This window comes from Pseudoalteromonas sp. NZS127_1, from assembly GCF_015864295.1.
Taxonomy (GTDB): domain Bacteria; phylum Pseudomonadota; class Gammaproteobacteria; order Enterobacterales; family Alteromonadaceae; genus Pseudoalteromonas; species Pseudoalteromonas arctica.
Map to the genome: position 1 here is coordinate 157,677 of NZ_JADYXO010000004.1, position 57,197 is coordinate 214,873.

47 protein-coding genes, 6 tRNA genes and 1 rRNA gene are annotated in these 57,197 nt (G+C 38.0%); 13 read left to right on the forward strand and 41 right to left on the reverse strand.

The features are described 5' to 3' along the window. Positions 1–4: 4 nt before the first annotated feature. The 16 genes from I6F50_RS06170 to I6F50_RS06245 all read right to left on the reverse strand — a co-directional run bounded on the left by I6F50_RS06170 (position 5) and on the right by I6F50_RS06245 (position 12,192). A tRNA-Lys gene (locus I6F50_RS06170) sits at positions 5–80 on the reverse strand. 83 nt (positions 81–163) lie between these two features. Further along, positions 164–239, reverse strand: a tRNA-Lys gene (locus I6F50_RS06175). Between the two features lie 24 nt (positions 240–263). Next, a tRNA-Lys gene (locus tag I6F50_RS06180) sits at positions 264–339 on the reverse strand. 83 nt (positions 340–422) lie between these two features. Beyond that, positions 423–498, reverse strand: a tRNA-Lys gene (locus I6F50_RS06185). Positions 499–568: 70 nt separating this feature from the next. Beyond that, positions 569–644 (reverse strand) — tRNA-Lys (locus I6F50_RS06190). Between the two features lie 226 nt (positions 645–870). Continuing rightward, positions 871–1,620, reverse strand: coding sequence for a tol-pal system protein YbgF (gene ybgF / locus I6F50_RS06195; protein WP_024590479.1), 750 nt, complete (start codon positions 1,618–1,620; stop codon positions 871–873). Positions 1,621–1,633: 13 nt separating this feature from the next. After that, positions 1,634–2,176 carry a peptidoglycan-associated lipoprotein Pal gene (gene pal / locus I6F50_RS06200; RefSeq protein ID WP_007580392.1) on the reverse strand — a complete coding sequence of 181 codons (543 nt, stop codon included), beginning with the start codon at positions 2,174–2,176 and terminating at the stop codon, positions 1,634–1,636. 34 nt (positions 2,177–2,210) lie between these two features. Beyond that, positions 2,211–3,569 carry a Tol-Pal system beta propeller repeat protein TolB gene (tolB, locus tag I6F50_RS06205; RefSeq protein WP_197175639.1) on the reverse strand — a complete coding sequence of 453 codons (1,359 nt, stop codon included), beginning with the start codon at positions 3,567–3,569 and terminating at the stop codon, positions 2,211–2,213. A gap of 9 nt (positions 3,570–3,578) precedes the next feature. Continuing rightward, positions 3,579–4,505 carry a cell envelope integrity protein TolA gene (gene tolA, locus I6F50_RS06210; protein WP_007580388.1) on the reverse strand — a complete coding sequence of 309 codons (927 nt, stop codon included), beginning with the start codon at positions 4,503–4,505 and terminating at the stop codon, positions 3,579–3,581. Between the two features lie 4 nt (positions 4,506–4,509). Beyond that, positions 4,510–4,938: a protein TolR gene (gene tolR / locus I6F50_RS06215; protein ID WP_007580386.1), complete on the reverse strand. Its 429-nt coding sequence runs from the start codon at positions 4,936–4,938 to the stop codon at positions 4,510–4,512. Next, entirely contained in the window at positions 4,925–5,629 is a 705-nt protein-coding gene (tolQ, locus tag I6F50_RS06220) for a protein TolQ (protein ID WP_007580384.1), read from the reverse strand. Before tolQ ends, tolR begins: the two co-directional genes overlap by 14 nt. A 1,067-nt stretch (positions 5,630–6,696) precedes the next feature. Next, complete coding sequence (gene ruvB / locus I6F50_RS06225; protein ID WP_138585712.1) at positions 6,697–7,704, reverse strand: Holliday junction branch migration DNA helicase RuvB; 1,008 nt, start codon at positions 7,702–7,704, stop codon at positions 6,697–6,699. A 7-nt stretch (positions 7,705–7,711) separates the two neighbouring features. Next, positions 7,712–8,329 carry a Holliday junction branch migration protein RuvA gene (gene ruvA, locus I6F50_RS06230; RefSeq protein ID WP_002960647.1) on the reverse strand — a complete coding sequence of 206 codons (618 nt, stop codon included), beginning with the start codon at positions 8,327–8,329 and terminating at the stop codon, positions 7,712–7,714. Between the two features lie 2 nt (positions 8,330–8,331). Then, entirely contained in the window at positions 8,332–8,856 is a 525-nt protein-coding gene (ruvC, locus tag I6F50_RS06235; RefSeq protein WP_002960649.1) for a crossover junction endodeoxyribonuclease RuvC, read from the reverse strand. A 131-nt stretch (positions 8,857–8,987) separates the two neighbouring features. Beyond that, positions 8,988–11,489, reverse strand: a complete 2,502-nt coding sequence (locus I6F50_RS06240; RefSeq protein ID WP_197175640.1) for an ABC transporter permease — start codon at positions 11,487–11,489, stop codon at positions 8,988–8,990. Next, a complete protein-coding gene (locus I6F50_RS06245) occupies positions 11,479–12,192 on the reverse strand; it encodes an ABC transporter ATP-binding protein (RefSeq protein ID WP_165728877.1) in 714 nt (237 codons plus the stop codon). The genes I6F50_RS06240 and I6F50_RS06245 overlap by 11 nt, the downstream gene beginning before the upstream one ends. Here I6F50_RS06245 and I6F50_RS06250 point away from each other — a divergent pair, their 5' ends adjacent. From I6F50_RS06250 to I6F50_RS06260, 3 genes are all read left to right on the forward strand, one after another. Beyond that, a complete protein-coding gene (locus tag I6F50_RS06250; RefSeq protein ID WP_165728852.1) occupies positions 12,193–12,816 on the forward strand; it encodes an arylesterase in 624 nt (207 codons plus the stop codon). Positions 12,817–12,927: 111 nt separating this feature from the next. Next, positions 12,928–13,004 (forward strand) — tRNA-Pro (locus tag I6F50_RS06255). 141 nt (positions 13,005–13,145) lie between these two features. Next, positions 13,146–13,298: a hypothetical protein gene (locus I6F50_RS06260; protein WP_197175641.1), complete on the forward strand. Its 153-nt coding sequence runs from the start codon at positions 13,146–13,148 to the stop codon at positions 13,296–13,298. Here the strand turns inward: I6F50_RS06260 and I6F50_RS06265 are convergent. Further along, on the reverse strand, positions 13,291–13,905 hold the full coding sequence (locus I6F50_RS06265) for a Fic family protein (RefSeq protein ID WP_197175642.1): 615 nt from the start codon (positions 13,903–13,905) through the stop codon (positions 13,291–13,293). The two genes, I6F50_RS06260 and I6F50_RS06265, sit on opposite strands and share 8 nt — an antisense overlap. A 184-nt stretch (positions 13,906–14,089) precedes the next feature. Here I6F50_RS06265 and I6F50_RS06270 point away from each other — a divergent pair, with 184 nt between their 5' ends. Further along, on the forward strand, positions 14,090–14,431 hold the full coding sequence (locus tag I6F50_RS06270) for a hypothetical protein (protein ID WP_197175643.1): 342 nt from the start codon (positions 14,090–14,092) through the stop codon (positions 14,429–14,431). Between the two features lie 12 nt (positions 14,432–14,443). On the opposite strand, the gene I6F50_RS06275 is transcribed toward I6F50_RS06270, so the two are convergent. From I6F50_RS06275 to I6F50_RS20280, 4 genes are all read right to left on the reverse strand, one after another. Beyond that, positions 14,444–15,472 carry a reverse transcriptase family protein gene (locus I6F50_RS06275; RefSeq protein ID WP_197175645.1) on the reverse strand — a complete coding sequence of 343 codons (1,029 nt, stop codon included), beginning with the start codon at positions 15,470–15,472 and terminating at the stop codon, positions 14,444–14,446. 130 nt (positions 15,473–15,602) lie between these two features. Next, the gene (locus I6F50_RS06280) at positions 15,603–17,684 is read right to left on the reverse strand and encodes a retron Eco8 family effector endonuclease (RefSeq protein WP_197175647.1); all 2,082 of its coding nucleotides are present in this window, start codon (positions 17,682–17,684) and stop codon (positions 15,603–15,605) included. A 544-nt stretch (positions 17,685–18,228) separates the two neighbouring features. Next, positions 18,229–18,660 carry a hypothetical protein gene (locus I6F50_RS20275; RefSeq protein ID WP_231612985.1) on the reverse strand — a complete coding sequence of 144 codons (432 nt, stop codon included), beginning with the start codon at positions 18,658–18,660 and terminating at the stop codon, positions 18,229–18,231. Beyond that, complete coding sequence (locus tag I6F50_RS20280) at positions 18,623–18,919, reverse strand: Arm DNA-binding domain-containing protein (RefSeq protein ID WP_331458713.1); 297 nt, start codon at positions 18,917–18,919, stop codon at positions 18,623–18,625. The genes I6F50_RS20275 and I6F50_RS20280 overlap by 38 nt, the downstream gene beginning before the upstream one ends. Before the next feature lie 333 nt (positions 18,920–19,252). Between I6F50_RS20280 and I6F50_RS06290 the strand changes: the two genes are divergently transcribed. The 3 genes from I6F50_RS06290 (at position 19,253) to I6F50_RS06300 (ending at position 23,850) form a co-directional block, all read left to right on the forward strand. Then, positions 19,253–20,911, forward strand: coding sequence for an Hsp70 family protein (locus I6F50_RS06290; protein ID WP_024593047.1), 1,659 nt, complete (start codon positions 19,253–19,255; stop codon positions 20,909–20,911). An 88-nt stretch (positions 20,912–20,999) separates the two neighbouring features. After that, positions 21,000–23,102 (forward strand): CDC27 family protein, encoded by a 2,103-nt coding sequence (locus I6F50_RS06295; protein WP_024593048.1) that lies wholly within the window; start codon positions 21,000–21,002, stop codon positions 23,100–23,102. Next, positions 23,095–23,850, forward strand: a complete 756-nt coding sequence (locus I6F50_RS06300; protein ID WP_024593049.1) for a DUF1266 domain-containing protein — start codon at positions 23,095–23,097, stop codon at positions 23,848–23,850. Before I6F50_RS06295 ends, I6F50_RS06300 begins: the two co-directional genes overlap by 8 nt. A 91-nt stretch (positions 23,851–23,941) precedes the next feature. Here the strand turns inward: I6F50_RS06300 and I6F50_RS06305 are convergent, their stop codons facing one another. Together I6F50_RS06305 and I6F50_RS06310 are read right to left on the reverse strand one after the other, a co-directional pair. Next, a complete protein-coding gene (locus tag I6F50_RS06305) occupies positions 23,942–24,190 on the reverse strand; it encodes a hypothetical protein (RefSeq protein WP_007580368.1) in 249 nt (82 codons plus the stop codon). Between the two features lie 103 nt (positions 24,191–24,293). Next, on the reverse strand, positions 24,294–25,931 hold the full coding sequence (locus I6F50_RS06310) for a cyanophycinase (RefSeq protein ID WP_197119437.1): 1,638 nt from the start codon (positions 25,929–25,931) through the stop codon (positions 24,294–24,296). A gap of 260 nt (positions 25,932–26,191) precedes the next feature. Here I6F50_RS06310 and I6F50_RS06315 point away from each other — a divergent pair, with 260 nt between their 5' ends. The 3 genes from I6F50_RS06315 (at position 26,192) to I6F50_RS06325 (ending at position 28,191) form a co-directional block, all read left to right on the forward strand. After that, a complete protein-coding gene (locus tag I6F50_RS06315; RefSeq protein ID WP_165728861.1) occupies positions 26,192–26,779 on the forward strand; it encodes a hypothetical protein in 588 nt (195 codons plus the stop codon). A gap of 97 nt (positions 26,780–26,876) precedes the next feature. After that, on the forward strand, positions 26,877–27,791 hold the full coding sequence (locus I6F50_RS06320) for a zinc dependent phospholipase C family protein (protein ID WP_165728862.1): 915 nt from the start codon (positions 26,877–26,879) through the stop codon (positions 27,789–27,791). Between the two features lies 1 nt (position 27,792). Further along, complete coding sequence (locus I6F50_RS06325) at positions 27,793–28,191, forward strand: hypothetical protein (protein ID WP_024593055.1); 399 nt, start codon at positions 27,793–27,795, stop codon at positions 28,189–28,191. Between the two features lie 79 nt (positions 28,192–28,270). Here I6F50_RS06325 and I6F50_RS06330 read toward each other — a convergent pair whose 3' ends face one another. Together I6F50_RS06330 and I6F50_RS06335 are read right to left on the reverse strand one after the other, a co-directional pair. Beyond that, positions 28,271–30,541 (reverse strand): EAL domain-containing protein, encoded by a 2,271-nt coding sequence (locus tag I6F50_RS06330; RefSeq protein ID WP_197175649.1) that lies wholly within the window; start codon positions 30,539–30,541, stop codon positions 28,271–28,273. A gap of 126 nt (positions 30,542–30,667) precedes the next feature. After that, a complete protein-coding gene (locus tag I6F50_RS06335) occupies positions 30,668–33,517 on the reverse strand; it encodes a UvrD-helicase domain-containing protein (protein ID WP_197175657.1) in 2,850 nt (949 codons plus the stop codon). A gap of 282 nt (positions 33,518–33,799) precedes the next feature. Between I6F50_RS06335 and I6F50_RS06340 the strand changes: the two genes are divergently transcribed. Together I6F50_RS06340 and I6F50_RS06345 are read left to right on the forward strand one after the other, a co-directional pair. After that, complete coding sequence (locus I6F50_RS06340) at positions 33,800–34,537, forward strand: hypothetical protein (RefSeq protein WP_165739497.1); 738 nt, start codon at positions 33,800–33,802, stop codon at positions 34,535–34,537. Positions 34,538–34,651: 114 nt separating this feature from the next. After that, positions 34,652–35,572: a M14 family metallocarboxypeptidase gene (locus I6F50_RS06345; RefSeq protein ID WP_165739499.1), complete on the forward strand. Its 921-nt coding sequence runs from the start codon at positions 34,652–34,654 to the stop codon at positions 35,570–35,572. 88 nt (positions 35,573–35,660) lie between these two features. On the opposite strand, the gene ccoG is transcribed toward I6F50_RS06345, so the two are convergent. The 10 genes from ccoG to I6F50_RS06395 all read right to left on the reverse strand — a co-directional run bounded on the left by ccoG (position 35,661) and on the right by I6F50_RS06395 (position 49,061). Then, a complete protein-coding gene (gene ccoG / locus I6F50_RS06350) occupies positions 35,661–37,043 on the reverse strand; it encodes a cytochrome c oxidase accessory protein CcoG (protein ID WP_197175660.1) in 1,383 nt (460 codons plus the stop codon). A 157-nt stretch (positions 37,044–37,200) separates the two neighbouring features. After that, positions 37,201–38,616: a sigma-54-dependent Fis family transcriptional regulator gene (locus I6F50_RS06355; protein WP_165739521.1), complete on the reverse strand. Its 1,416-nt coding sequence runs from the start codon at positions 38,614–38,616 to the stop codon at positions 37,201–37,203. A 93-nt stretch (positions 38,617–38,709) separates the two neighbouring features. Next, positions 38,710–40,014: an AarF/ABC1/UbiB kinase family protein gene (locus I6F50_RS06360; protein WP_165739523.1), complete on the reverse strand. Its 1,305-nt coding sequence runs from the start codon at positions 40,012–40,014 to the stop codon at positions 38,710–38,712. Positions 40,015–40,082: 68 nt separating this feature from the next. Continuing rightward, positions 40,083–40,637 carry a DUF1439 domain-containing protein gene (locus I6F50_RS06365; protein WP_165728869.1) on the reverse strand — a complete coding sequence of 185 codons (555 nt, stop codon included), beginning with the start codon at positions 40,635–40,637 and terminating at the stop codon, positions 40,083–40,085. A 371-nt stretch (positions 40,638–41,008) separates the two neighbouring features. Beyond that, a complete protein-coding gene (locus tag I6F50_RS06370) occupies positions 41,009–43,690 on the reverse strand; it encodes a DUF349 domain-containing protein (RefSeq protein ID WP_024593064.1) in 2,682 nt (893 codons plus the stop codon). Further along, on the reverse strand, positions 43,680–43,961 hold the full coding sequence (locus I6F50_RS06375; RefSeq protein ID WP_007378333.1) for a YeaC family protein: 282 nt from the start codon (positions 43,959–43,961) through the stop codon (positions 43,680–43,682). The genes I6F50_RS06370 and I6F50_RS06375 overlap by 11 nt, the downstream gene beginning before the upstream one ends. Before the next feature lies 1 nt (position 43,962). Further along, positions 43,963–44,289 carry a hypothetical protein gene (locus I6F50_RS06380; RefSeq protein ID WP_024593065.1) on the reverse strand — a complete coding sequence of 109 codons (327 nt, stop codon included), beginning with the start codon at positions 44,287–44,289 and terminating at the stop codon, positions 43,963–43,965. Positions 44,290–44,428: 139 nt separating this feature from the next. Further along, complete coding sequence (locus tag I6F50_RS06385) at positions 44,429–45,931, reverse strand: sodium:alanine symporter family protein (protein WP_197119429.1); 1,503 nt, start codon at positions 45,929–45,931, stop codon at positions 44,429–44,431. Positions 45,932–46,307: 376 nt separating this feature from the next. After that, positions 46,308–47,435 carry a M14-type cytosolic carboxypeptidase gene (locus I6F50_RS06390; RefSeq protein WP_010554015.1) on the reverse strand — a complete coding sequence of 376 codons (1,128 nt, stop codon included), beginning with the start codon at positions 47,433–47,435 and terminating at the stop codon, positions 46,308–46,310. Between the two features lie 183 nt (positions 47,436–47,618). Then, the gene (locus I6F50_RS06395; protein ID WP_024593068.1) at positions 47,619–49,061 is read right to left on the reverse strand and encodes a glyceraldehyde-3-phosphate dehydrogenase; all 1,443 of its coding nucleotides are present in this window, start codon (positions 49,059–49,061) and stop codon (positions 47,619–47,621) included. 174 nt (positions 49,062–49,235) lie between these two features. Here I6F50_RS06395 and I6F50_RS06400 point away from each other — a divergent pair, with 174 nt between their 5' ends. After that, positions 49,236–50,036: a DUF2989 domain-containing protein gene (locus I6F50_RS06400; RefSeq protein ID WP_197175662.1), complete on the forward strand. Its 801-nt coding sequence runs from the start codon at positions 49,236–49,238 to the stop codon at positions 50,034–50,036. A 286-nt stretch (positions 50,037–50,322) separates the two neighbouring features. On the opposite strand, the gene ihfA is transcribed toward I6F50_RS06400, so the two are convergent. The 6 genes from ihfA to rrf form a co-directional block, all read right to left on the reverse strand. After that, on the reverse strand, positions 50,323–50,622 hold the full coding sequence (gene ihfA, locus I6F50_RS06405) for an integration host factor subunit alpha (RefSeq protein ID WP_002960690.1): 300 nt from the start codon (positions 50,620–50,622) through the stop codon (positions 50,323–50,325). Between the two features lie 2 nt (positions 50,623–50,624). Next, complete coding sequence (pheT, locus tag I6F50_RS06410) at positions 50,625–53,012, reverse strand: phenylalanine--tRNA ligase subunit beta (protein ID WP_002960691.1); 2,388 nt, start codon at positions 53,010–53,012, stop codon at positions 50,625–50,627. A gap of 15 nt (positions 53,013–53,027) precedes the next feature. Beyond that, complete coding sequence (gene pheS, locus I6F50_RS06415) at positions 53,028–54,008, reverse strand: phenylalanine--tRNA ligase subunit alpha (protein WP_197175664.1); 981 nt, start codon at positions 54,006–54,008, stop codon at positions 53,028–53,030. A 345-nt stretch (positions 54,009–54,353) separates the two neighbouring features. Beyond that, complete coding sequence (gene hda / locus I6F50_RS06420) at positions 54,354–55,064, reverse strand: DnaA regulatory inactivator Hda (protein ID WP_007580342.1); 711 nt, start codon at positions 55,062–55,064, stop codon at positions 54,354–54,356. Next, positions 55,064–56,119, reverse strand: coding sequence for a DUF2066 domain-containing protein (locus tag I6F50_RS06425; protein ID WP_197119427.1), 1,056 nt, complete (start codon positions 56,117–56,119; stop codon positions 55,064–55,066). Before I6F50_RS06425 ends, hda begins: the two co-directional genes overlap by 1 nt. A gap of 804 nt (positions 56,120–56,923) precedes the next feature. Continuing rightward, positions 56,924–57,038: ribosomal RNA gene (gene rrf / locus I6F50_RS06430) — 5S ribosomal RNA — on the reverse strand. Positions 57,039–57,197 lie beyond the last annotated feature (159 nt).

Below are 57,197 nucleotides of genomic sequence, written 5' to 3' on the forward strand. Positions count from 1 at the left end.
AGAATGGTGGGTTATGATGGATTTGAACCATCGACCAATTGATTAAAAGTCAACTGCTCTACCAACTGAGCTAATAACCCGCTCTATGCGCTTATTCAATTATGAATGAAGCTTACGTATATCCGCCGATTGATGCCAAACACTATTCACAAGGAATAAAGAATGGTGGGTTATGATGGATTTGAACCATCGACCAATTGATTAAAAGTCAACTGCTCTACCAACTGAGCTAATAACCCGCTCTTATATAACTTTTCATAGAATGGTGGGTTATGATGGATTTGAACCATCGACCAATTGATTAAAAGTCAACTGCTCTACCAACTGAGCTAATAACCCGTTCCATGCGCTTATTAAGTTATGAATGAAGCCTGCGTATATCCGCCGATTGATGCCAAACACTATTCACAAGGAATAAAGAATGGTGGGTCATGATGGATTTGAACCATCGACCAATTGATTAAAAGTCAACTGCTCTACCAACTGAGCTAATGACCCGCTCTGACGTTGCGTTTTATAACAACTTAGTATTCTACGTAAATCCGCCGATAAAAGACCATTCAAAGAATGGTGGGTTATGATGGATTTGAACCATCGACCAATTGATTAAAAGTCAACTGCTCTACCAACTGAGCTAATAACCCGCTCTTTTTGTCGCATTTCGAGTGGGGTAACCATTCGTTTGCTGCGGGCGCTTATAATACTTATTTATAAAATGAGTGCAACCGAAATTGTCTCTTTTTTTAAGTTTTTATGTCTAGATGCACAAAATTAAACCGTTTGTGCTCAAACTACATGCAAATCCAAGATTCTTCGAGAGTTTCCATGTAGTTTGCTCGCCCTAACTAGAAATTTAATCGCTAGTGAACTTTAGTTTCCTAAACGATCAGTTGCTAGTTTTGCAGCGGTTGTACTTGGGTATTGATTGATAAGATCGCTCAATATTTTTTGCGCTTGCGCCGCTGAACCTTGATCTTGTAAAAGTGTGCCTAACTTTAGCATCGCATCTGGGCGTTTATTAGAATTTGGAAATTCGTTCACAACGACTTTAAAGTGCTCTACTGCTTTTACACCATCATTTTTAATAGTAAGCAACTGCCCTAACCAATAATGCGCATTAGACGCATAGACAGAGTTTGGGTAGGTAGTTAAAAACGTTTGAAATTCAGGAATCGCTTGGTCATAGCGTTTATCTTTCATTATTAACGCAACAGCGCGCTCATAGGCTTCGTTTTCAGATAAGTCACTGCTATAGGTCTGTGCATTGCTTTGTTGTGTGTAATCAGTTGCGGGAGCTGCTGCTGGCTGTGTATAAGCCTGGCTCACGCGGTTTTCAATTTCTTGATACAACTCACGCTGACGCTGCAGTACTTTTTCAAGCTTGTAGCTTTGCTCTTCGGTTACACCTCGAATTTGGCTTACTTCGTCTTGTAACAAGTTAAGCTGTTGCTGTAACTCAACTTGCAAAAAGTTACGCTGTTGCATCATATTCTCAAGCGACGCTAATCGCTTCTCAATACTTGATTGTGAACTCGCAGCTTCTGAAACAGGAGCGGGAGCAGCCATTAACTGGGTGCTCCCGCTCAATATCATGGCTGCCAAAATAATTTTCGGCTTCATAATATCTCTTATCTTAGTAAACTAGTACCGCACGGCGGTTTTTAGCGAAAGCTGATTCAGTGCGAGACTTAACCATTGGCTTCTCTTCACCGTAGCTTACCACTGACATTTGGCTAGCTGAAACACCTAAGCTTAATAAGTATTTTTCAACTGCTTGGCCACGGTGCTCACCTAATGCAATATTGTACTCTGGAGTACCGCGCTCATCTGCATGGCCTTCAATTAGTACTTTAACTGATGAGTTTTGAACTAAAAACTCAGCATGTGCACGAAGTAAGTCTGCGTACTTGCTTTCAACTGTCGCAGTATCAAAATCAAAGTATATTACTTGCTCTTGACGAAGTGCTTCGTACTTTTGACGAAGTTGTTCTTCTGCTTGTTGCTCAGGAGAAATTGTAGCAACTTCAACCGTATCAGTGTTAGTTGATTGCTCAACAACGCCTTGATTTGATTGGTTTGCAGCACCTTCATCAATATCTGAAGATGAGCTACAAGCTGCTAATGTCATTACTGGCACAGCAATTAGCAGGCCTTTAAGTATTTTGTTAAGTTTCATTGAGTAGATTCCTATTTTGAGTAAACCAGTAATATTACTGTAAGTATGGCGACCAAGCTGGTGCCTTTACTTGTCCGTCTAGCACAGGTAACCGTGCCTTAAAGCGGCCGTCCATCGATACTAGCGCAAGTACCTGTTTATTATTATGAAGCGTGCTATATATAATCATCGAACCATTTGGCGCTATGCTCGGTGATTCATCTAGGCGTGTTCTCGTTAATACTTGGAACGCGCCTGTAGCCAGCTCTTTCTTAGCAAGATGGTACTGCCCGTTGGTACGGTTAACCATCACTAATTCTTTTCCATCTGGTGAGATAGAACCCGCAAGGTTCATATCGCCATCAAAGGTAAGTCGTTTAGACCTACCTGTTTTTAAATTTAACTTATAAATCTGAGCATTACCACCCCTTTCAGATGTAAACACAATATCTTGACCATTAGGGTGCCAAGATGGTTCAGTATCTATGCTACGGTGATTTGTTAAGCGTGTTTCTTTGCGTGTAGCTAGGTCAAGCAAGTAAATTTCTGTTGCACCCGTCTTGTCCTTAGAAAGCACTAATAATAGCTTTTTACCATCTGGCGAAAACTGCGGTGCACCATTGATACCACGGTAGCTTGCTATTATTTCGCGCTTACCTGTGTATATATCTTGAATGTAAATTTGGCTTTGACGATTTTCAAACGTTACATACGCTAACTTAGTACCATCTGGTGACCACGCTGGCGACATTAAAGGCTCTTTTGAGCGAAGTAATACTTGCTCATTAAATCCGTCATAATCTGCAACAACTAACTGATAAGGCTTATCATCATTATCACGTACTATTACATAGGCAATTTTAGTTAAAAATGCGCCTTTTTCACCAGTCAATCTTTCATAGATAACGTCACTGATTCGATGAGAGTAACGGCGAAAACCACTTTCACCAATAACACTTTCACGCGCTTCCAAAATATGATCTTGGCTTTTAACTAGCTTACCATTACTCATCATTTGTGTGTTGCCACCGGTAATTTGGCCGCGGATCACGTCAACTAACTCATAACGCACTAAGTAACGCCCATCAGTTTGCTGCTCAACTTCGCCCACTAATATCGCTTCCACACCTTTATTAACCCAAGATGCGTAATCAATTTCGCTATCTTTGGTTGGCTGTTGTGGCATTTGCGCTACATCTACAGGCTTAAATTTACCACTGCGCATTAAATCGGCAGCAATAACACTGCTTAATTTTTCAGGGATTGGGCCAACACCTTGGTACTTAAAAGGTACTATAGCAATGGGCCTTGCACCGTCTACACCCTCAGTTATTACAATTTCAAGTGCTGCATTAGCAACACCCACAAACCCAAACAGTAAAACTAAACAGGCTATTTTTATTTTGTTGAACATATCATTCCTTTAAAATTCTGGCTTGATTGTTAAATTAATATTCTTAAGTTGTTCGAATACGTCTTTATCTTTAGATACCGGTAATGTGTCGGCCATGCGCACTGCTCTTAATGCAGCTTCACATACCAACTTATCGCCACCTAATGATTTAACTTGCGTTACTAAACCATTAAAACCTAAACGAATATTTACTCGGCACTGTTGGTTTTTCATTTTTTCATCAATCAATAAGTTTTGCTGAATACGCGCCATAATTAATGCACGGTACTTATCAACTTCGCTTACCACTTGTTGTTGACGTATTTTACTACGGGCAGCCTGCTCTTTGGCAAGTTGCTCTTGTAACATTTGCTCTTGCATTGCTTGCTGGCGTTTACGTTCGGCCTCGGCTGCACGCTCTTTTGCTTCTTCTTCACGTTTTTTACGTTCAGCTTCTGCTTTTTTAAGTGCGTCTTCTTCGGTTTTACGCTTATCAGCAGCAGCTTTTGCTGCACTTTCAGCTTCTTGCTTTTGCTTTTCAGCTTGCTTAGCTTTAGCGCGCTCTTTTTGCTCAATGGCACGTGCTTTTTTAGCTTGTGCTTGCGCCTCGGCTGTTTCTTTTTCTTTAGCTTTACGTTCTTGCTCTAGCTTTTTAATATGCCTAGATTCAGATTCGCGTTGCTTACGTGCATTGGCCGCTCTGCGTTCTAAATCGCGGATACGTTTGTCTTCAGCACTTTTTTTATCTTTTTCTTTCTTTTGAAGTTCAGCAATTTTTTGCTCAACTTGTTTTTGATCAACTGTAACGGCTGATACTGCTTTATCTGGCGTAGGTATAGCCGAATTAAGCGTTACTTCCATTACTTTAGGTGCTGGCGGATGAATGTTTGCAGACGCATACAAAAAACCACCAATTCCTAAATGAAGTACTATCGATTTTACTACTGAACTATTCATACAGCTACTTCCCCTCAAAGGATTCAGTCATTAATCCTACTGATGGTACGCCTGCATTTTTCAAAAAATCCATTAGTAATAATACTTCTTGATACGACACCTTACCCGAGCCTTTAATCATAACTGGCACGTCAGGGTTTTTCATTAACTGTAATTTTATAACCGCAGCAACATCAAGTGCTTCCATAGGCTCTTCAGGATCAGTACCTACGCTTACATAATATTTACCCTCTGCATCAATTGAAGCAATAATGGGCGGAGTATCTTTAGTATCAACTAAATCAGACTCTTCCATTTTAGGTAAATCAACTTTTACACCGTGTGTAATAAGCGGTGCTGTTGCCATAAATATAATAAGTAATACCAACATTACATCAATGTAAGGTACTACATTAATTTCTGCGACCGGACGGCGCTTTTTACGCTGATACATTCGCTTGTGCCTCTATTTGTGTAGCTGCTTGACGGTGTAAAATATTAGCAAACTCTTCCATAAAGTTAATATAGTGAGACTCAAGCTTTTCAACACTGTTTGAAAAGCGGTTATAAGCAATAACGGCCGGAATTGCCGCGAATAAACCCATAGCAGTCGCAATAAGTGCCTCTGCTATACCGGGTGCTACCATTTGTAATGTAGCTTGCTTAACTTCACCTAGTGCAATAAAGGCATTCATAATACCCCAAACTGTACCAAACAAACCGATGTACGGACTAATAGAACCTACCGTTGCTAAAAACGATAAGCTAGATTCAATTTTTTCAATTTCACGAGAAAGCGCAACACGCATAGAACGATGCGTCCCTTCCATAACAATACTCGCACTTTGAAATGTATTCTTTTTATGACGAGCAAACTCTTTAAAGCCTGAAGTAAATAAGGCTTCAATACCTTGAGACTGACCGCTGCGTGACGATATTTCGTTATACAATTTACTTAGATCAATACCAGACCAAAATTTTTGCTCAAATTTCTTAGCATTTGATAGTGCATCTGATATTGCTTTTTTACGCTGAAATATAATTGTCCACGACATTACAGACATGGCAACTAGCCCTAACATCACTAACTGAACAAGCAAGCTTGCTTCTAAAATTAGGTCTAAAAAATTAAGCCCTGATCCCACGTTAAACTCCTAAGTAATTTCAAAATACGGCAAATTGGTTAATTTGTGTAAATATGACCGTTTATACGGTCAAAAGTTGCATCTAGTGTATCTAGTCCATTTCAAGCTGACAACGGTATTGCTATGAATAGGCAACAAAAAACGTTAAAAAACAGCTTTAGTTGGCATTTCCCTTTGCCTCAGTATTTTATTTAATCTTTTAAATAAACTCGCTAACTATAAATATGCGTAAATATATAAGTAAAACGTCATAAAATGCGCCGTTTATTCAAAATAAGAGCATAAACACTCAAAACCTATAAGCCTTACCTTCACGTAACAGTAAAACTAATACCGAGCCACATCAAAAGAAATAACTTAAGCCATAAATTTCATTAACTTATAAATTTAACGATTAATTAACGCGCAAGATTCAAACAACAATAAAAGTCACCGAATTAGTTTTTCTAATCCGAAAATACAAATTTTCTAGTTTGAACAAATAAAGGTTCTTACGTATTATTCTCCCATACCGAACTAGCGCACCGAATGAGATAGTTTCATTAAGCCAAGTTCTTAGTAATAGGATATTTTATCGTATTACATTGTTTTACTCTTTATGGATAAAACCAAATTAAGTAAAACATAGTTCCCTAGATTACTTCCTTCAACTTGTTGTTTGCCCGCATTTTTTGCGGGCTTTTTTTTGTCTGCAATTTGGTGCGCTACACACTATATTTATAAACTAGTAATCGCTTTACTCAATCTACGATAAGTAATTCGCTTACTAGTTTGAATGGTACGCAGGATAGCTTCGCTAGTCTTAACGCCCTGTGAATTAACAGTTAACTATAGAGCATATCAGTCTTTTTAAGTAACATTTGCAACAGTGCGTTTAGGTTTTAGGGATAATATCAACCTTCATAAACACTTAAACAATTTAACGAATTAAATAACTCTGTAGTGTTGTTAAAAGCTTTTTGTTTAAAACAATTTAAGCAAATTAGTATAATAGTTTGCGGGTAAGGGATACAAATGCAGTTACCTGCTGCGCACTAAGACACAGCAAGTAATGAATATATATAAGTTTAGTCTTTTTTAGGAAGTAAACCAAAGTGATGGTATGCGCTGTCTGACACTATTCGCCCACGGGGTGTGCGCTGAATAAACCCTTGCTGAATTAAAAATGGCTCTATTACGTCTTCTATTGTTTCACGCTCTTCGCCAATAGCAGCCGCTACATTGTCGAGCCCTACGGGGCCGCCCATAAATTTTTCAATTATGGCGAGTAAGTATTTGCGGTCCATATAATCAAAACCACTTTTATCTACGTCAATCATGTCAAGCGCTTGCTTAGCTACTTCGGCATTTACTGTGCCGTCAGACTTTACTTGTGTGTAATCGCGTACACGGCGTAATAAACGGTTTGCAATACGCGGTGTGCCGCGCGAGCGCTGTGCAATTTCGGTTGCGCCATCGTCGCACATTTCTAAATCAAGATAATGTGCAGAGCGCCCTACTATATGTGATAAATCTTCTACAGAATAAAACTCTAATCGCTGCACAATACCAAAACGGTCACGTAGTGGCGATGTAAGTGAGCCTGCTCGCGTGGTTGCACCTATGAGTGTAAATGCTGGTAAATCTAATTTAATAGAACGTGCAGCTGGGCCTTCACCAATCATTATATCAAGCTGATAGTCTTCCATCGCTGGGTAGAGTATTTCTTCAACTTGCGGGCTTAGTCTGTGTATTTCATCAATAAACAGTACATCGCCTTCTTCTAAATTAGTAAGTAGTGCGGCTAAATCGCCCGCTTTTTCAAGTACTGGGCCTGATGTTGTTTTAATGCTTACGTGTAATTCGTTGGCCACAATGTTTGCAAGCGTGGTTTTACCAAGCCCTGGAGGGCCAAATATTAATAAATGATCGAGCGCTTCACCACGGGTTCGAGCAGCTTCAATGAAAATTTCCATTTGCTGCTTAACATGAGGCTGGCCTCTGTAATCGGCTAAAAGTTTTGGTCTTATTGCACGATCTATAGAGTCTTCATTTGTTTTTTCAGTCGCATCAATTAAGCGATCCGCTTCAATCATGGGTTACTCACAACATTGATTTTAAAGATTCTCTAATAAGAACCTCAGTAGACATATCGGGTTTGCTTATCGATTTTACTGCTTTTTGAGCTTGTGGCAATTTATAACCTAACGCAAGCAGTGCTGATACGGCATCGTCTGCTGCATTATTAGCAATTGTCGCATCGCTCATTGGCTCTATTACTGCGCTATCGCTAAATGGCGTAAATAAATCATTGCCCCAATCTTTTAATCTGTCTTTCATTTCGAGTACTAAGCGCTCGGCTGTTTTTTTACCTACACCCGGTAATTTAACAAGCGATGTTGAGTCTTCGTTATTCACACAACTCACAAATTGCTTAGCTGACATACCCGATAAAATAGCTAAACCAAGTTTTGGCCCTACGCCATTTGCTTTTAATAGCTCTCTAAATAAGGCACGCTCAACTTTATTATTAAAACCAAATAATAACTGAGCATCTTCGCGCACTACAAAGTGCGTATAAACAATCGCGTTTTCACCAATTTTTGGTAAATCGTAAAAACAGGTCATTGGCATTTGTACTTCGTAACCTACTCCACTTACTTCGAGTAAGATTTCTGGTGGCTGTTTTTCGACTAAAATACCATTTAAACGGCCTATCATAGTTATTTCCTTAAACGTCCTCTAACGGTTTTGCTTGCGCTACCCGCTAGTTTAATTAAATTTTGTTCTGAGTGAGCATGGCAAATCGCAATAGCCAGTGCATCAGCTGCATCGGCCTGTGGCGTACCGGGTAGTTTTAAAATATTTTTTACCATGTGCTGCACTTGTGTTTTATCAGCGCCACCGTTGCCTACTACCGCTTGCTTAATTTGCCTTGCTGAATATTCAAATACGGGTAAGTCGGCCATTGCAGCGCCCACAATAGCAGCGCCTCTAGCTTGGCCTAGTTTTAAAGCAGAATCGGGGTTGTGCGCCATAAATACTTTTTCAATGGCAAAGGTTTCTGGTGAAAACTGCTCAATAAGCTGTGTAATGCCTTGGTAGATCATTTTAAGTCTAACCGGAAAAGGATGATCGGCTAACTTAATACAGCCACTGCCTAAGTATGTAAATTTAGAACCTTGGTGGGCAACAACGCCATATCCGGTCAAACGTGAACCAGGATCGATCCCTAAAATAATGGCCAAACTTGCATTCTCATTATTGTTATTTTTAAATTACGCTAATAATGCCAGAGCACTGTATAAATTACCAGTACAAAGAAAACAAAAATGCCCACGTGTTAGGTGGGCATTAGAAGGAGCATGTTAGTTTAAGCTTACCCTAGGGCACGCACTAATCCTTGAGTGTTTTGTTTAAGTGTTCGGGCAATCATTAAATAGCCTAAACCTGCTACAAATACGCCGCCCGCTACCGGCCCAATAATCCATATATGTGGGTGTAGCTTACCGGCTAAATCAAACATTTGTTGCTGCACAATTAAAAGCGCTATATCACTAAAAAATGCAGCGACTAAACCGGCTAAACCACCGAGTAATAAAAACTCATACAGGGTCGCGTTTTTAATTAATCGGCTTTTAGCGCCAAGCGTTCGCAGTATTACAATTTCTTGCATACGTTCACCCAAACTAGCTTGCACTTGCGATATAAGTACAAGCGCCCCACACAGCACAACAATAGCCAGTACAAAGCCAATGGCGAGAGAGACTTGCGAAATAGTTGTTTGTATTTGCTTAACAAAATTATCAATGTCAATGGCTGTAATAGTTGGGTAAGTGCGCAGTAACTGGCTAAAGTCACGCTTTTGCTCTGGGTTTATGCGTACCGACGAAATATACGTTGCCGGAAAATCTGCAAGTACATCGGGGCTTAAAATAATAAAAAAGTTAGGTTTAAGCGTGGCCCAATTAACTTTACGAACACTGGTGATTTTAGCGTCGAACGACTGCGAACCAATTAAAAATGTAAGCGTGTCGCCTATCTCAACATCTAAACGCTCAAGCATCGACTCCTCTACTGAGGCTTCAGCCATCGCATTTTCACCAAACCACGTGCCTTGTGTTACTTCATTTTGGTCAGGCACATCTTTAAGCCATGTAAGGTTTAGCTCGCGGCCAATACCTGCACGTGCTTCTTCGTCTTTTTTCTCGTTGTCTTGCAGCGATACAGAACGTGCTACCAACTCGCCGTTTACCGCATTTACGCGTCCACGAATAGTGGGATAAAACTCTGATACCTGAATATCTTTTTGTGCTAAATACTCATTAATTGGCTCAAGCTCATTTTGCGTAATATTAACTAAAAATGCATTAGGCGCATCGTTTGGTAGTTGCGACTGCCAATCAGATATCATGTCGTTTTTAAGTACCACTAAAAACAGCAGTAATTTAATCGCTAACGAAAAACTAATTAACTGTACCGCGTTCACATTTGCACGCTTTTGAATAGATGCAATTGCAAGCGACCAACTGTTACCTGGCTTAAGCCCTAATTTTCGACCGCCACCAAATATTAATTTAGATATCAAAAACAACACACCAATTAGCGCAAGCGTTGAGGCAAACAAAATAAGCGTTATTTTTATGTTGTTACTAAATAACCACATTAATAAAAACACAGTTAGCGCACTCATGCCTAAATGCACACGACTTACTGCCAACTTGTCACCTAAGTTACGGCGCAGCACTCTAAGCGGTGGAATATCAAATAAATCAAATAACGGTTTAATAGAAAACATAACAGCACAAATTACGCCAGTGCTTATAGCCACCAGCCAAGGTTTAAAGCCACCTAAAGGTAGCTCTGTGCCCATACTTTTTGATAAGTAACTTGTTGCTATTTCTTGCAAGCCATAACCAATTAAAAGCCCAATACTTACCGCCATTGCACATACAAGCAATAAATGGAGCATGTATATTTTGCGGATCATTGAACGGCTACCGCCTAGCGTTTTCATCATCGCTACTGGATCGTATTGGCGTTCACAATAACGTTTTGCTGAAACGGCTATAGCCACTGCGGCTAAAATAATACCCAATAAGCCAGCGAGCAATAAAAAGCTCTCTGCGCGGTTTAAACTATTTGAAATAGGTGATTGACGGTCTTTAACGCCGTACCATTGTTGGTTTTCTTTCATTTGTGGTTTGAGCCACTCGTAAAAGCTATTTATGTCAGCCTCACTACCGGCATAAAGTTGGCGGTAATAAACACGACTACCCGGTTGCACAACTTCGGTTTTTGCCACATCGTCAATATTAATAAGCACACGACGGCTGCTTGAAAATACATTAAATGGCGCATCGGGCTCTTCTACAATAACTTTTGAAACATTAAATAATGCAGCGCCAAGTTCTACTTGCGCACCTATATCAATGTTTAAACTGTAAAATACTGACTCACTTAGCCACACATTACCAGGCGCTGGACCGCTATTAGCAACCTTAGTTTCACCTGTTAAGGTATCTTTAACTTTTAACTGCCCTTTTAACGGGTACGCATTAGATGCCGCTTTTACTGAGCTAAACTGCATTTCATCATCGGCAAACAACATAGTGTCGAAGTACACCATTTGCGCCGTTTTTAAATTTTGGCTCTGTGCTTTAGTAATAAAAGCAGTGTCGAGCACATGATCACTGGCTAGAACGCGATCTGCAGCAATAAAAGCACTGCTTTTTTGTGCAATACTTTGCCCTATTCGCTCAGTAACCATCGACAGTGTAAGTACGGTTAAAACAGCAAGTGCGATAGCCGCGCTTATAACGGTTAACTCACCACGGCGAAATTCTCGCGAAAATAACTTAAGCGCTAACTTAACCCACATCGGCAACGTCCTCTACTTCGCTTTTTACCAGTAAACCCGCTTCTATTTGAATAATATGCTCACATTTTTGTGCAAGCCCTTCATCGTGAGTAACTAAAATAAGCGTAGTGCCATGTTGAGTATTTAAATCAAATAATAAGGATTCAATCATTTTACCGTTTTTGCTGTCTAAGTTAGCCGAAGGCTCATCAGCAAACAGTATTTTAGGTGTACCAATAAAAGCACGCGCTATAGCAACACGTTGTTGCTCACCGCCAGATAGCTGCGACGGGTAATGATCAATTCGATGGCTCAAGCCTACTTTTTCAAGTAGAGCTATTGCTTGCTCTTTCGCATCACTTTCGCCAGCAAGTTCTGCTGGTAGCATAACGTTTTCAAGTGCAGTTAAGCTCTGTACTAACATAAACGATTGAAACACAAATCCAATTTTAGCCGCGCGCAGTGCAGCACGTTCTTCTTCATCTAAATTGTGTAATGGCTCGCCATCTAAAAATATTTCGCCGCTGCTTGCAGTGTCCAGCCCTGCTAATAAACTGAGTAACGTAGATTTACCAGAGCCCGACGTGCCAACAATAGCAACAGACTCGCCATGCTTGACATTAAAGCTGATGTCGCTGAGGATGGGCAGCTCACCTTCAAAGGTAGAGACTACTTTAGACAAACCATTAACTTGTATTATATTTAATTGAGAAAGCGCTGACATATGACTCATTCAATCCTACGTTTAGTATTCATTTTATTTTTAGTTATCAAACCGCTGAGTGCAGCAGCCAACAACACGATTTTAATACTCGGTGACAGTTTAAGTGCAGCCTACGGACTTCAACAAGAAGAAGGCTGGGTAAAATTGTTACAAGATAAATACGATGACGAACAAACCGACATAGAACTTATCAACGCCAGTATTAGTGGCGAAACATCTGGAGGCGCCCTACGTCGTTTAGATGCATTGCTTGAGCAATACGAACCCACTCATGTACTTATTGAGCTAGGTGCTAACGACGGTTTACGTGGTTTTCCAGTTAAAAAAATGCAAGCTAACTTAACGTCTCTTATTCAAAAAAGCCAAGCAGCTAATGCGATGACCGCCTTAATGGAGATTTACATTCCCCCTAATTACGGTCCGCGTTATAGCAAAATGTTTACAGACACTTTTACAGACGTTAGCGAAGAAACAAATGCGCATTTAATGAACTTTTTTATGCTAGATATTGCCAGCCAATCTGATCTAATGCAAAACGATAGTTTACACCCTAACAAAAAAGCCCAGCCATTAATACGAGATGAGATGTATGACTCGATCAAAAAGTGGTTAAATAAAGACTAGCCAATTAATACACCGCAAGAGAGCTATTTTATGCCTCTTGCGTAATAAACATCCAAACAAACAATCGCTTATTGATTTTTAAAAAAATACACGTACTATTGCATACAAAGTCGGTATGTGGCGCAGCTTGGTAGCGCACTGTCATGGGGTGGCAGGGGTCGAGAGTTCGAATCTCTCCATACCGACCAATTAACAACATCTAACCTTAGATCCAAACCTAATCCTGAGCTTTCAATACTTCCGTAAAATAATTCTTATAACGTTAATTGATATCACGAGTATCTAGGTGTAAGGTTAATTCCAGATACATATTTATTTGAGGTAGTAAAATGAGTAAAGGTAAGAAAAAAATCACAAAGAGTATGATTTTAAGATCTGTTGCTAGCTCTACTGCCATCGAAACTGGCGAAACAGTTAAAACAATAGAGAAAAAGCTAAAAGCAAACAAACTCAAATATGAGTCTCTTTCACTCGCTATTTAATTATATCTCTCACAAGCCTTTCTATGTGTTGGTAATTTTGATTTACACCCGCTTGAATTGACCTGAAATAAAAGTCTTTATGCTCGTCCCACAAGCTATAATCAAGCGTTCCTTTACCAGCTTTACTGCACAAAAAATCCATTAATAAACGGCTTATCCTACCGTTACCTTCACGAAATGGATGAATTAGAATAAACTCAACATGGCTCTGAGCTAAAAATGACACAAGCTCTTCATTTGTCATATCTGGTAAGTTATTAAATCGAGATAAATACTCATTTTCAAATAGCCTAATATTTTTCTCAATTTGTAAAGGCGACATAAACTGAAACCCGCCCTTGCCCATATCAATACTTCTTATTTTACCTGCCCACTCGTATACATTACCTAGCCATTGCCTATGCCAATTAGCCACATTTTGAAAAGAAAAAGTAACACTTTCTGAGTCAGCCGTTGTAAAAATATTTTCATATAGCTTAATTAAAAGAACTGCTTCAACATCATCCATCTCCGTTTCATCAACGATCGCTAACTTGTTTGCTAAAACTAGCCTTTCAGATCCAGGTTGATATTGCGCTTCAACAGAATCACTCTCGTATTTAGACATTTTATTGAACCAGTAAAATAATGAGTGTAAAAGTGCTTACCAACCAATGCAAGTAACCTTTAGCATTCCCCATTTTATATAAGTCAAAACTATGTAAATCACTGAATATGAAATACCACAATGATGAAACTAAACGGCAAACTTTTGATTCAAAATGGTCTGGTAGAAATGCTGTGCTTATACCGTGACACCCAAAGGAGGTTTAACACGCGAAGTACTAATACCCCACGATTTATCAGCTAAATTGCAACTTCGTAAATTTAAACAAGCTGTCACTATTGTTGATAGAAAAATAAACTACTTACAGCGCTACAATATAGGAGGCGGTAAAAAGTGGTCTGATTCACTTAATAAAGCATCAAACCGTACTCTCTCTTTTTCCAATGGTGCACATGGACTCAGGCATAGCTACGCACAAGAAAGACTATTAGAGCTGATACTTAACCAATATCCATATCAAATAATACTAGAGACCGTTTCAAAAGAAATGGGATATTTTAGAGCTGAGAGCACTGTAGTGTACTAAATATAAAAGTAACTAATTATTGTATTGAAATATTAGAAGATTAAGTTCTTCAATTAAATTAATGAGCATTTTTTTATGTTCTAATTGAACGCAGTCATATCTATCCCCATAATTGACTAAACTCAATAAATAAGATCTAAACCCTTTTAGCTTATTCTCTACTTGGGACTTTGCATAGACTTGTGTGAATTCAGCCTTGTTGTGATATATAAGTTTAAGATTTGATATTTCAGTAAAAAAAAGCTTTCTCATTATTGAAAAATCACTAATTTTTTTAACTTTTTTTAAATATATAAGTTTTCTGATTAGTTTTAGTCTTTCATTCGAAAAACTCATGTATTTGTTATTTTCTGAACCTGATATTACATAGCCGTTTAGTGAAATTTGATTTTTTGTCTTTATTGTTTTTTTATTATTCAATTTCATATTTAGCTGAGATATAACATACGATATTTGGCTTTCAAACCAATTGGATTTAATTGTTTTATCATTAATACTGGAGAATAAAAGATCATCGGAGTATCGAGAATATATGATTCCGGATTCTAGACATATCTTTTCTATTTGAATATCTAATGGCCTAAATATCAAGTTCGCAACCCTAGGTGATGCTGGGAAACCTATAGGTAGAATATCGACCTTATCATACTTAATTGTTAAAAATTCTGAAACTTTTCTTGCCAGTAAAGACTTGTCTAGCTCTTTTGAACTACGTAAATGAGACTCAATTGTTTGTTCGATAACAGACTTAGAAATTGAATGGAAAAATGATTTTATATCTAACCGCAGAAAATAGTTGCTTTTTATATGGGGTCTAAAGAAGTCAAAATATGAGTAACCTTTTCTATAGGCAACTGATGAGTTATTAAGAGGTAATTTACTTAGTAATTCACCCAAAGCGCTGCTGGCTTCAGAATAGGCACCATTGTCCGGTATATGGTAACCTGATTTTAGCTTTGAATTTTTAGGAATTTTATCGATGTCTTGAATTGACTCGACATTAAGAGAACTTAAAACTTCTAGTATAGATATTTTTGACATAATTATTTGCTACATTACGGTACAAATTACAAAGTTTCACTTCAGTGATCAGCAAACTACGAATAGCGAGTGATACATCTAATGAACAGGGGCTGGAAAGGTAACAACCTTTGAAAGCAAGCTTTCCCCGTCAGCTACCGTAACGTAGCTGAGTAATAATACCATAAAGTTCCTTGAAGTAATTGGAAAAAAGTTTAGAGAAATGAACTTTTTCTTCTAATGATTTTTTTTCAATATAGTTAATTGAATAATCCAAAAAGCTAGTAACCCAGCCATCCGTTTTTCCTAAGTCAGAATGTCTCACGGTACATTTCTCAAGCCAATTCATAAATTTAGTTGAACGGGCATTATTCAATTTACGTTTTTTAAAGTTTTTATAATTAATTAAAGTTTCCGATTTTCCATTAAATATTATTCTAAAGTATTGAATTAAATCATCATCATCAAAATACTTACTTTTATTTATTTTTGTTAATACAGCTTCCATATCGACTCCTCGAACTGTACTAAGCCATGAATAAAATATTTCTCTAGCATCCAAGTTTATCAGTGAGCCTTCTATAGTAGTACTTACTAAAATACAGTTTTGTTTTGCTAGTAAAATATTAGCATCTTTATAAAAAGGGATTAGAGAATTAGGTCGAAGAACTTTTAAGTGCAACTCTGAGAGTAAAATTTCCTTATCATTGAACTCTAAAAAATTTCTCGTTAAATAATTTAACTCCCTATTTTTTTTACTAAACCCTAAACAACTTTTATTTTTTTGCCGTTTAATTACTTCAGGAGTTAAATCTAAAGTACTACCATACCGCTTGTATTTTAGGTGATGTTTTTGTGTTTTACCGCTCTTATAAATATTTATACCTTTATCTGCATCAAAAAGAAACCTGTAAGGTACATCCGTGTTAACAAAGTCTGGGGTTATCCGTTTACTTACTGACTCATCACTAGCTTGGTATACATCAACACCTATTAAATGAGGGAACTTTCTTGCTAATGAATCATTTTCAAAAAGTTCCTTTTCAGTTTCTCCTTCGACAAAGAATATAAACGAACTAAAAAATAGCCTAGCTTCATTATCGCTAAAATTACATAGAAAGTTTTTATCCGAATAATTAGAATTGGCGCTTGAAACTTTCGTACAATGATCTGTACTTTTGGAAAAATGAAAAATCCGGTGATCACGACTAAAGTTTTTTATTACCTGCTTAACTATGTTAGGCGAATGTGTTGAAAAAATAAATTTAGGCCGAGGAGAGCTTAAAACACTACCACTAGCCGTAGTGTAACATTTTTCTAAAATTTCACTTAAATCATGAATAAGTCTTTCATTCATTTTTGGATGTAAGCCTAACTCCGGTTCATCAATGTATACAATAGGAGTTTGGTAAGTTCGTTTGGATAAATAAGATACCAATCTACACACAGTTATAATGTGATTATATGAATTAGTACCGTCTGAAGTCTTTGATAATTCAAACCCTTCAAACTCAAACTTATCACCTGATAATCCAACTTTTAAGTAATTAACTATCTTATCTTTATAACTATATTTAATTGTATTACTTAGTTTATTGACTTCTTCTATATTTTTTTTGTATGTCTTTAGTAAATCATTATCCTCAAGCATTTCATTTAGCTCATTTTGAAAATCAACAGCATTAAATGGTCGTAATTTACCAAGAAAGTGCCACAGTTCATTCCAATTATGAAGGTCTAAATGTCTTGAATCAATTTCAAAAAGAGGAAATATATCCAATAACACCTTTCTGAGCTCTCTATCATCATCAGAAAAATAATGTGTACCATCATTTTTGATGGTTAGTTTCAGTACTAACTCATCATTTTCAGCTTTTTTTCCAAGTAAAAAGAAGTTATTTAAAGTATTTTTACATCGTTTCGGAGAAAATAAAGCGCGACGAACCTTAGCAAAATACTTGTTCTTATGGTTTTTTTGAGCATGAACTAATTTATTGATGTATGTTGTGTCAAAGGTGATCTCAATGAAACCAGCTGAGTCATAATTTGAATTTAACTCGGGAGATAAACACCTTTCTTCCTCTAACGCTTTATAGTAAAAGTTTATTAATTTAAATATATTAGACTTCCCTGCATTATTTCTTCCTAGAGTGCAGTTAATTGTTAACAAATCATTGATTTCTATTAACTTAAATGAAAGTAAATTACTTATTTTTATTCTTTTTATACCCAAAACTGGTTCCCTAAATATTAAGCTTTATATTTAAAAACTTTTCCTCCCAAGCGGTTAAAGCTGTGAGCTGTTTTTCTATATATTTTCGTAGATTATACACTCTCTGCATTCCTTGCAATTGATGATTAAGTATTTCTTATTACTGTTGGGTCGGTTGCCCAAGCGAGTTGCTACGATTCTTCTTAAATCGTGAGACACTCCCAATTACTCTAGTTTACGACTATAGAGCATGACAGTGAATGCCTACCAATAGGCTGCTCACCAGGGCCTGATTTATTCGTTGTTGTGCTCGGGAACACATACTTAGAATTGAGATAGCCAAATGCTGCGCGCTCTCATCAAGTAAAATAACCATATTTTGAGTAATCGGTACTTTATGAGTTCTTTCGCCATTTTTATTTTGCTTCACGCGCTCGGCTGGGATTGTCCATATCATTTTATCAAAATAAAATTCTTGCTACTGTGCGCCTGTAACCTCTATTGGCCGACAACCTGTTAAAGTTATACACTTTAGTGCGTAAATAACTTGCTGGCTTATACCTAGCTATGGCAGGCGGTCAAATACTTGAATAACTTCGTCAAACTCTAGTGCTCTGGTTCGCGACTTTTCAAGGCCACCCACGCTCTTCTTTTTAACTGTGCTTATCGGATTACCTTGTATTAAATCTCGCTCAACACCAAAATTGAACATTTGCTTAAGGATGTATAGCGTTTTATTCGCCTGCGTTTTAGCACCTCTATCTGTTATTGGATCAAGCACTTTTTTAAAAATTTCACGGCGGGTTATTTCTTTAAGTTTGTAATTGCCAATAAATAGCAGAATGTCTTTCTCAAACATTCTAATAACTGGGTGTACATCTTTCCGGTTAGCTTTAATATCTCTTTCAATAAACTCATTTGCAAGTACAGCGATTGTCGGCGAGGTGCTTTCTTGCTTTTCAATCAGCGCTGCTTTCTTTTTGTAAAAAAACGTCAATACCACGCGACACATCACCAATATATTGTTTAGCAAGCAGTCTAGCCTCACTCACTGTTATTACCGATGAATTACCTAAGGCTAGTCTCCTTTCTTTCGAGCCTCGGCCTCCTAGGCGGTAATACAGATAATATACTTGTGAACGTTTTCCATCTTTATTTGGTTTTCCAAGATTTAAATAAAAACTGGAGATCTCAGTGTCATTGATTTTGGTAATTTCTAAAGGGATATTTTTGAGTAGAGATTCAGTTAATTTCACTTTGATTTATGCCATTTTTCGCACACTTATCGCACGGGCTGATTTGAGTTCACTAAACTTCACGTTTATTCACTAGGTATAATTTAAAACCTAATACCAACCTGTTTACACTGCACCACTGTGTCTTGTTTTAAAGACCTCTTTTCTCTCACCAAAAACCGCTATCTATTTTGAATAAAATAAAGTTAAGCGTATAATTTTCAATCAGATATTAATAATAGGTTTTTAATTAAACTGTATAATTACGTCGGTGCAAAACTAAGTTGAATTTAAGGCTCTGTATTAAGTAACTTAGCATAGCGATGATTTAAGTCATTCAGTAAGGGAAATAAAATGAAAATAGGGATAGATCTCGGTACAACTCATAGCGTAGTGGGAATATGGCAAGATAACGCGGTTAAGTTAATTCCGGATATGGAGGGTAATGTGCTCGTTCCTTCAATTGTTGGCTTGTCGGAAGACAATTATATTCTTGTAGGCCAAGCCGCTAGGGATCGATTAGCAACACACCCTGCACATACCATTTCAGAATTTAAACGTTTTATGGGCACTGATAAAACCTTTTCATTGGGCGAACAAAATTATAGCGCAACGGAATTATCTGCCATTTTATTAAAAAGCCTAAAAGAGCAAGCCGAACATTATTTGCAAGAGCCAATCACTGAGGCTGTTATTTCGGTACCTGCCTATTTTAATAATAAACAACGCCAAGCAACGCAACAAGCCGCTTTGCTTGCAGGTTTAAAAGTTGAGCGATTACTTAACGAACCCACCGCCGCAGCACTCGCTTATGGGCTCGATAATAAAGACTGTGAGCAAACTTACTTAGTACTGGACCTTGGTGGCGGTACATTTGATGTGTCGGTTATTGAGGTGTTTAACGATATTTTTGAAATACACGCCTCAGCAGGTGATAACTACCTAGGCGGTAACGACTTTACTAACGTAATTGAAGAAGACCTTTATAAGAAAAATGATTTATACAGAGGTTTTTTCTCAGATAGTGAAAATCGTAATATTTGGTCTTTGTGTGAGCGCTTAAAGTGCCAATTAACTAACGAGCCAGTAGCGAGTTTTAACTTTGAATATAAAGAAAAAACATACCCATATACTCTCACGCTCGAAGATTACCGTACATTGTGTAGCGAGTTAATAGAACGTATTAAGTTTCCTATTAACCGTGCTATGTCTGACGCCGATTTAACACTTGAAGACGTTGATGGGCTTATTCTTGTTGGTGGCGCTACACGTATGCCTATTTTTCAGCAGCAAATTAGTCGTGTATTTTCACGTATACCACAAACCCAATATAACCCTGACCATGCTATTGCCACCGGTGCTGCAATTCAGGCAGGTATGAGCGCACGTGATAAAGAATTAAAAGATGTAATAATGACTGATGTTTGCCCATTCACTTTAGGAGTTGAGGTAAATAATAAACATGGTCAGTCTGAGTTTTTACCTATTATAGAGCGTAACGCAACTATTCCCGTAAGCGAAACTCGTTCTGTTTATTCAGCTCACCCAGAACAAGAAAAAGTCCTAATTAAAATTTACCAAGGTGAACATTACCTCCCTAAAGATAATGTTTTTTTAGGTGATTTAGAAATAGAGCTTGAGCAGTTAAATATAGTACAAGAGTTATATTTAACTTATACCTACGACCTGAATGGTGTACTTGAGGTTGAAGTGACTAATGTTGCAAGTGGCAAAAAATACCGTACTTATGTAGGTGAAAATGAAGAAAGCCTGAGCGAAAGTGAATTGCGTGAACGTTTTGCACGACTTAACGCACTTAAGGTTTTGCCTAAAGATAAACTGGTAAATACTGCATTTAAAGCAAAATTAGAGCGCTTGTTTCAAGAAAACCTAGGAGATAAAAGGCGTGAAATTGGCGAGGCGATTGGCCAATTTATGGAAGTATTGGAAACACACGATAACCACAAAATAGAACGTATGATCGAAAATATAAAGCGCTATCTTAGTTATTAAAATTAGCTATTAAAGTTAGTTATTAAAGTTAACTAATAAAAAATAGTTTCAGTTAAAAAATTACATGCATTAAATAAAGAGTGAAGTAATGAACCATTGGAAAATATTAGGCATTGAAGCCACAACAGATAAACGCCTTATTAAACTCGCTTATACAGAGCTGCTAAAAAAAACATCGCCAGCTGAGTTCCCTCAAGAATTTAAAGATTTACGCAAAGCATACGAGTTAGCCATTAAAGAGGCTAAACAACCTACTCAAAATGAAGACAAAGCACCCAATCAAGTATTTGAAGACGAGTACGAAAAACAAGGGGTTACTAACGAGTCATTTTTTGATGAAGAAGCGCCCTCCTCTGCATCTACAGAAGTTGAAATTGTTAAGCCTCAACCAATTGAACTCAATTGTGTTCGCTCTATTGCAGAGCTGCAAATAGCGCTCAATGAATTATATTGTAATGTGTCATCTCGTAGCGATGTTGAACAATGGAAGTTATTATTTTCAGCCCCATTATTTTGGGATGTTGATCAAAGTCAGCAAGTCTTATTCACTTTAATTGATTTCTTGTCAGAGCATTACTTTTTATCTGCCACGGTATTTAAGTTTTTAGATGAGAGTATAAAAATCTCTAGCGAACTCGTCACTAGTAAAAATAATCACTACCGTGAACTTGCTATTGCACTGCACCATTATATTCAGAGCCTACCACTGCGTATAGAATCACCATCAAATATTGATGAGGATATTAGCTTTGAACAACTGCATCAGCATCTTCAGTTACGTAACTTAATAGAAGAACAATGTATATATTCTAAGCTGACAGCAAAGCAGCTAATGATATTAATGCAGCGAGTCAATTTGGTATTTTATAATGACGAGTCACTTTATCTTTATGTGGCTAACTATTTATGGACATTGGATGCATACACAGAAATCAGTAAGTTAGTTGGCTCGTTACCGCCACCTACCGATGCAAGCATAGAACACCTGCGAGATTTACAAGCACACGCAGAATTTAAGCTTGAAAACTATGATATTGCACTCACTATTTATCTTGCGCAGCGAGAACTTATAAAAAGTTTTTATGCGATGAAGATGACTAAAGAGATTGGTCTGTGTTATTTGCACCTTAAAGATTATGAAAAAGCTTATATATTTTTAAACTCTTATTTTTATATTCGTCCTGAGGAAATAGACCTTCGCTCTGCTTTGATTATCGCTCGTCGACACTACATAAAAGATCTTAAAAAAAATGAGGAAAGTAACGCGCTTAAAATAGCGACGTTGCAATTTGAAAATGGTCGCTATCAAGATGCGTTAATAACGACTCAAACATACTCTTTGGTTTTTGACGCTAATTGTAATTATTTGCAAGCTTTATGCCTTGCTAAGCTAGAACGCTTAGATGAAGCATTTGACGTTTTTATCGCCTTTATGAATCTTCATTTACAAAAGCTGGTAGATCCTTGGCCACTACTCGTTGATTTATTTATCTACTGCCCAGACTCAATTGATTTTAATTTGATAATGGAAACTATAGCTAAAAAAATACAGCCATCTCCTAATAAGTTTTACAAAACCCCTCGTGTACTAGGTTCTGTACAAGAGAATATATACTCACAATTAGAACTCAAAACATTAGATCTCCCAGCGACTGACCATGATGGAAAACCCACTAAACCAATGGGTTATGCCCTATATCCAGATTTAGAGTATAAACAGCAATATGCTTGGGCAATGCTACATGCGTTAATGGCTAAATTAGTAAATATCGAAAACGAAGCTGTTAAGAAGCAAGTAAAACAAGCCGCTATTTATGCGATTAAACAAGCTATGCCAAAAATCACACACCAACCAAGTTGGAGCTTAAAGTTTATTCACTTAGCTTTTGATATAGATGATTTTGATACCTGTATTAAGCTTGTAAACATTGCAATTAGCGAGTTTTCTAATTTACCACAAGCTTACTATTACAAAGGCCGATCGCTAGCGGCGTTAGAGCAATATAATGAAGCAATACCCGTATTACTATTAGCTGCAGATAAATATGGTGATCAGAGGCTTGGGATATACTCACTTGAATTTGCAGTGGAGTGTTGTGAAAAGCTCGTTGAACTTGGGCAACCAATGCATGCTAATTACAACGATATATGCTTAAAACTACAAACAACAAAGGAGATTGTAGATGCATAATCAAAGTGAAGTACCTTGTGTAATTAAGGATGATACGGACTTAAGCTCAGAGCAAAAATTATGGCTTATTAGCCTCTCAGGGCACCTTTCAATGCAAAATGGCTATTCATTGGATGTCCTAAAACATCATAATAAAAACTATACTGACGAGGCTATTGCTAAAGGAAATTTAAGTATTTTAGATAATGGTTATGGCGTTACAACAAAAGAAGAATTGATTGAAACTTTAAATGTTTTTTATAACACGTCAAATAGCCAAGTTTTTATGAGCTGCATGGCTGAACTCACCAGAAATGATTTATTAGCAACATACAACATTGAAGATAAATTTACCGCCTATCAAAATACGCCTATAGGTATTATGTCTGACTGGGCAGGAATACATAAAATCTCACTGGCTCGTTGTGGTATTAGAGCTTTTGATATTGGTCGCTATGCTTTTTTGTGTCGTTGTGGTGTTACCATTAATTTTTTAACTGAAGAAGAAGCATGGTGTTACCTCAAGCATATTGGAAAACTGGCACAGACCTTATTTGTTAGCTGGCAAGAATATGCAACTAGTTATGTGGTTGGTCGATGTATATGGCAGAAAATTAAAACTCAAGAAATGTACAGCGAGCCAAACCCTGATTTTAATTTTAGTCATGATTTATTTGAAAAAATAAATGATACGGCTGCTACATTGCAAAGTATATTAGCTGATGACGAGCACCCATGGTGCCAATTAGATTGGAAAATAGACTTTTGATCCCAATTGAAACTACAATATTTTGATTTTATAAATACAGATTGAATAACTCCTTTTGCAGCAGAGTTATTCAGTCTAGTTAGTATCAGTATTAGTGCTTGCGTCCTACACCATTACGTACCATGTCTTGGCCTGTTTGGAATACGTCTTCTGTAATCATGCGTGCTAAAAGTAGCTTTTGATTATCGTCAAACACAGCAACAAAACGGCTGCCATCTTTGTTATTAGTAGCCATACCAACACCGGCAACACCTTTAAGTCCAAAACCACCGTTTTCGACATCTATTAAAAAGCTTTCTAGTTCGGCTAAAGTATCAATTACGTCATTTTCATTATTCATTTTAAAACTCTTTTAGTAAGGCCTTGGCTAGGCTTTTAAATCATTATGGTGGCTATTTTATAGAGAAGAGCCAAAAACTTAAACCCTTGGCTCAGGTTAGTAACTAAATCGACTTTATAGCTAACTCTAAATTGCTTAGCGCACAACCAAACTCTTTTGCATTAACGCGATGATACTGCGTGTCACTCGTTGCAGTAAGGCTAATTATAAACTCATCTTGTTGGGCTACCGCACTTTGCTCTTGGCTTAGGCACATCGCTTGAGTAAGTGATCGCAGTTTTGAATTTGTTAAAATTGAGCCAAAACGCTGCACTGGCAGTGGAGGTATTTTTATAGCGGGTAACGCCTCATCTATTGTGCGCTTGCTTAGAGTAAACGTGTTATTGGTAATTTCAATTACACTGCTTGTAGGCCAATACGAGTAGCTATAGCTCTTACTCTCAGGTGGTGCTTTACCTTGGTTAGCTAAATGCACTACACCACTTTTGCCTATTACGGTTATTAAACTACCTTCTGGCGATTTAATAACAACCAAAGCTGTATTTTCATCAATACCAAAGCCATGCTGCATTTGTGTTTTAGTATTACTCGCTTCGCTATTATTTAGCGCAGCTGCGAGTCTAAACGTGCGGTTTTGTTCGCTAAATTGAGTATCTATAACACCAAAATTAAAGCTGCCAAGTCCACCAGCATTAGTGTTATTTTCACCTTTACGAAGTGCCTCAAGGCTTGTCGTATTTGTAAGCATACCCGTCACTTTACTTTGGATTGCTGCGCCCGCGCCTTCACCTACAATTACTGGGCGAGTTTGCAATGCTTGCGTCCACGGGTATGGATTATTGTTTTGATCAAATAATACCTTGTGAGTTAATGCTGCATTACCGCTATTAAACATCACACCGGTACTATTTTTAATAAGTGATACAAGTGCATTAGTGCCACTTTTGCATAAAGCGTATTCGGCCTTTGTGTACTCTGGATAAATTGCTTCCCGGTTATACACATTCATTAATGTATTTCTGAGAGCGGGTAATTCATCGCACGAGTTACTCGTAATCGCTTTAGCAAGTGCTGGCGTTAGTGCTAACCATTGAGTGCTTATATTTGATTGTGCTAAAAGACTCTGCGCTACATCTGCCGACTCATAAGGGTCGCGGCTCGATGCCGTAATAGCAAGCATGGTGGGTTTTGCGTTATTAACTTTTAAACTGCCCGACACAAATTGTAAAATACTATTAGTCGCGACCTCAATATTAAAATCGGTATTTACTTGCTCTTTTAAGCGCTCACCGTTTTTATCAAGTAGCGGCACTTCTAGCATATCAAATACAAAGTTGTATTCTTGCTGAGTCAGGCTTTCTAATTGCTGGTTATTTATATCGCGCCATAGCCATAATAAATCTGTTTTAGATACGCTATTTGACGATTTACCTAGCAAGGTTTTAAGTGTTTTTAATACAGCCGTTTTTGCCTCAACGTTATTATTAGGCCAGTGCTGTGTGATGTTTTTTATTTGAGAGTTATTAACCCTATATAGATTATGTAATTTACCTTCAACAACAGTCTCTTTTTCGCAGTTATTAAGCTTTGCGCTAGTACAAGTTGCAAGCTCTGAGCCCACTAAAATTAAAGTTTGGTTTTGCTCTTGAGCCACTGCATTTATTGAAAAACCAGCACCCAGTAACGCCACTAACATAACTCGTAATTTAGGCTGTTGATTACGTAAAAACGCACATATCATAATGTAAACTCTAATATAAATTATAAAACTAATGTGTTGCAGTTTAACAGCTAGCCACTTGAGCCTAAATATATTTTTATAAATGTTAAATAATTCAAGTCTCTGAAAAGCGATAGGGTTAAGCACTGCATTTAAATACATTGTTTAGTTTGCCAGCTACTCTCGCAAATATTGACTAAACAAATTTAAACCGAGCATTTATTGATCAAATCCATTGTTTAAATTACGGTGGTGCATTGTTTTAGTAACTGAGGTGGAATATGGACTTTTCTAATGAAGAGGTAAATTTTTTAGCTGAGTTATTCAAACCAAATACAAAGCAGCGCTCTCCCCGTAATCATATGCTTACAATGAAAAGCTCTGTACCCGCGAGTATTGCTCACCTTTTTACCCATGCAAATTTAACTTTGCTTGCTGAAGTTGCTAATTACCAACTTTGGTTTCCCCTGCAATTAAAAATTGATGAGTTAGGTGTAATTAACCCCACTTTGAGCGCACCAGAGGTAATTGATACAAAGGGCACTCAGCGAAGTTGGCGTTGGAGTGAGCTAAATATTAAAAGCCAAGGTTTTAATATTGAATCAATTTCCAGTACGGGCATATTTTTAAAACCATTGAAAAATGGAAAAAGCTTAAACAAATTACAGCACATGAGCTTTAACTTGCCTAACAAAGAAAGTATATCAATGGATATAGTACCCGTTAGGCAAAGTAGCTTAGGGATTGCAGCAAAAATAACTCAAATTCATAGCGGGCAAGAGCAACTAAGAGCTTATCTTTTTGAAGAGCACAAACGTCAATTTGCTAAATTATACGAAAACGGCCAATTAGTTGAACAATTAATTTAATAGCCTTAACCACCCTATACTTGCATTTAGTTAACTTTATTTAACGCTGTCTCAATGTTAATCTGTACTCCTATTTATAAATCATAGGGATATGACAATGCCAGGTGCTTTTGCGCACATTACTGCGGTTAATATTGCAACGCAAACCAAGTCACTCACTAAAATGGATATGCCTAAAAAGGCAAAACTTATTTTAAGCAAACGTCAAGCATACCTTGAACTAGGTTGTGTAGCCCCCGATTACCCTTATTTAGCTGTAGCGCAGCCTAGCCAAAATGCATGGGCCGATTTAATGCATTACGAGCGCACGGGTGATTTACTTAAAGCCATGATTGAATACTGTAAAACACTTGAAGATGAAGCATTTGAAAAGTGCTTTGCTTGGTTATGCGGTTATATGGCCCATGTTGCTGCAGATATAACGGTGCATCCAGTTGTTGAATTAAAAGTTGGCCCATATGAGCAAAACCAAACTGCGCACCGTACCTGTGAAATGAACCAAGATGCGTTTATTTGGCAACGTTTAAATTTAGGTGAGTTAGGCTACGCTGATCGCGTACAACAAAATATTGGGTCTTGTACTAACAAAGACGATAATTTTGATACCGATATTGCACAAATTTGGCAACATGCTTTATTAACAGTTCACCCACACTACGCCGCACAACACACGCCTAACTTTAATACATGGCATAACGGTTTTCAGTTTGTAGTAAATAATGCTGAAGAAAGCTATCGGTTATTTGCCTGTGCACGCCATGTTGCTGCTGATTTAGGTTTGTTTTATCCTCGCCCAAACGAAGTAGACTCCACTTTTATTGAACAGCTAAAAACACCGCACGAGCCAATGCATTACAACGATATTTTTGACTTTGCCGTTAGTAACATTCAGCACTATATAACCATTATTGCCAATGCCGTATTTTTAGATACTGATTACAGTGAAATTAAAAACTGGAACCTAGACACAGGCTACGATGAGCACAACACAATGACGGTATGGAGCAAATAGCATGAAACACTTACTCTGCATAAGCTTAATTGTATTACTTAGCGGTTGTTACACTTCAAAAAATAACAATCCAGAAATAATGGCCGATTTAGCCTCGCAATTAAAAGATATTGCTACCGCTGTAGACGGCACTTTAAAGTTTAGTGAAACACCCTATTCATCCACTGATGAGTTATTAAAAGCTGCCGTTAATAACGATTTAAGCAAACTTACGCCCTTTAACGAGTACACGTTTATTGTGGATGTACAAGATGATAACGCCGTATTACTTTTATGTGATGCTGACACTGCTTTAATTGAAGATGCAGGCTGTACTGCGCAATCAGACATACAGCATTGGAAATCGGGAGCTGTGCAACAGTGCAAAATAACTATAAACGCCCAACAACTCTGTAATTAGGTAATAAAACCAAGCTAGCTTTATAGAGCATGCATAGCTCTTAGGTGAGCATGTTCTATATAGTGGCCACTAAATACATTTAAAGTTGAGCTGTCACTTCTTCAGGGTTAAACACTAAGCCATGGCGGCTAACATGTTCTGCAAATCTTTCGGCTAGCATTGGTTTAGCAAAGTAATAGCCCTGAAATTCTTTACACCCCATTTGCGCCATTATTGCTACTTGTTCTTGGGTTTCTACCCCCTCAGCTACACACTTAATATCAAGCTCTTTACACATAGCATGTACTGCCTTAACTAAACTTTTTTGACGCTTTGAGCTCGTTACTTGGCTTATTAATGAGCGATCTAACTTGAGTTTGTTAATTGGGTAGTCGGCAAGGCGTGCAATATTAGAATATCCCACCCCAAAATCATCGACCGAAATAGTAAAACCCCACGATTGCAGTGTTTGCATAAGCTTTAACGAATGGGCTTGGTTAGCCTCAAGGGAAGTTTCAGTCAGTTCTAACTCTATTTGAGGCGGCTTTACGTTAAAGTCGGCAAGGTATTTAACTAGTTTTGACATAAAATCGGTTTGGCTAAAATCAATTAGAGATATATTTATTGCCACCGGCACACTCGGTAAACCCGCTTTAGTCCAATCGGCAATTTGAGCGCACACCTTTTGAATAATCAGGTCGGTTAGCCGACTAACCATTCTGTATTCTTCGGCAATAGGAATAAATACCACTGGCGACACATTACCCAGTATTGGACTGTTCCAACGCGCTAAGGCTTCAAGCCCTATACATTGACCCGTTGCATCTACTTTAGGTTGATAGTGCACCGACAAATCGCCCTGCTGAAGCGCTTCATCTAATAACATTGAAATTTCGTATTTTTCGATAAAAGCTTGTGATTGTTTTTCGTTATAACCACTAAGGGCCATATTACAATTTGCTAGTTTAAGTGCTTCGCATGCATTGCTAAGTACTGTTGCGCTGTTTTTTCCATGATCAGGATACTTTGCAAAACCAAATAAAAATGATTGCTGACACTTAGTACCAAACACATTATATTTTTTATCTAATGTATTTTTTATTTGTATTAATAGCTTATCTTCAAGCTCGTTTTGCGAGTTTGCCACAATTATAAAAGCGAGCTTTCCGACTCCTATATGAGCACACAACAGCGGCTCATCTGGCATCGCTTTTAAACGCTTGTATGCGTTAATCAGTAAGGCTTGAGAGTCGGCTTTAGTGAGCTTTAAATTTAAGTATTCACTATTTGCACTTTGCGCAACAACAATATAAAAACCTTTTTGGTACTTACTTGTTAGCCTATCGCATTGCAGTTCAAACCATTCTCTATTAGGTAGCCTTGTTCGCGAGTCTCTAAAGCGTAATCGTTTGTTTTCTTGTTCCATCATCGATAAATTTTGTTTAATGAGCTGCTCTTGCGTGCAATCGTAAAAGTCGTATACACGGTAGTTTGTGCTCATTGTTATTTGCTGATAACTGGCTTTAAAATAGCTTTTTTTGTACTTCACAATTTTATTTTGCGCATTTGGATCGTCAAAAGATAAAGTAGGAAATAAATGAGATAGGTTAACGCATTCTTCTTTTAATTCTTTTTTTATACCAAACATATCAATAGCATGTTGATTAAAATCAGTAATGACAAGGTTTTCGTCAACAATAATTTTGGCTTTATTTGATTCGGTGAATAAGCTTCGATAAAGCTCATTTTTGTCTTTAAGGTGTGTATTAGCGCTTATCATTGTTTTGTTTAAACGCTTAGCAGCCACAATTGTGCGTGCTACAGCAAGGGGAATACAAATGTTAAAAAATAAAAATATAAGCCCTGTAATGTATAAGTCCGCGTCGGGAAGTTGTTGAGCTATGCCGGTTAAACCCGAGACATCAACGTTATTGATGATCATATAAAACGGCGCAATATTTAATACGCCATAAGCAAGGGCTGTTCTATAACCAAGTAGCATAAGTGCGATTATCGGGCAAGAATACATATACATAGAACCCACTTTAGCAAGCTCTAGGTCTGTTAAAAATAAGTTCATTGACACGCTAGCAGCTACAATGGCTATTAAAAGTGCATGAGCGCTAAAGTGATAGAAACGCTTACTTGCTATAAGTAAACCACATGCAGTAGCAAGAAAGCTGCTTGTTAATACAACAATATAAATTAAGTTAAATTCAATAGCGCTTGTGTACGTGTGGCACGCCACAGCAAAACATAACACCATTACTAATGATAGAATAATGCGCAGTGCACTTATTCGCCAATTAGCAACCTGACCAGGGGCTGAATAATGGTCATTTAATAAAAAGAATCTATTGAAAAAATGCATAATAAACAACAGTTAAAGCTCATTCTTCTATTAGACATTGATAGCTTGTTAAAATCAATCTAATGAATGTAATTTCTATTTACATAGTTCTATAAAATAGACAAGTGTAAACCTACTTGTTAGCCGTTAAACATTCATTTTTCGAGTGTTTTTACAGTTATCTTCTTTAAGAGCGAAACCGCTGCACCCTAAAAATTCACCGTGCTTAGATTTGCGTTTACGCATTTCGCGCCCACACTTTTCACAAATTGGGTGCTGCGTTTTACATTCTGTATTCACGCATTGTGAGTATGTGTTTTTATCTACCGATGGGCTACTACAGCTTTTGCACACTCGCAATTTAGTTTCGCAAATTTGCGTGTTAGTACAACTATAATAATCACCATATTGGCCCGTTTTGGGCACTATTAACCCGTCACTGCACGTACTACATTCTCTTTGCTTTAGTTGCGGCTTATTAAATAATGCGGAACCAATTTGAATGGGGTAATCATCATTTATTAATTCTTTTATAAATGCGGAGCATGCATAAGGGTCGGCAATTAAATACGCTTTATGTTTAGCGCGTGTAATGCCTACATAAAGCAAACGCCTTTCTTCTGAGTGAGTGAATTCATCTTGCTTTGGTAATAACGACTCCACCAGCAAGTTATTTTGATTGTCGCTCGGAAACCCTAATTTACCTTGTTCAAAACCAATAATAATACAGTAATCGGCTTCAAGCCCTTTGGCACTATGCAATGTCCAAAAATGGAGAAGGTTTGTATGCTTTTTATCTTTTAAATGCTGTTGCACGCTATTTAACATGTATCGGTATCGACTAAGTATGGCAATGCTGGCTGATCCATCATTTTTTTGAATAGTGCTTATCGCTTGTTGTACTTTTATTTCTATCGATTTAGTGCCTTGGTATAAGTCGTCTAACAAAATAACTTGGGGTGTAGTTACTTGCGTATGTGTGCTGATCTGCTTTTTATATTGCTCAGGGTTTTGCATTACAAAGCGACCTGCTACATCGCTAATACTATTGTTATATCTAAATGTTTTTTGCAGCATTGTAAGCGAGTGGCTACCCACCAGCTCATTAAAGCGGGTGGTAAGCGCTAAGTTACCACCCGAAAACCGATAAATTGCCTGCCAGTCGTCACCTACTGCAGTAAAGCGTATTCCGTTACCATGCTTTAATATGGCACTTAAAAAAGCCATTCGCGCGCTTGATATATCTTGAAACTCATCAACTAAAATGTGACTCCACACAATATTAAAATCTCCGTTTACCACCGCCTTTGTTGCTTGAATTATCATGTCGTCAAAATCAATGGCATTTTGTGCGCTTAGTTCATTTATATAAGCCTCATGAATTTGCACTAACAAGTTTGCGTATTGTTGATAGTTTTTAATACCGCTTTGTTTAATGCGCTGTGCTATTTGCTTATTACTTAGCTGCTCCACTCGAATAGCTTGTAAGCATTTTATGTACTTATCAACCCCTTGCTGTAACTGCCCTGAGTTATTTAATGTATGAAATATTTCATCGTTACTTAAAGGCGTTAATTCAACATTATGCTGCTTCAATTGCTTAGCGAGAGTGTGCTCTAGCTTTCCTTCTACCCAATTGTAATGAAAGGTTTCGAGTAAGGTGGTGCCATTTTGTTTATGCAGTTTACGCTTAAATGCAATTTGCTCGTTATAATGTTTTTTATCTATATCGGCACGTGTATTACCTTGCCTATCAATGCCAAAGTGCTCTAAGTAAATATCATAGTGAGGTATATAAAAATCAGGCTTATATTGCCTATTTAGCACGGTGCCTTGGTCAAAGTGATAATTCACCTCATAGCTATGCGGCACGCTGTTTAAATGCAACCAGTTTGAAATTAACACCTCCTGATAACTTTTTACTTTATGACCTGCAAGGCTGCGGTATTCGTTATCGCGTATGTATCGCTCGTACTGTGCATTATCTTTAAAGCTAAATATATCAATTGGCTCATGGAGTAAATCTACAAATACTTTTAAAAATTGTGGCTCGGTTTGTATTTTTTTACTCACCCATGCCGTTAACCAACTATTTAATTGAACTGGGTCTGTTGCAAATTTTGACAATTCGATTGGCTTTTTAGCGCTTTGTAATAGTTTAAGCCCAAGCGCATGAAACGTTAAAATAGTGGGTGCTTTGGTATGTAATTTTGCATGTGTTGCGCGTTTAATAAAGCGCTCTTTAAGCTCATTAGCTGCTGTTTTATTATAGGCCAGCACCAAAATTTGCTCGGGTTTTGCAATATCACACGCTATTAAATCTAGCGACTTTGCGACCATCACAGATGTTTTACCTGTGCCTGCTGCCGCTAATACTAAGTTTTTGTCGTTATCGCGTATTACTGCTAAACGCTGCTCTGTTGTTAATGGATTTGACTCTACTTGATTAAAAAAATCATTTTTAAGTATCAGTTGTTTTTTTTCATATTTATGGCGCAACTGTGCAATAGCATCAAGGGAATTGGGTGTGGTGCTCAGTATATTTAAAAATTTAAGACTACTTGGCGATAAGTGTTGTTGCCATGTATTTGTACTTTGAGCGTACTGTTTAACAAGTGAAAACACATCGTTATTAAGTGTATTTAGGGAACTATCACGTAAAAACTCATCTAAAGCATAACGCTTTAGCAAAGTTTTGGCGTTATTTACCTTTTGCTCAAGCATGGCCGAAAACTGTGTATTAATGGCAGTATTTAAAGTATTAGCCTGTGCTTTGTTTAAAAAGCTAATTGATGTATTGCTGCTGTCGCACAAATTAATTTTGGCACTAAATAAACGGTTTTTAAGTATTGAGTAATTATAAAAGTCTTTAATTAAAAATGTTCGTGCGGGAGCACGTCTAAAATGCACAACAAGGTGCTCTTGTTCAATACTTACGTGTTTAATACGGGTAAAAAAACGGCCTAGCCAACTTGGAGTAGCAATATACTGCGCCATAATACTCAATATGAAGATATGCTTTACCTTAATTGTAACATACTCTTTTATAATACATTTAGCGCTAAATCGATGCTTACTTAGTAAACAATTTAATTGGTAAGTTAGTTTTTAAACCTGGTGATTAATGTTTTATTTACACCCGTTAACAAATTTAAACATTTATAGATAGCTTGTTGTGTAACAATGCACATATACAAACTTACACTTCATATAATTGTTAGGTATATCCCCAATTAAACAATTATTTACAGCCTAATTAAGTGGTTTAAAGGAGCTAACATGCTTAAAAAATGCATTACCACAACGGCTTTAATTTTAGCATTATGCGCTTGCACGTCAGAAACAGAGTCGGATTTAGTAAAAACACAAGGTATTTGGGCAGGTTTTGAACTGGTTTCTGACGGCAACCGCACGCGTGTTAACGCAGAACTAAATGCAGGCGATGCGAATGGCTCTAATATTGTTTTAAGCGATAGCGACTCATTAAGGGCTGTTGTTAATAACACTTCTATTGTACTTACAAAAGATACCGATTTTTTAGACGTTGATTACCAAGCTTATATAAATGCCACTGACGATAATCAGCAGTTTGATATATTATTTACACGAGACGATGGTATAAATGCTAATTCAAGCGCAGAACTGCCTTTAAATTTTATTATTTTAACCCCGAGTAACGATCAAAATTTTGGTATTAATAGTACTCTTACCGTTCAATTAGATGGCACTGATCCTAACAGTACAAGCCAAGTAGAACTTAGCAGTAGTTGCACTACCAATAATAATGAAACACTTTTGCAGTCAACATTTTTTGCGCTTAATTCATCTCGCCTTGAAATAAATTTACAAAGCTTAGATATGTTTAACACCTCGCAAGTAAATAAAAATAAAGGATGTGATTTAACAATTAATATTAAACGCGAACGGTTCGGTAGTATTTCAGGTGAATATGCAAACCAAAGCTATATTAGGGCGCAGCAAACACGCGCTATTAAAAATATGACTTTAACGTTTTAATTTGCACGCTAATTTACTCAGCGTTAAGCTATACCTTTATTAAATAATTCTACCAATTGTAATTGCCCTCCTAATTTTTATGAGGGCTAATAATAATTGATATAAAGGTTTATTATGACTAATAGCACATACCCGATTGGCACACCTGGCAAAAAATGGAATAACAACGATAAAGCCCAGTGGTTAGCACGCCAAAGCATTAAACGCAGTTACCAAAACGAAGTCGTAACGCTAATTAATGATCTTAAAAACACCTTAGATATAGAGCAATACGGCGAGCTTAATTACGCCGCAGGTACTTACCCATTATATATATTAAAAACGCCTAACTTTAATGCTAATAAACCAACTGTTTTAATCACCGGTGGTGTACATGGCTATGAAACAAGTGGCGTACATGGCGCACTTAGGTTTGCTAAAACATCGGCTATGCAATATTGCGAACAGTTTAATATTATTGTTGCCCCCTGCATTAGCCCTTGGGGTTACGAGACTATAAACCGTTGGAACCCAGATGCTATTGATCCTAATCGCTCATTTTACGAGGGTAGCCCAGCTCAAGAATCAGCCGCTATTATGGCGTTTGTAAAATCATTAGGTACTGACTTAATCGCTCATATTGATTTACACGAAACAACAGACAGCGATAACAGTGAATTTAGGCCCGCACTTGCTGCGCGTGAAGGCACTACAAATACTAACTGGAACATACCTGATGGGTTTTATTTAGTTGCAGACACCAAAAAGCCTGAGCCAGAGTTTCAAAAAGTGATTATTGAAAGCGTTGCAAAGGTAACCCATATTGCACCGAGCGATGAAAACAACCAGCTAATAGGCGTACCGCAAGAGCAATTTGGCGTGATTAACTATGCAGCACGCGATTTAGGTTTATGTATGGGCTTTACTGATGCACCCTTCGTAACAACCACTGAAGTGTACCCAGATAGCCCAACTGCCACCGATGAAGAATGTATTTTGGCACAAGTAGCCGTTATAACAAGCGCACTGAAATATATAGGTGCAAATACGCAATAGAAACTGCATATAAAAACCGCACATAAAAAATGCCCAAGGAGAATATCTATTTGGGCATTTTTTGTATTTTTATGAAGCTTTATCAATCTTAGTTTTTATAAAACTGACTGTCTTTGGTTATAGTAATACTGGCGTCTTCTTGCGCCGTTACAATAAACTGTAGCTTACTCACTTTACGCTCAATATCGTAACCATCGGCTGTTACGGTCACTGGTACGCTTTTCATAACACCCGGTTGAACAAGTGTAGAGCGTGGGCTTGAGAGTATTGCACCAGGTAAACCCTCTATAGCGATGCTGTAATGCAGTGCTTGTTGGGTTTTATTAATAATAGTGAGTGTGTAAGGGTTTTCTACTAAGCCTTCATAGTTCACTCTGTAGAGCGCATTTCTGTCGCGTAGTACCGAGGCTTCTATTGGAGTACGTTGCAGCATCCATGCAAACATAGAAATGATTAACAAAGCCGTTAATGCGCCGTATCCTACTAGTTTTAACCTAAATGGATTGGTTTTCCCCCCTTCCATTTGTTTTTCACTCGCGTATTTAATTAAGCCTTTTTCGTAACCAAATTTATCCATGGTATCGTCGCAAGCGTCAATACATAAACCACAGTTTATACATTCATATTGCATTCCATTTCGAATGTCTATACCTGCAGGGCATACGTCTACACACAAGTTACAGTCTACGCAGTCACCTAGGTTAAGCTCCTTTGGATCGGCTTTACGCTTACGCGGACCACGGCTTTCACCTCGCTTACTGTCATAAGTAACAAGCAACGTATCTTTATCAAACATAACAGCCTGAAAACGAGAATATGGGCATGCAATAGTGCACATTTTTTCGCGTAAAAACCCTGCATTTCCATAAGTACAAAAAGCGAATAAAAACACCCAAAAACTTGTAATACCTGACCATTCAAACGTAAGCATTTCCATATACAAACTTTTAGCCGGAATAAAATACGCCATAAACGAGGTGGCAGTTAAAATAGAAATAACAATCCATGCGCTGTGTTTAGTTATTTTTTTACGCCAAGTACTTAGCGTCCACTCTGATTTATCTAGCTTTATTCGCTGATTTCGCGTGCCCTCTATACGCTGCTCTACCCACGAAAACATGAGCATCCATATTGTTTGAGGGCACGTATACCCACACCAAATCCGACCCAACCAGTTAGTTACAAAAAACAACGCAAAGGCACCCGCCATAAACAGCAGCGCTAAAATCATAAAATCTTGAGGAAGGAGTGTTAAACCAAAAATAGTAAATGTTTGTGTTGCCACATCAAGCAATACAGCTTGTTGTCCGTTGTATTGGATCCAAGGTATGGCAACAAAAGTTAGCATTAACAACCAGCCTAAATTACGGCGTATGCGCTGAAAAAAACCTTTTTGCTCGCGGATATAAATTGGCCCTTCGTTGTTGTAGGGCTTAATGATCATGTCTTCTTCTTTAATATCAAACTTCATAGTACTTGCTTTATTATGACGGTGTTAAGCAAACTATTGCAACTTTCAGACCAAACTTAAACTTAAGTTACCTTATTGATATTTATATACTTATTAAAATAAACAAAAACAACAATCGCGATATAAAGCGAATTGCGCGATATATAACGAATTCTCGCTAATCTTTATTTATACCCAGTTTTCGCATTTTTGAGCGCAGTGTACTCTCAGGCAAACCCAGTTTAACGGCAGCCCCTTTATCTCCCGATATTTGCCAGTGCGATAACGCGAGAACAGAGATTATATGCTGCTTTTGTGCTTCATCGAGCGTAAGCGAAGGGTTAATAACGACTTCACCACCTGCTTGTAAAGGTTGGCTTAGCTGTAAAACAGCCTGATTAGATAAAATAGCTTCGCGTTCAAGCACATTTTGCAGCTCTCTAATGTTGCCTGGCCAATCATAGGCTTGCAGTTGTGTAATTGCTTTTTTACTTAGCCCTTTTAAATGTTTGCCCAGTCGTTTATTTAGTTGTGTAATTAAATTCGCGCATAAATAAGGAATATCTTCTTTTCGATCTTTTAAAGCAGGCACTTTTATAGGAAATACATTAAGCCGATAATACAAATCAATTCTAAACGTGCCCTTTTGTACCATTCCCCATAAATCGCGATTAGTCGCGGCAACCACTCTAATATTTACTTTTAGTGTGTTACTGCCGCCTACGCGCTCAAACTCTTGCTCTTGTAGTACTCTGAGCAATTTACTTTGCGCCTCAAGCGGCAGCTCTGCTATCTCATCTAAAAACAAGGTGCCTTTATCAGCAAGTTCAAAGCGCCCTTTACGACGCTCATTTGCACCTGTAAACGCACCTTTTTCGTGACCAAATAATTCCGACTCTAGTAAACTCGGTGTAAATGCTGCGCAATTTACTTTAATAAAAGCTTGCTCGCTGCGTTTACTTAACCGATACAAGTTACGGGCTACTAGCTCTTTACCTGTGCCGTTTTCGCCAAGTATAAGCACTGTACTGTCGGTTTCACTTACCAGCTTTATTTGATCTAACATGGTTTGAAATATATGGCTTTGTCCAACTAGCCCTGATTCTTGCCAATCTTCGTTAAGCTCTGCAATTAAGTAGTTGTTTTCATCTTTTAGCTGCTCACTTAAATGCTTTACTTGCTCAAGTGCGTTTTGCAGCGCATTTTGTGTTTGCTGTTGCAGTGATATATCGCGAAATACCGCTACAGCACCAATTAATTGATCATTTCGATAAACCGGTGTTGAAGTGTACTCAACGGCAAACGAACTGCCGTCTTTACGCCAAAAAATTTCATTTTTAACTTCACGACGTTTTCCATCAAACATGGTGCAATATATTTGGCATTCATCCGCAGGATAAGGCGTACCATCAGCATGAGTATGGTGATGATATTGATGTATTTTTTTACCTAATAACTCCTCTGCTCGCCAACCAGTCATGCGCTCAGCGGCAGGATTAACAAACACAGCATTACCCGATAGGTCAAAACCATATATGCCCTCACCTACTGCATTGAGCAATAACTTAGGATCGTTTAAAAATTGTTTTATCATAAATGCACCTCGCGAAATATCGCGAGCATTATGACAATTTTTTAAACTAAGCGCACTCATTACTTAAAATGCACTTAAGTGCTCATTAAAACGCTATAAATAATGCTTAAACAGTGTTTTTACATCTATTTTTGCACCTAGCCTTGCGGCTATTAAGTAAAGTCCTGCAAGTTTTCGGTGAATAAATAAAGCGTCAACCGGTGGCGTATGCCATTGCTGTGATTGCGCGCTAAGAGCAAGCCCTGCATTTTTAATTTTTAGCGCCAATTCACTATTTTTAAAGTCAAACTCACCATTTACTCTTAGTGGTTCGCATGCCATTAAAAATAAATCGATAACGTTATTTTTGTAGTCATCAACCAAGTCATTTTTAAAATAACCAATGTGTGAAGCCGCAAGAAGCACTCCTTCTCGGTTGTTTTCACTGCCCGCTTTAAATAAGGCTAAATAAGCGTGGCTGAGCTCAGATGATATTTCTCGCGTTGCACCAAAATCAAACAAAACAATTTTTTGTGTATCAAGCTGATAATGAAAGTTGGCAAAGTTAGGGTCTGTTTGAATGAGTTTAAATTCAAACATCTCTTTAAAAAACAAATCAATTAGCTGTGCTGCAACAAAGCTTTTCTGTTTATTAGGTAGCTCTGTAATACTCTCAATTGGCTCAGCCTTTATATATTCCATCGTAAGTACTTGCTGCGTACTATGCTCTGGATATACGTTAGGTACTTTAAAATGGGGATTAGTTGCTAATGCATTTTTATAACGTGTTAAATAATCAGCCTCCAGCTTATAATCAGCTTCGGCCAATAACTGAGCTTTGGCTTCACTAATAAGCGGTTTAATATTAAGATCTTTTGGCAATAATCGAGAAAGCGTTAATAACGAAATAACATTGTCGACATCGCTCACAACACTTTTTGCAATACCAGGATATTGAATTTTAACAGCCAGTTGCTCACCATTCTCCTTATAAGCTAAATGTACTTGCCCAATAGAAGCCGCAGCAAAAGGTCTTAATTCAATATGAGAAAAACGCGCTAGCCAGTCATCCCCCCATTGCTCTTTTAATACCTCTACAAGTTGCTTATGAGGCATTGGGTTGGCATCTGAGCGTAGCAAAGCAAGTAATTGAGCTAATTCAGGACTGAGCAAGTCACCGGCATCCATTGAGAGTAATTGCCCTAGCTTCATTGCAGCACCACGTAAATGTGAGAGCTGTGTAGCTAGTTTTTCAATATTTTTAGGTTGTAGTAATAAACTTTTGTTATCCCAACCTTTGCCCGTTAGTGCGCTCTTAGCACCATCAACTAGCATGTTGGTTGCAACACCTGTTGCTAGTGAGCCTAATTTTGCAAAGCGAGAAAGTCGAGAGGTGGGAACAGTTCGAGGAGCCGCCATAATATTAAAACCTTATTAGCCTGAGAGTCAGGCTAATAAGTACGTATATTTTAAGTAGGTCGATCTACTTATAAACTAGGTACTAGCTTAATTGCGCCTTCAACAATTTGTATATCAAGCGGTAGCTTGCTTAATAAAACCATTTTAGGATCGTCCATATTTAATGTATAAACAGGATTTACTGCTAAAAAGGCATTAATTACTTCCATTGCTTGGCTATCAAGTGCGCCTAAATTACCGCTAAAACCACCGGCATCTACACTCGAATCAAGTAACTTAATATTACGTAAAAACACCGCATTTTTCTCACTGTCGTAAAATGGGCTGCCTTCAATTTGAAGCTGTAAACGTACTGGGTATTTTAACGCAAAAGCGTTAATTTCTGCGCTTGTGTCAGCACCAAGTACAACCACATCACGATTTTCTGGACCAATGTTTACGCTCAAATCATTTACATCAAACTGAACTGGTAAGCCCATTAAGCTCACTTTTTCACTTAGTTTTGGTAATTGCTTACTAAGTACAGACTCAACCTCTGAGTTAGTAAATGAATATACTGATATGCCTTGCGTGGTATTACAAGCAGTTAAAAATAACGCTGCAATAATAACTAAAATTCTCATGAGAACCCTTTTATTTATAATGAAGTAATGATGCTTATAAAAAAGCCGCTATTAAAGCGGCTTATTAAAATACTAACCAGTATATATTAAACTGGTTCTAGAGCGTGTTGACCTTTGTGGATTGAAATTTGTTCAATCTAGGGTCGATTTAATCGCGGCGTGAGGTTTGTAACCTAGCGGGCTAAGTCAAAACCGAGCAACAAAGAGTTAATCGACCCTAGAAAGAACCCAAAGGGCAGCGCATGTTTGGCATTTATGCTGCGTTATCGCCTATTTATGGGGAATAACCACACTACATAGACTCTGCCTTGCCTAAATACCAAACAGTCTGCTGCAAATTCAACCACGAAAGTTCAACACGCCCTAGTGTATTAAGCTGCAAGTATCGCTTTAAGTCGCATTAGTGTGTCAGGTTCAACTGAACCGCTACTGAGCGCTAGTAACTGTTTTAAATAATAGTTTAAATCAGCATGTTCGCCACGATGCTTGTCATCTAGCATGGCTACTTGTTCTGCCATTCTAAGTGACTTATCAGTTGAGCTTACGTTCGCTAGTATTTCCATGCGCGTAATAAGCTGTTCAGTATTTAATGTTGTTTTAAGCGGTGCTTGGTACTGACTTGGTAACGCTTCATTGTTCTCAAGTGCTGTAATTAGTGCATCTAAATTAGCTTGCTCTGATTTGCTTGTAAGCAATGCAAGTTTATCTTCAATGGCCGCTAGTAGCTTAGTCACTTTTGGCGCTAACGATCTAAACTGTGCATACCCTTTCACTTTTGTTTCTAGGTCGTGCAACTGTGCTCTTTGATTTACATCGCTAAGTGCTGCTTCAAGCTCAGCAAGTTCTGAAACGGCTTGCTTATCTGACTCGTTTTGCTCAAGTTTTTGCTGTTCAAACTCACTACTACGCTTAGTAAATGTTTCATCGTTAAATTGACGAAATTTTTGCCATAACGCATTTTCAGCTTTCAAACCTGCAAAACCAATGGTTTGCCATTGTTGCTGCATTTGCTTCAACTCTTGGCATGCAGCGGCTAAATCATCACTTTGTGACAACTGCTCTGCTTTTTCTACTAATTCATTTTTAAGTGCAGCATTACTTTTATGAAATGCGTTTAATAAAGCCAGTACTTGCTGTTGCTCATTTTTATAACGGTCATTTAATGTACGGTATGTTTTAGGATCAACTTTACCTACACTGCGCCAAGCTTTGTTCAAACGATTGTATTGGCTTTCATATTGCTTCCAATCAAAATCATCCTCAGCAGTAGGCTGTAAATGAAGTGCATACATATCGCTAATAATACTTTCGCGTTGTGCTTTAGATGCTTCGCGTTGTACTTCTTGCTCTGCGAAGTAACTACGACAAGGTGCAAATAACAGCTCGATTTTTTCATCAAACTGAATGCCTTGTTGCTTCTCTTCGTCTGTATCTAAACGACCTAACTCATTCCAACGTTTACGTAGCGCTTTTACCTGCTCAGCACGTTGTTGTGGGTCTGTACACTCTTCGCTTACTAATGCGCTTACTTCTTCTAATAAGGCTTCACGCTTTGGTGCAGCAGCGTATTTTTGCCAATCTTTAGCATCTGCAAGTTGCGCTTCAAGCTCTGCTTTTATATTTACAAGCGGCTGTTGGTATTGTTCAGTAAGGGTATTAAATAATTCTTCAAACCCTTTAAATACGCCAAAAGCAACGTTAAAACGGCCTTCTTCAATTAGGCGTTTAACATCACGTGCTTTACGTTTTGCTTGGCTTTGGTTTTTTTCAAGCGGCTTAACTAGCTCATTCATTGGTGCTAAAAATTGCTTTTTATACGCGTTTAGCTGTGCTTTAAACGTACTTTGCAGTGCGCCATCTAAAATATTTAAATGATTACGCGCTGCTTTAAAGCCATTATTAAACTCAGTTAAAGTAGCATCGTACTGCGCTAAGTCTTCTGCTGGTTTAATTTCACACAATGCTGTAAAAGCGAGCTTGTACTCTTTAATGGCAGCGGTTAGCTCAGGTAGCTTAGCAACTTGAGTAAATAACTTTTCTAACTTACTTACAGCAAGTTTTGATTGCGTGTTATTAGCAAGCTCTGTTTCGCTAATAGCGTGCTTAGCTTGCGCTACTTTTGCATCAAGCCAATCTTGTTGAATTTGCTCTGGTGTTTCAAGGCCAAGTTGTAAGGCATTTTCAATTTCCTCGCTTAACGCTTCAAGCGTTGCAAGGGCTAGCAATTGGCGCTGCTGTTGTGCTAATTGTTGCTGCTCTTTGTCGTGTACTGCTTTTAACTGCTCAATATGTGCATTTAACTTAGTGGTAATCGAAGTATATTTTTCATCAAGCAGCTTAACGCGCTCATCACTTAACCATTTAAGCTCAAGTGCTTGCCATTGAGCCATTAGCTCGCCTGCTTGTGGATTAACAACACCAAAGTCTGTTTTTTCACGTAAAGCATTTAACTTCGCTAAAATAATACGTGTTGCACCCTCTACTTCAAGTGGCTTTTCTATTGCTAGACGTTCATTTTCAATATGCGTTTCAAGTGCTGTTTTTGCTCCACCCTTTGCATGTTTTACTAATGGCTTAATTAATTGATGAGTAATAACAAGTTCAACTAATTGAGTTTGTAGCTCTTCGCTACCTTCTTTAAATGCTTTTTCTACTAGTTTTGGATTTGCTAAACGTTTTAATAATTTAACGCGTACTTGCAGCTCTTTTTCTGCAAACGCTAACTTTTCAAGTGTTTTTACTGGCGCAAAGCGCTCAATGTATTCATTTTTAATTTGCGGTGTTAGTGCACTTTCGCTATTTAAAACAGCATTTGATATCTGCAGCTCTGCTATATCTTTTAATGCCTGATCTTGTTTATACGCTTTCCACCAAAGTGGTAAATCGTTTACTTTTTGTAGTGCTTTGCGGCGTATTTCAGCTGAGCTATCTTCAAGTGCTAACGTGTTTAATATGGTTGCATCACGTTCAATGTCTAATTTTTCGATAGCATCAAGACGTACTTGTTGCTTAGGGTGTTTCCACTTCGGTGTAAAAAGGTGCTTAAAGATCATGTTCACTAAACCTAGCTATTTCGTTGTCTGATTTGAATTCTTTTTGTAGTTGAGCTTTTGTCTTTTGGATCATTTCACCATTAGCACCAATCGTAAATTGCTCATTAGATTGAGCCACCTTTGCTTGATACAACATAACCAACTGCACTGTTTGTTGCTTTTGCTCATCTGATAAAACGGTGCCATCTGGCCATTTGCCAGTAGAAGCACCGTATTGCAAGCGTTCGAATAATTCGGGAGTAATATTTTGTACAAGATTGTCGATATTCATGTCATTTTTTCTTTTTTAGAGTCACTAAAATAATACGGTTTATAATATACCAAATACAACCTACGCCAATTGCGGCAGTATAAGCATACCACTGAAGCGTTTCTTCTTGCGGTTGTAAAAAGTACAAACAGAAAAAACCACCTAAAAATAAGATAAGCGCCAAAAAGGAGTGATTTAGAAACATCTGCTTTTTTTTAATTCGCTGTTCGCGTTGAAGCTGTAAAACTTGCTCGTCGTTTAGCTCTGCAATGTTACTTTCACAATGCGGACATTGTTTATGTTTATCTGAAATTGATTTTGCACATTTTGGGCAACGAATAATCGCCATACTTCTCTCCATACTACGCATAAAAAAAGCGCCTTTCGGCGCCTTTATTGTACTTGTTTTATTTCTCGTTGTCTTTTTTGAATTTAAACCAATAAGTGATTTAGAAACGATAAACATCCAAGTTACTCACTAAGTTTAATTACTCAGCGTCTTTTGACTGTTTTGCTAGGCGTTTTTCCCAAAAAGTGGCATTTTTAATGCCTAATTTAACTGGGTCAAATATGATTTTTCCGCCCTTTTTCTTCTGTTCTTCATAATCACTTAAACATAATAAAGCAGGCTTAGCTACGAAGAAAATAGCTAAAATACCTAATATGTTAATCCAAGCCATTAAGCCAACGCCAATATCACCAATAGTCCAAATATAACCTGAATTGTTGACCATGCCGTATGCAACCATAAACATAATCACAAATTTCACGATAACAAGCGGAATACTGCCTTTAAAATAACGATTTAAGTAAGCAATATTAGTTTCTGCAATAAAGTAATAAGCAAGTATTGTAGTAAAGGCAAAGAAGAATAATGCAATACCCACAAATGCTTGTCCAAAACTGCCAAATACACTAAATAAAGCCATTTGAGTAAAGGCTGCTGAGCCTACTTCAGTGGCTGCATCAACATTTTGTACAATAAACTGTCCTGCTGGTAACTCACCCACAACATTGTATTGCTGCGTTATTAAAATCATCAACGCTGTTGCTGTACACACAAAAATAGTATCAACATAAACAGAAAAGGCTTGTACTAACCCCTGTTGAGCAGGATGATCTACTTCTGCAGCAGCTGCTGCATGGGGCCCAGTACCTTGGCCTGCTTCATTAGAATATATACCACGTTTGACGCCCCAACCAATAGCAGCACCAAAACCGGCCTGCGCGGTAAATGCATCACTAATAATTAAATAAAATATATCGCCCACTTTATCTAAGTTTAAAAATACAACGATTAGTGCCAATACTATGTAACCAAGCGCCATAAATGGCACCACAATTTGCGTAAAGTTAGCAATACGTTTTATACCGCCAAAAATAATAAATGCTAAAACAATAAGGATAATTGCCAATGCGACTAACTTAAAGCTGCCTACGTCACCAAAGCTAGTAGTGACCATATTTCCATCGCCAAATACTTGGGTAAACGCATTACCTACCGCATTTGCTTGTACGCCGGGCAGAAAAACACCACAGGCAATAATTGCCGAAACAGCAAATAACACAGCTAGCCATTTTTGCCCTAAACAACGGTCAAAATAATATGCTGGGCCACCACGATATTGCCCGTTTTCTTCTGTTTTATAAATTTGGCCTAAAGTAGATTCTGCGTATGCGGTACTTGCTCCTAGAAAAGCAACAACCCACATCCAAAAAATAGCACCTGGCCCACCAAAACCGATAGCTGCTGCAACACCTGCGATATTACCTACACCTACTCGTCCAGATAACGATACTGCAAGGGCTTGAAAAGATGAGATACCTTTATCTGACGTGTTAGGACTAAATAATAGTTTACACATTTCTTTAAAATGTCTAACTTGAGCAAATCGAGTTAACACTGAATAAAACAAGCCTGCGCCTAGGCATAAATAGATGAGTGCATTACTCCAAACAACATCATTAACAGCGCTTACAAAAGCTTCCATGGATATCCTCTATAGTTATATTTATTATTTTTAATTACGAGACTCAGCTTTAGCTACTACGCAACATAAGTTTCACGAAATAAGGTTTTACCTTTCCCGTCCCGACTCATTATTTAATTAATCTTAACTTAAGTACCCCAACCTTGTTAACACTTAATTTTCAAAACATCTAATTACGTAGCTATTGTAATGCACCACGTCAGTTGTATTTAAATGAAAGTAGATTGATTTGTACTGATACGGTGATGATACGCCGCGAAGAAACGTTAAAAACGTTTTGAAATGAAGTTGCTATATGATTATTATTTTTTGTAAAAGGGGGTTTACTAAAAGTAAAAAGGGCATCAAAACTATTGATACCCTTCAGATAAACGTTTTATCTTAAATTATCAACAACATTAACAATAGCCGCTAATGTATCTTGACCAAACTGATATGAACGACGGTCAGACCAGCCGTAATCTGGATCTGGTAAATCGTTGTTATCTTTAAATGGCATTTCAATTGTGTACGTTAATGCTTTAAATTCTTCAGCTGTAGCTGATGAGCCTACTGTAAGGTTAGCTTGGCCGGGCTCATCTTTTGGATAGCCATGTTCATCTTGAAACTCTGGAGTAATAGTTAAAAGCGCTGCTTTAAAGCTATCTTCTAGGCCTTTAAGGCGTGCATCGTAACTTGGAATACCTTCACTGCCTGCAACAAAGTTATACGGGATAGCTTCATCACCGTGTATATCAAGGTGCATATCTAGGCCAGCTTCACGCATTTTATTAAGTACTAAGTAAACTTCAGGGCTATTTTCCATGCTTGGTGTTTGCCATTCACGATTTAAGTTAACACCTTTAGCATTAGTACGCAGATGTCCGCGTGCGCTGCCGTCAGGATTCATATTTGGTACAACGTAAAATACTGCTTTTGATAATAATGCAGCTGCGTGTGGGTCTTCGTCATCAAGTAATTTGTGCAATAGCCCTTCTACATACCACTGCGCCATTGTTTCACCTGGATGTTGACGGGCTGTGATCCAGATATTTTTCTTATCTTCACTTGGCTCACCAATTTTAAGCACACTCATATCGCGGCCATCTAGTGTTTCACCGAGCGTTATTAGTTGGCAAGCGCCTTGGCTTTGTGCCCAAGACAATAAATCTAAATGGCGGTCGTAACTGTATGGTGCAAAGTAAGCAAAATACACGCTGCCGCACTCTGGTTCAATTTCAAAGCTTAATGTGCCATTTTCATAGCTTGATGGTACACGAAACCATGTTTGACGGTCATATGATGCAACGGCTTGATACCCTTCCCAACCATCTGGGTAAGCAGATTTATCAAGCTCATTAATATTTAACTTATGCAATTGGTAAGGTGTTGTTTCAAGACGAAAGTGAAACCACTGATAAAATTCAGACTGGTGATCTTTATTAATTTCTAATTGAATATTTAAAGGATCGGTGGCTTCAATAACTTTGATATTACCACTGTCGAAATTGCTGCTGATTTTCATGAAAAAACCTTTAGGTTGAATAAGTTTATCTGCTTATTAATTCACAGAACTGACATTATTTTGTAAATAGTAAAACGAATGTGCATTTTCTTAATTAAAGCCTATCACAAGGCATACGCTTTAAAAATAATACACGACCAAAAAAGCCAGCAACATGCTGGCTTTTAAGTCACTGCAAATAAATTAGCGAGGTAAGCTTGGGAATGACACTTCGGCCATATCGCGCATACAACGAACTACTTGGCAGCTGTAACCAAATTCATTGTCGTACCATACATATAAAACAATACGGTTATCTTCAACAATCGTTGCTTGTGAATCAACAACACCTGCGTAACGGCTACCTACTAAATCGGTAGATACAATTTCCGTTGATGCGGTGTAATCAATTTGGTCACGTAAGTCTGAATGAAGTGCTGTATCGCGTAAAAATGCGTTTAGCTCTTCAACTGATGTGCTTGTTGCTAAATTAAGGTTCAAAATAGCTAGCGACACATTAGGTGTAGGTACGCGGATTGCGTTACCTGTTAATTTGCCTTCAAGCTCTGGTAATGCTTTTGAAACCGCTTTTGCAGCACCTGTTTCAGTAATTACCATGTTAAGTGCTGCGGCACGGCCACGGCGCTCTGCTTTGTGGTAGTTATCAATAAGGTTTTGGTCGTTCGTGTACGAGTGTACAGTTTCAACATGACCATTATTAATACCAAACTTATCGTTTAATGCTTTAAGCGTTGGTGTAATTGCATTAGTTGTACAGCTTGCTGCACAAACAATTTTATCTTCAGGTAAAATATCTTTGTTGTTAACACCATATACAATGTTTTTGATATTACCTTTTGCAGGAGCTGTTAATAATACTTTTGCAGCGCCTTTACACTCTAAATGCTGGCCAAGGCCTGCTTCGTCTTTCCAAATACCGGTGTTATCAACAATTAATGCATTGTCGATACCGTATTGAGTGTAATCAACTTCGCTAGGAGAGTTGGCGTAAATAACTTGAATGTAGCTACCGTTAGCTTTAATTGCATTACGCTCTTTATCAATAGTGATTGAACCATTGAACGGACCGTGAATTGAATCACGACGCAGTAAACTAGCACGCTTTTCTAGATCGCCATCTTTACCGCCACGCACAACAATAGCGCGCAAACGTAAATCTGCATATGGACCTGATTTTTCAATTAATAAACGCGCTAGTAAACGACCAATACGACCAAAACCATACAATACAACATCGCGTGGTTCTTTCGCTGGTAAGTCAGCTATTTCTGCAAGTTCATCTTTTACAAATTCTTCTACTGAGCGGCCTTTAGCTGCTTCTGTAAACAAATAGCTGTATGCAAGTTTACCAATATCAATGCGTGCAGAGTTTAATTCCATTTTGCTGATAGCTTCTAAAAATGGGAAGCTTTCACGCAAACGTAATTTAGTGCCTTCAAACTGAGCAACGGTTTTGTGAGATTTGATAATATCTATAGTACTGGCATTTACGAGAGGACGGCCATATACAGCGATTTCGATACCACGATTACGGTAAAGTTTACCAATGATTGGTTGCATGCTTTCTGCGTAATCTTGGCGCTCTTGCCAACTATTTGTGTATTCTAACTCGTGAGATGAGGTCATTTTATTTACCTAAGTTTATCATTTTGAACGGATAGCCTTTAAAAATGCACTATATTTTGAGAGTAATGCACTTCAGGCTGGGCTATTCTAATTTAATCTGAAGTTATTCTCTACTGTTAGGCGTTAAATGATTGCGTTAGAATAACAAGGTAGATATTCATTTGGGGTTAAGGGATGCTTAAAAAAGCAAGTGTACTATTGGGTTTGCTAACGTTGACAGGGTGTGAAGAGCCCTTGACACTCGCACAAGTGTGCAAAGAAACACCTGGCTTTTGTAGCGACTTAAACAAAGACAGTCACTGCAAGGATGAGCGTTCTGATGTAATTATCAAACGTTACATAGAATACAAAGACCCTACTGATGAAAATAAATACCAATTACTCAAGGACTTTGAATCCTATAACCAATGTATAACTGTGGCTGCCAAAATTGAACATATTAAGTTAAAAGCTAAAAAAACGTCACGTATTGACGGTCAATTAACGAGCATTAAAGAAATGACTCGCTTATATCAAGATACCCAAAATACGAACCATCCAGGTGTGCTCTACTACCAATGGTCACGAAATAATAACCAAAACGCACTGACTAAATTATTGGCGATAGAAAATGACAAAAGTGTAACGCAAAGTGCCGAAATGCAATTTTTTTTAGCATCGTACTATATTAAGTTCGACGATGAAAAAACCATCGATTTGCTTTATAAAACTTTAGAACTCAATAAAAAAGACAACGTACCGAATCCTGAAGTGTATACATCACTTATTAGTCTTTTTTATAAACATGATAAATTTAAGCATGCATATATATTTTCTAAAGTAGCGCAAATGTCGGGGATTGAAAATATTGACGTGTTTGAAATTGAGCAGCAATTAATAACGAATGGTAAAAGCTTAGACAGCCTAGATGTACTTGCAGAGCAAACATTTCAGCAAATAATGGCAGGTGATTTTGTATCTCCTCGAGAGTTTTAATTTATAATCGTAAAATAACCTAATACCAATCTGCTTATATATGGGGTCTATTTAACGTTAAGGAAATTACGCTATAACTAGGCAAAAATTTTTGTATCTAGTTGTTCTCGGCAATTGCTCCCTGCATTGCTCTACCTCCTGCATCCATACAGTCGTAAATAAAACGTTTTTAACGACGTTATAGTGCAATTTAATTCGTTAAATTGATCAAATATTTATGCAGGTTGGTATAATTTAATAACTAGGTTATTCAGGCAAATAAAAAGGCAGCTTACGCTGCCTTTTTTTATTTTGCTTTGCTTGTGCCCACTTCTACGCGGGTTTTAAGCTTTTGACCTGGTCGAAAAGTCACCACGCGACGTGCCGAAATAGGAATATCTTCGCCTGTTTTCGGGTTGCGGCCTGGTCTTTCTTTTTTGTCTCGAAGATCAAAGTTACCAAATCCAGAGAGCTTAACCTGCTCGCCTTTTTCTAGCGCTGAGCGGATTTCTTCAAAAAACGCTTCAACTAAATCTTTGGCATCTTTTTTATTGATCCCGAGCTTTTCAAATAGGTGTTCAGCTATGTCGGCTTTAGTAAGCGCCATATCTAGTCCCTCAACGATGCATTAAACTGTTCGGCCAATTCGGCCACCACGTTATCAACTACTAGATTGATATCTTTCTCTTCGAGTGTTCTATCAACCGCTTGCAGTGTTAGAGCAATCGCCAAACTCTTATAATTTGGCTCAATACCTTTGCCCTTATACACATCGAATAAGTTTAGGTCAACCAATTGATTTCCGCCAACTTTTTCGATCACGCTTAAAATGTCGCCAGATTTAACGCTGTCTGCCACTAAAATCGCGATGTCGCGGCGATTTGAAGGGAATTTAGACACCCCTTCTGCTTGCGGTAAATTTCTTTTTTCTATTGCTGACATTTCAATTTCAAAAACAAAAGTTGCGTTGTTGATATCTAACGACTTTTGAGCTTGAGGATGTAAAGCACCAAAAAAACCAACCTTTTTGCCATCAACATATATTACTGCTGATTGACCAGGGTGAAGTCCATCTGACTGCTCGGCTTTAATTTCAAAGCGAGTAATGTCATTGGTAATTGCAAGTAAGGCTTCAACATCACCTTTTAAATCGTAAAAATCAACGTTACGTTTTTCTTCAACCCAATGTTCACCATTTACAAGACCCGTAATAACGCCGCCAATAACCGGTACTTGGTAAACACCATTTTCTGCACTTTCGTCGCTTATAAATTTAAGACCATGTTCGAATAAACGAATGCGAGGCTGTTGGCGATTTTGGTTATACGCTACAGACGCTAATAAACCCGGCATTAAACTTACACGCATCGCTGACATTTCAATTGAAATAGGGTGCGGTAATACCATTGCTTTACACTCTGGGTGTAAAATAGCTTGTGCTTTAGGGTCTACAAAGCTGTATGTAATTGCTTCTTGGTAACCACGAGTCACTAACGTATTACGGAACTTGCTAAGTGCAATAGTTGCTTCGTTATGTGTCGTCATTTTAAGTTTTGCAGTTGGTGCAACATTTGGAATGCTGTTGTAACCGTAAACACGTGCTACTTCTTCAATTAAGTCTTCTTCGATGCGAATATCAAAACGGTAGCTTGGTACGTCCGCACTCCAGCTTTCATTTTCTACTTTAACATCAAGACCTAAACGCGTAAGAATATCGGTTACTTTAGCATCTTCAATATGATGCCCAATAACACGGTCTAAACGTGCACGGCGAAGACGTACTTCAGTCACTTTTGGTAGTTTGTCAGCTGCGACAGCTTCAACCACTGGACCTGCTTGGCCGCCCACAATCTCAAGAAGAAGTGCTGTTGCACGTTCCATTGCATCGTGTTGTAGAGCAAAATCAACACCGCGTTCATAACGGTGTGAAGCATCAGTGTGTAAACCGTAGCTACGTGCTTGCCCTGCAATTGCTACAGGATTAAAAAATGCGCTTTCAAGTAATATATCAGATGTTTTATCTGTAACACCTGATTGCTCACCACCAAAAATACCCGCAATTGCAAGTGCTTTATTATGATCGGCTATCACAAGTGTTGTGTCGTTTAATTTAGCGGTGTTACCGTCTAATAAAACAAGTTCTTCGCCTGCGTTTGCACTACGTACTTTAATACCACCTTCAATCGCATTTAAATCAAACGCGTGCATTGGGTGACCAAGTTCAAGTAATACATAGTTAGTAACATCAACTACTGGGTCGATTGAACGTACGCCACTGCGACGTAATTTTTCAACCATCCAAAGTGGTGTTTCTGCATCAAGGTTAATGCCTTTTATCACACGGCCAAGGTAACGAGGACATGCATCTTCGTTAACTAGCTCAATTGATACTTTGTCATCAATTGTTGGAGTAACAGCTGGAATATCTAATACGTTTACGTCAATACTATTTAAAACGCCTACTTCGCGTGCTAGACCTTTTATACCTAAGCAGTCACCACGGTTTGGTGTTAAATCAACATCTATAATATTATCATCAAGACCTAGGTAGTCACGTAAATCAGTGCCTACTGGTGCATCGCTTGGCAATTCCATAATGCCGTCGCCTTCTTCGCTAATACCTAGCTCAACAAAAGCACATAGCATTCCGTTTGAAGGTTGGCCGCGTAGTTTGGCTTTTTTAATTTTAAAGTCACCAGGCAGTACAGCGCCCACAGTTGCAACAGCAACTTTAATACCTAAACGACAATTTGGTGCACCACACACGATATCAAGTAGCTCATCGCCACCTACGTTAATTTTGGTAACACGCAGTTTATCTGCATCTGGGTGTTGTCCACATTCAACAACTTCACCTACAACTACGCCATTAAATTTGGCAGCAGCAGGCTCAACGCCATCAACTTCTAGACCAGCCATTGAAAGCTGTTCCGAAAGAGCTTGCGTATCAATAGCAGGATTAACCCACTCTCTTAACCACTTTTCACTAAATTTCATTTTATTGTTTCACTCTTAACGGAACTGGTTCAGGAATTTTAAGTCATTTTCGAAAAATGCACGCAAATCGTTTACGCCATAGCGCAACATAGTTAAACGCTCTACACCCATACCAAAAGCAAAGCCGGTGTATTTTTCTGGGTCAATGCCCACAGACTTAAGTACATTTGGATGTACCATGCCGCAGCCTAGTACTTCTAACCACTTACCGTCTTTACCCATAACATCTACTTCAGCCGAAGGTTCTGTAAACGGGAAGAATGAAGGACGGAAACGAATTTCCATATCTTCTTCAAAAAAGTTACGTAAAAAATCATGCAAAATACCTTTTAGCTCAGTAAAGCTAACATCGGTATCAACCATTAAACCTTCAACCTGATGGAACATAGGTGTATGTGTCTGGTCGTAATCGTTACGGTATACACGTCCAGGTGAAATAATGCGCAGTGGTGGCTGCTCAGTTTCCATAGTACGAATTTGCACGCCACTTGTTTGAGTACGTAGTACTAACTTAGGATTGAAATAAAAGGTATCATGATCAGCACGTGCTGGATGGTGCTCTGGAATATTTAGCGCATCAAAGTTATGAAAATCGTCTTCGATTTCTGGACCAGATTTAACTTCAAAACCTAACTCACCGAAAAAGCTTTCTATGCGCTCAATAGTGCGCGTAACTGGGTGTAAACCGCCAGTAGGCATAACACGCCCTGGTAGAGTTACATCTATAGTTTCAGCAGCTAGTTTTTCTTCAAGTGCTTTACTTGCTAGCAACTCACGCTTTTCGTTGATAGCAGCTTGTACATCTTGTTTAGCTTGGTTTATAACTTGGCCTGCTTCTTTACGTTCTTCAGGTGCTATTTTACCTAACGTTTTAAGTAAGCTAGTGATTTCGCCTTTTTTACCAAGGTAATTAACCCTGATATCTTCTAACTGCGCTATTTCACTGGCACTGGCTACCGCCTTAAGTGCTTGCGCTAATATGTTTTCTAAGTTCATTCGATACCTGACCTTTCACAGAAGGTGATTGCTTAAGAGCGTGTTGGCCTTTCAAGATTGCTTTACAACAGTGTGGTTGGTTATTAAATAAGGTTAAGCATTGGACTGTAGTTTCCTACATAAGTGATGCAATAACGCTAAATAAAGACCAAACACATGCAGTTTGAAGTGTTTATCTCGGAGGCTACTTTCTTTGTTGTTCGGGTTTCGCATATAAATACTACGCTAAAGTCCTCACGACGCGATTAAAGCACTCTTAAGTTAAACAAATTCCAATCAGGAAAGGTAAACACGCTCTGATAATAGCTTATGATAACTGAAAGAAGGGTCTAGATTCTAGACCTACTACAGCTTTAACGTTGATTTTATAAAAGGAATAGTTAATTTTCGCTGTGCTGCCATAGATGCATGATCTAATTTGTCGAGTACATCTAATAAAGCACGCATATCACGGCTTAAACGGGTTAGTAAAAAGCGTGCACACTCATCACTTAATTCAAGGCCGCGCATATGAGCGCGCTTAACAAGTGCTTGTGCTTTATCATCATCACTCATAGAACGAATTTGAAAGGTTGTTCCCCACGTTAAGCGAGACTCTAAGTCAGGCAGCGAGATATTAAGCATGCTAGGAAGTAAATCGGCAGTTACTACTAACATTTTTCCGGGTTCGTTAAACCGGTTAAAAAAGTTGAATAGTGCTTTTTCCCATGCATCATTGCCTGCAACTAAATGCACGTCATCAATACATAGAACATCAAGCGCTTCTAAACCGTCTAATACCATAGGTCCAAAGTCAATTACTTCGCGCATAGACAGCAGCATATTAGATAAGCCACGCTCTTGTGCTTTAATGCAGGTTGCATACAAAAGGTGAGACTTACCCGAATCACCTAACCCACATAAATAAGTATACTGAAACTTTTTAGCTAACTTCGAAAAGCTATCTTTTAAATGGTTAACCTCTAACGAATCTTCCCCACCAAAGTACGATGCAAATGTTTCGTCATCCGGCAAGGTAACCGGTAATGCCATTTGCATCGGCTCAGAAGTTAGCATTATGGCGTTATCCATTGATACTCTAAGCTATTTTTATCAACAACATGATAAAAAGCGCGTGGATCCTCATAATCTTTAAATGAGGAGTCTAACCCTAACCCTTTTTTAAGATCGCTTAGGTTACCAGTGTGGTTTAGTTTAAATTCTACAAATTCTGGTGTTTTACGAACAATATTAACTTGCGTAACAACGCTTAAGTTCAATAATCTTTGTTTTGCTAATTCAACATCAACAAAACTTTGCGTGCCTTTTAATGTTAGCGTGGCCGCGGCTTGTTCATAATAAGCATTTGGATCAATAGCGTACTCGCTTGCAAGGCCTCGAGCTAAGGTATCAATCATTTGACTCACTATTTGCTGCTTATCGCCCGTTAATCTATTTGAATCAAATTGATCATCATTAGTAAAACGCCAATCTAAAATCCAATTTTCGCTATCCGCTTCTTTATACATTCTTGCTGTAATACTTCGCTCAGCACTGTATCGTCTAGAGGCCTCTTCTACTGGTTCTGAAAAGTTACCCCATACCTCAGGAATACCTACTAAACGTCTATCTTGTAAATCAAGTAATGGCACAACGACAGGCAGACCACGGCGTCCTGCTTTGTCATAAATTAACTGCTCTAATTGCGGGTAACTTTCTTGTGTTACTAATTCTCTGCGCCAATTGTCTTCAATACCTAACCATATTGCGACTAATGGGCGTTGTACTCCCCATAAAGGTAAGTTTAACTCTTTGATTAGCGCGTTGATCTTTCGAGCTTCAAATTTAACAACGAGTTTCAATTGTCCATTTGCTCTCTCGTCATATTCAAACTTAAGCATATAATCAGAAATATCTTTAGTACGTTGCTGCGCTAATTTATTTTGATCCGCAGTTTCATCACCACTTACTTTCACTAAAACATTGAGCAAAGCTTTACGACTCGCAGCTAATCGAGTGTCTCGTGTTTTGTCATCCACTTTTAAAATATCTTGATATAGATCAGCTACTTCAACTGCCGACACAGAAAAACAAAATAAAATGGATATGGCGCTAATTAATAATCTATACACAGGCTGTTAGTTCTTGGTTTTAAACTGATTTGATCCTAAATCAAAGACAGTAACAAAGCAAAATTAAATTTGTTATCTAAGGAAATGAGAGTAATTAGCTTTTATAGAAAGTAAAAAAGATTAAATATGAATTAAGATAGTTAAATAAGTAGTACGCTATTCACCTACGTTTAACCTTACTACACTTTTCAAAAACGAGAACCTTTCGGGTTTAGTTTCATCATGAAGGTATTTAATGCAATTACTCGATGATGTTATGGCATTGATTGTTCGTTATTGGTTCACATTTTACTTTCTGCAGACGTAAAGAGCCCGAATTTTTAGATGTTGGCTCTCTACAATTTGAAGCTTGTATAATGTCATAGTGCCCACAGCGGTGGAGACTCATAGTGAAAATGCTGCGCATTCATTGCTGAGCGGAGATTTTTCATGATTTTAGCGTCGGGAGTCGCTGCGCTCGCCCGACCTACGTGATAGGTGTTGATGTAGTGTGTGTTAATTGTGCGCATTTCACTTTTCTGCAGACGTAAAAAAGCCCGAACCGTTAGATCCGGGCTTTCTACAATGTGAAGCTTGTGTAATGTCATAGTGCCCACAGCGGTGGAGAGTCACGTAGTAAATGCTAATTTATTGGCCGACTGAGATATTAAGGGATTTTGCTGTGATTCTAGCGTCGGGAGTCGCTGCGCTCGCCCGCCCTACGTGATAGGTGTTGATGTGAGTGTGTATTAATTGCACGTATTTTACTTTTCTGCAGACGTAAAAAAGCCCGAATCGTTAGATTCGGGCTTTCTACAATTTGAAGCCTGGTAATGTCCTACTTTCACATAGCAAATGCTACACTATCATCGGCGCTGTTTCGTTTCACTACTGAGTTCGGCATGGAGTCAGGTGGGTCCAAAACGCTATTGTCACCAAGCAAATTTGGGCGTTAATACGTATTTCTGCGCACTAACTGAATTTGGAAAATATCTGATAATATTTTTTAAGTCTTTCTTAAGTAATATCTACTTTAGTCATATTAACTTCTGTTTCACTATCACATAAAACGCGTTTGGCGTTGTATGGTTAAGCCTCA

What these genes read in the sequence shown, in the direction of transcription:
- ybgF (WP_024590479.1), bottom strand. Translation starts at nt 1,620, where the DNA reads ATGAAGCCGAAAATTATTTTGGCAGCCATGATATTGAGCGGGAGCACC.
- pal (WP_007580392.1), bottom strand. Translation starts at nt 2,176, where the DNA reads ATGAAACTTAACAAAATACTTAAAGGCCTGCTAATTGCTGTGCCAGTA.
- tolB (WP_197175639.1), bottom strand. Translation starts at nt 3,569, where the DNA reads ATGTTCAACAAAATAAAAATAGCCTGTTTAGTTTTACTGTTTGGGTTT.
- tolA (WP_007580388.1), bottom strand. Translation starts at nt 4,505, where the DNA reads ATGAATAGTTCAGTAGTAAAATCGATAGTACTTCATTTAGGAATTGGT.
- tolR (WP_007580386.1), bottom strand. Translation starts at nt 4,938, where the DNA reads ATGTATCAGCGTAAAAAGCGCCGTCCGGTCGCAGAAATTAATGTAGTA.
- ruvB (WP_138585712.1), bottom strand. Translation starts at nt 7,704, where the DNA reads ATGATTGAAGCGGATCGCTTAATTGATGCGACTGAAAAAACAAATGAA.
- ruvA (WP_002960647.1), bottom strand. Translation starts at nt 8,329, where the DNA reads ATGATAGGCCGTTTAAATGGTATTTTAGTCGAAAAACAGCCACCAGAA.
- I6F50_RS06240 (WP_197175640.1), bottom strand. Translation starts at nt 11,489, where the DNA reads ATGTGGGTTAAGTTAGCGCTTAAGTTATTTTCGCGAGAATTTCGCCGT.
- I6F50_RS06245 (WP_165728877.1), bottom strand. Translation starts at nt 12,192, where the DNA reads ATGTCAGCGCTTTCTCAATTAAATATAATACAAGTTAATGGTTTGTCT.
- I6F50_RS06250 (WP_165728852.1), top strand. Translation starts at nt 12,193, where the DNA reads ATGACTCATTCAATCCTACGTTTAGTATTCATTTTATTTTTAGTTATC.
- I6F50_RS06260 (WP_197175641.1), top strand. Translation starts at nt 13,146, where the DNA reads ATGAGTAAAGGTAAGAAAAAAATCACAAAGAGTATGATTTTAAGATCT.
- I6F50_RS06265 (WP_197175642.1), bottom strand. Translation starts at nt 13,905, where the DNA reads ATGTCTAAATACGAGAGTGATTCTGTTGAAGCGCAATATCAACCTGGA.
- I6F50_RS06275 (WP_197175645.1), bottom strand. Translation starts at nt 15,472, where the DNA reads ATGTCAAAAATATCTATACTAGAAGTTTTAAGTTCTCTTAATGTCGAG.
- I6F50_RS06290 (WP_024593047.1), top strand. Translation starts at nt 19,253, where the DNA reads ATGAAAATAGGGATAGATCTCGGTACAACTCATAGCGTAGTGGGAATA.
- I6F50_RS06295 (WP_024593048.1), top strand. Translation starts at nt 21,000, where the DNA reads ATGAACCATTGGAAAATATTAGGCATTGAAGCCACAACAGATAAACGC.
- I6F50_RS06300 (WP_024593049.1), top strand. Translation starts at nt 23,095, where the DNA reads ATGCATAATCAAAGTGAAGTACCTTGTGTAATTAAGGATGATACGGAC.
- I6F50_RS06305 (WP_007580368.1), bottom strand. Translation starts at nt 24,190, where the DNA reads ATGAATAATGAAAATGACGTAATTGATACTTTAGCCGAACTAGAAAGC.
- I6F50_RS06310 (WP_197119437.1), bottom strand. Translation starts at nt 25,931, where the DNA reads ATGATATGTGCGTTTTTACGTAATCAACAGCCTAAATTACGAGTTATG.
- I6F50_RS06315 (WP_165728861.1), top strand. Translation starts at nt 26,192, where the DNA reads ATGGACTTTTCTAATGAAGAGGTAAATTTTTTAGCTGAGTTATTCAAA.
- I6F50_RS06320 (WP_165728862.1), top strand. Translation starts at nt 26,877, where the DNA reads ATGCCAGGTGCTTTTGCGCACATTACTGCGGTTAATATTGCAACGCAA.
- I6F50_RS06325 (WP_024593055.1), top strand. Translation starts at nt 27,793, where the DNA reads ATGAAACACTTACTCTGCATAAGCTTAATTGTATTACTTAGCGGTTGT.
- I6F50_RS06330 (WP_197175649.1), bottom strand. Translation starts at nt 30,541, where the DNA reads ATGCATTTTTTCAATAGATTCTTTTTATTAAATGACCATTATTCAGCC.
- I6F50_RS06335 (WP_197175657.1), bottom strand. Translation starts at nt 33,517, where the DNA reads ATGGCGCAGTATATTGCTACTCCAAGTTGGCTAGGCCGTTTTTTTACC.
- I6F50_RS06340 (WP_165739497.1), top strand. Translation starts at nt 33,800, where the DNA reads ATGCTTAAAAAATGCATTACCACAACGGCTTTAATTTTAGCATTATGC.
- I6F50_RS06345 (WP_165739499.1), top strand. Translation starts at nt 34,652, where the DNA reads ATGACTAATAGCACATACCCGATTGGCACACCTGGCAAAAAATGGAAT.
- ccoG (WP_197175660.1), bottom strand. Translation starts at nt 37,043, where the DNA reads ATGAAGTTTGATATTAAAGAAGAAGACATGATCATTAAGCCCTACAAC.
- I6F50_RS06355 (WP_165739521.1), bottom strand. Translation starts at nt 38,616, where the DNA reads ATGATAAAACAATTTTTAAACGATCCTAAGTTATTGCTCAATGCAGTA.
- I6F50_RS06360 (WP_165739523.1), bottom strand. Translation starts at nt 40,014, where the DNA reads ATGGCGGCTCCTCGAACTGTTCCCACCTCTCGACTTTCTCGCTTTGCA.
- I6F50_RS06365 (WP_165728869.1), bottom strand. Translation starts at nt 40,637, where the DNA reads ATGAGAATTTTAGTTATTATTGCAGCGTTATTTTTAACTGCTTGTAAT.
- I6F50_RS06370 (WP_024593064.1), bottom strand. Translation starts at nt 43,690, where the DNA reads ATGATCTTTAAGCACCTTTTTACACCGAAGTGGAAACACCCTAAGCAA.
- I6F50_RS06375 (WP_007378333.1), bottom strand. Translation starts at nt 43,961, where the DNA reads ATGAATATCGACAATCTTGTACAAAATATTACTCCCGAATTATTCGAA.
- I6F50_RS06380 (WP_024593065.1), bottom strand. Translation starts at nt 44,289, where the DNA reads ATGGCGATTATTCGTTGCCCAAAATGTGCAAAATCAATTTCAGATAAA.
- I6F50_RS06385 (WP_197119429.1), bottom strand. Translation starts at nt 45,931, where the DNA reads ATGGAAGCTTTTGTAAGCGCTGTTAATGATGTTGTTTGGAGTAATGCA.
- I6F50_RS06390 (WP_010554015.1), bottom strand. Translation starts at nt 47,435, where the DNA reads ATGAAAATCAGCAGCAATTTCGACAGTGGTAATATCAAAGTTATTGAA.
- I6F50_RS06395 (WP_024593068.1), bottom strand. Translation starts at nt 49,061, where the DNA reads ATGACCTCATCTCACGAGTTAGAATACACAAATAGTTGGCAAGAGCGC.
- I6F50_RS06400 (WP_197175662.1), top strand. Translation starts at nt 49,236, where the DNA reads ATGCTTAAAAAAGCAAGTGTACTATTGGGTTTGCTAACGTTGACAGGG.
- ihfA (WP_002960690.1), bottom strand. Translation starts at nt 50,622, where the DNA reads ATGGCGCTTACTAAAGCCGACATAGCTGAACACCTATTTGAAAAGCTC.
- pheT (WP_002960691.1), bottom strand. Translation starts at nt 53,012, where the DNA reads ATGAAATTTAGTGAAAAGTGGTTAAGAGAGTGGGTTAATCCTGCTATT.
- pheS (WP_197175664.1), bottom strand. Translation starts at nt 54,008, where the DNA reads ATGAACTTAGAAAACATATTAGCGCAAGCACTTAAGGCGGTAGCCAGT.
- hda (WP_007580342.1), bottom strand. Translation starts at nt 55,064, where the DNA reads ATGCTAACTTCTGAGCCGATGCAAATGGCATTACCGGTTACCTTGCCG.